This is a genomic window from Candidatus Pseudomonas phytovorans (genome assembly GCA_029202525.1).
GTDB lineage: Bacteria > Pseudomonadota > Gammaproteobacteria > Pseudomonadales > Pseudomonadaceae > Aquipseudomonas > Aquipseudomonas phytovorans.
In genome coordinates this window covers 3173454-3231124 of record CP119325.1, presented here as the reverse complement: position 1 = coordinate 3231124, position 57671 = coordinate 3173454, and the positions used below count along the sequence as shown (strand labels likewise).

50 protein-coding genes and 1 pseudogene (1 of these 51 only partly in view) are annotated in these 57671 nt (G+C 60.8%); 21 read left to right on the top strand and 30 right to left on the bottom strand.

The annotated features are described in order from the left end of the window. Positions 1-4: 4 nt before the first annotated feature. Complete coding sequence (locus P0Y58_14455) at positions 5-925, bottom strand: LysR family transcriptional regulator (GenBank protein WEK28111.1); 921 nt, start codon at positions 923-925, stop codon at positions 5-7. Positions 926-1049: 124 nt separating this feature from the next. Here P0Y58_14455 and P0Y58_14450 point away from each other — a divergent pair, with 124 nt between their 5' ends. Then, on the top strand, positions 1050-1784 hold the full coding sequence (locus P0Y58_14450; GenBank protein WEK28110.1) for an SDR family oxidoreductase: 735 nt from the start codon (positions 1050-1052) through the stop codon (positions 1782-1784). 18 nt (positions 1785-1802) lie between these two features. Then, positions 1803-2009, top strand: a complete 207-nt coding sequence (locus tag P0Y58_14445; protein WEK28109.1) for a 4-oxalocrotonate tautomerase family protein — start codon at positions 1803-1805, stop codon at positions 2007-2009. A gap of 11 nt (positions 2010-2020) precedes the next feature. On the opposite strand, the gene P0Y58_14440 is transcribed toward P0Y58_14445, so the two are convergent. Then, positions 2021-2902 carry a LysR family transcriptional regulator gene (locus tag P0Y58_14440; protein ID WEK33335.1) on the bottom strand — a complete coding sequence of 294 codons (882 nt, stop codon included), beginning with the start codon at positions 2900-2902 and terminating at the stop codon, positions 2021-2023. Positions 2903-3012: 110 nt separating this feature from the next. On the opposite strand from P0Y58_14440, the gene argC reads away from it, so the two are divergent. Continuing rightward, a complete protein-coding gene (argC, locus tag P0Y58_14435; protein ID WEK28108.1) occupies positions 3013-3954 on the top strand; it encodes an N-acetyl-gamma-glutamyl-phosphate reductase in 942 nt (313 codons plus the stop codon). A gap of 80 nt (positions 3955-4034) precedes the next feature. Beyond that, complete coding sequence (locus P0Y58_14430) at positions 4035-4721, top strand: GNAT family N-acetyltransferase (GenBank protein WEK28107.1); 687 nt, start codon at positions 4035-4037, stop codon at positions 4719-4721. Positions 4722-4832: 111 nt separating this feature from the next. Here the strand turns inward: P0Y58_14430 and P0Y58_14425 are convergent, their stop codons facing one another. The 5 genes from P0Y58_14425 to P0Y58_14405 form a co-directional block, all read right to left on the bottom strand. Further along, the gene (locus tag P0Y58_14425; GenBank protein ID WEK28106.1) at positions 4833-5588 is read right to left on the bottom strand and encodes an ABC transporter permease; all 756 of its coding nucleotides are present in this window, start codon (positions 5586-5588) and stop codon (positions 4833-4835) included. Further along, positions 5588-6793: an ABC transporter substrate-binding protein gene (locus P0Y58_14420; GenBank protein WEK28105.1), complete on the bottom strand. Its 1206-nt coding sequence runs from the start codon at positions 6791-6793 to the stop codon at positions 5588-5590. Before P0Y58_14420 ends, P0Y58_14425 begins: the two co-directional genes overlap by 1 nt. Continuing rightward, positions 6780-7601 carry an ABC transporter ATP-binding protein gene (locus P0Y58_14415; GenBank protein ID WEK28104.1) on the bottom strand — a complete coding sequence of 274 codons (822 nt, stop codon included), beginning with the start codon at positions 7599-7601 and terminating at the stop codon, positions 6780-6782. Before P0Y58_14415 ends, P0Y58_14420 begins: the two co-directional genes overlap by 14 nt. Further along, a complete protein-coding gene (locus P0Y58_14410) occupies positions 7598-8662 on the bottom strand; it encodes an acyl-CoA/acyl-ACP dehydrogenase (protein ID WEK28103.1) in 1065 nt (354 codons plus the stop codon). Before P0Y58_14410 ends, P0Y58_14415 begins: the two co-directional genes overlap by 4 nt. Positions 8663-8761: 99 nt before the next feature. Next, positions 8762-9322, bottom strand: coding sequence for a carboxymuconolactone decarboxylase family protein (locus P0Y58_14405; protein ID WEK28102.1), 561 nt, complete (start codon positions 9320-9322; stop codon positions 8762-8764). Positions 9323-9424: 102 nt separating this feature from the next. On the opposite strand from P0Y58_14405, the gene P0Y58_14400 reads away from it, so the two are divergent. Next, a complete protein-coding gene (locus tag P0Y58_14400) occupies positions 9425-10345 on the top strand; it encodes an AraC family transcriptional regulator (protein ID WEK28101.1) in 921 nt (306 codons plus the stop codon). Positions 10346-10397: 52 nt separating this feature from the next. Here the strand turns inward: P0Y58_14400 and P0Y58_14395 are convergent, their stop codons facing one another. Then, positions 10398-12539: a polysaccharide lyase family 8 super-sandwich domain-containing protein gene (locus tag P0Y58_14395; protein WEK28100.1), complete on the bottom strand. Its 2142-nt coding sequence runs from the start codon at positions 12537-12539 to the stop codon at positions 10398-10400. A gap of 189 nt (positions 12540-12728) precedes the next feature. On the opposite strand from P0Y58_14395, the gene P0Y58_14390 reads away from it, so the two are divergent. Both P0Y58_14390 and P0Y58_14385 read left to right on the top strand, forming a co-directional pair. After that, complete coding sequence (locus P0Y58_14390) at positions 12729-18740, top strand: hypothetical protein (protein WEK28099.1); 6012 nt, start codon at positions 12729-12731, stop codon at positions 18738-18740. Further along, positions 18740-23920: an RHS repeat-associated core domain-containing protein gene (locus P0Y58_14385; protein WEK28098.1), complete on the top strand. Its 5181-nt coding sequence runs from the start codon at positions 18740-18742 to the stop codon at positions 23918-23920. Before P0Y58_14390 ends, P0Y58_14385 begins: the two co-directional genes overlap by 1 nt. A gap of 182 nt (positions 23921-24102) precedes the next feature. Here the strand turns inward: P0Y58_14385 and P0Y58_14380 are convergent, their stop codons facing one another. Continuing rightward, complete coding sequence (locus tag P0Y58_14380) at positions 24103-24657, bottom strand: Rrf2 family transcriptional regulator (GenBank protein WEK28097.1); 555 nt, start codon at positions 24655-24657, stop codon at positions 24103-24105. A 268-nt stretch (positions 24658-24925) separates the two neighbouring features. Here P0Y58_14380 and P0Y58_14375 point away from each other — a divergent pair, with 268 nt between their 5' ends. Both P0Y58_14375 and P0Y58_14370 read left to right on the top strand, forming a co-directional pair. Continuing rightward, positions 24926-26128, top strand: a complete 1203-nt coding sequence (locus P0Y58_14375) for an NAD(P)/FAD-dependent oxidoreductase (protein WEK28096.1) — start codon at positions 24926-24928, stop codon at positions 26126-26128. Between the two features lie 232 nt (positions 26129-26360). Beyond that, positions 26361-27986 (top strand): methyl-accepting chemotaxis protein, encoded by a 1626-nt coding sequence (locus P0Y58_14370; GenBank protein ID WEK28095.1) that lies wholly within the window; start codon positions 26361-26363, stop codon positions 27984-27986. Between the two features lie 120 nt (positions 27987-28106). On the opposite strand, the gene P0Y58_14365 is transcribed toward P0Y58_14370, so the two are convergent. Together P0Y58_14365 and pedF are read right to left on the bottom strand one after the other, a co-directional pair. After that, positions 28107-29627, bottom strand: coding sequence for an aldehyde dehydrogenase (locus tag P0Y58_14365; GenBank protein ID WEK28094.1), 1521 nt, complete (start codon positions 29625-29627; stop codon positions 28107-28109). A 133-nt stretch (positions 29628-29760) separates the two neighbouring features. After that, positions 29761-30222, bottom strand: coding sequence for a cytochrome c-550 PedF (gene pedF / locus P0Y58_14360; protein ID WEK28093.1), 462 nt, complete (start codon positions 30220-30222; stop codon positions 29761-29763). 254 nt (positions 30223-30476) lie between these two features. Between pedF and exaA the strand changes: the two genes are divergently transcribed. Further along, complete coding sequence (exaA, locus tag P0Y58_14355; protein ID WEK28092.1) at positions 30477-32372, top strand: quinoprotein ethanol dehydrogenase; 1896 nt, start codon at positions 30477-30479, stop codon at positions 32370-32372. Positions 32373-32437: 65 nt separating this feature from the next. Next, positions 32438-33097: a pentapeptide repeat-containing protein gene (locus P0Y58_14350; protein ID WEK28091.1), complete on the top strand. Its 660-nt coding sequence runs from the start codon at positions 32438-32440 to the stop codon at positions 33095-33097. A 133-nt stretch (positions 33098-33230) separates the two neighbouring features. On the opposite strand, the gene P0Y58_14345 is transcribed toward P0Y58_14350, so the two are convergent. Beyond that, the gene (locus P0Y58_14345; GenBank protein WEK28090.1) at positions 33231-33869 is read right to left on the bottom strand and encodes a response regulator transcription factor; all 639 of its coding nucleotides are present in this window, start codon (positions 33867-33869) and stop codon (positions 33231-33233) included. Further along, positions 33869-34573, bottom strand: a pseudogene (locus P0Y58_14340) (sensor histidine kinase). The gene P0Y58_14345 and the pseudogene P0Y58_14340 overlap by 1 nt, the downstream one beginning before the upstream one ends. A gap of 425 nt (positions 34574-34998) precedes the next feature. Here P0Y58_14340 and P0Y58_14335 point away from each other — a divergent pair. Then, positions 34999-35664, top strand: coding sequence for a response regulator transcription factor (locus P0Y58_14335; GenBank protein ID WEK28089.1), 666 nt, complete (start codon positions 34999-35001; stop codon positions 35662-35664). A gap of 107 nt (positions 35665-35771) precedes the next feature. Here P0Y58_14335 and P0Y58_14330 read toward each other — a convergent pair whose 3' ends face one another. The 9 genes from P0Y58_14330 to pstS all read right to left on the bottom strand — a co-directional run bounded on the left by P0Y58_14330 (position 35772) and on the right by pstS (position 45780). Next, entirely contained in the window at positions 35772-37670 is a 1899-nt protein-coding gene (locus tag P0Y58_14330; protein ID WEK28088.1) for a PAS domain-containing hybrid sensor histidine kinase/response regulator, read from the bottom strand. Continuing rightward, complete coding sequence (locus tag P0Y58_14325) at positions 37639-38802, bottom strand: FIST signal transduction protein (GenBank protein WEK28087.1); 1164 nt, start codon at positions 38800-38802, stop codon at positions 37639-37641. Before P0Y58_14325 ends, P0Y58_14330 begins: the two co-directional genes overlap by 32 nt. Before the next feature lie 255 nt (positions 38803-39057). Then, positions 39058-40245, bottom strand: coding sequence for a porin (locus P0Y58_14320; protein WEK28086.1), 1188 nt, complete (start codon positions 40243-40245; stop codon positions 39058-39060). Between the two features lie 355 nt (positions 40246-40600). Further along, positions 40601-41188: a hypothetical protein gene (locus P0Y58_14315; protein WEK28085.1), complete on the bottom strand. Its 588-nt coding sequence runs from the start codon at positions 41186-41188 to the stop codon at positions 40601-40603. Further along, complete coding sequence (locus P0Y58_14310; protein WEK28084.1) at positions 41188-41886, bottom strand: hypothetical protein; 699 nt, start codon at positions 41884-41886, stop codon at positions 41188-41190. The genes P0Y58_14315 and P0Y58_14310 overlap by 1 nt, the downstream gene beginning before the upstream one ends. 94 nt (positions 41887-41980) lie before the next feature. Further along, positions 41981-42769, bottom strand: coding sequence for a phosphate ABC transporter ATP-binding protein PstB (pstB, locus tag P0Y58_14305; protein ID WEK28083.1), 789 nt, complete (start codon positions 42767-42769; stop codon positions 41981-41983). A 50-nt stretch (positions 42770-42819) separates the two neighbouring features. Then, positions 42820-43713 carry a phosphate ABC transporter permease PstA gene (pstA, locus tag P0Y58_14300; GenBank protein WEK28082.1) on the bottom strand — a complete coding sequence of 298 codons (894 nt, stop codon included), beginning with the start codon at positions 43711-43713 and terminating at the stop codon, positions 42820-42822. Then, positions 43710-44678, bottom strand: coding sequence for a phosphate ABC transporter permease subunit PstC (gene pstC / locus P0Y58_14295; GenBank protein WEK28081.1), 969 nt, complete (start codon positions 44676-44678; stop codon positions 43710-43712). Before pstC ends, pstA begins: the two co-directional genes overlap by 4 nt. A gap of 70 nt (positions 44679-44748) precedes the next feature. Continuing rightward, complete coding sequence (gene pstS / locus P0Y58_14290; GenBank protein WEK28080.1) at positions 44749-45780, bottom strand: phosphate ABC transporter substrate-binding protein PstS; 1032 nt, start codon at positions 45778-45780, stop codon at positions 44749-44751. Between the two features lie 181 nt (positions 45781-45961). On the opposite strand from pstS, the gene ppk2 reads away from it, so the two are divergent. After that, the gene (ppk2, locus tag P0Y58_14285) at positions 45962-46879 is read left to right on the top strand and encodes a polyphosphate kinase 2 (protein WEK28079.1); all 918 of its coding nucleotides are present in this window, start codon (positions 45962-45964) and stop codon (positions 46877-46879) included. A gap of 21 nt (positions 46880-46900) precedes the next feature. Here ppk2 and P0Y58_14280 read toward each other — a convergent pair whose 3' ends face one another. The 4 genes from P0Y58_14280 to P0Y58_14265 form a co-directional block, all read right to left on the bottom strand. Beyond that, a complete protein-coding gene (locus tag P0Y58_14280) occupies positions 46901-47290 on the bottom strand; it encodes an NUDIX domain-containing protein (GenBank protein ID WEK28078.1) in 390 nt (129 codons plus the stop codon). 116 nt (positions 47291-47406) lie between these two features. Continuing rightward, the gene (locus P0Y58_14275) at positions 47407-47640 is read right to left on the bottom strand and encodes a hypothetical protein (GenBank protein ID WEK28077.1); all 234 of its coding nucleotides are present in this window, start codon (positions 47638-47640) and stop codon (positions 47407-47409) included. 72 nt (positions 47641-47712) lie between these two features. Then, positions 47713-48138: an MAPEG family protein gene (locus P0Y58_14270; GenBank protein ID WEK28076.1), complete on the bottom strand. Its 426-nt coding sequence runs from the start codon at positions 48136-48138 to the stop codon at positions 47713-47715. Beyond that, positions 48135-48449: a DUF2834 domain-containing protein gene (locus P0Y58_14265; GenBank protein ID WEK28075.1), complete on the bottom strand. Its 315-nt coding sequence runs from the start codon at positions 48447-48449 to the stop codon at positions 48135-48137. The genes P0Y58_14270 and P0Y58_14265 overlap by 4 nt, the downstream gene beginning before the upstream one ends. 107 nt (positions 48450-48556) lie before the next feature. Between P0Y58_14265 and P0Y58_14260 the strand changes: the two genes are divergently transcribed. Continuing rightward, positions 48557-49375 (top strand): helix-turn-helix domain-containing protein, encoded by an 819-nt coding sequence (locus tag P0Y58_14260; GenBank protein WEK28074.1) that lies wholly within the window; start codon positions 48557-48559, stop codon positions 49373-49375. Here P0Y58_14260 and P0Y58_14255 read toward each other — a convergent pair. After that, on the bottom strand, positions 49365-50150 hold the full coding sequence (locus tag P0Y58_14255; GenBank protein WEK28073.1) for a fumarylacetoacetate hydrolase family protein: 786 nt from the start codon (positions 50148-50150) through the stop codon (positions 49365-49367). The genes P0Y58_14260 and P0Y58_14255 overlap by 11 nt on opposite strands. A gap of 449 nt (positions 50151-50599) precedes the next feature. Here P0Y58_14255 and metI point away from each other — a divergent pair, with 449 nt between their 5' ends. The 3 genes from metI to P0Y58_14240 are packed head-to-tail and all read left to right on the top strand — an operon-like array spanning position 50600 to position 53117. Further along, the gene (gene metI, locus P0Y58_14250; protein WEK28072.1) at positions 50600-51265 is read left to right on the top strand and encodes a methionine ABC transporter permease MetI; all 666 of its coding nucleotides are present in this window, start codon (positions 50600-50602) and stop codon (positions 51263-51265) included. Between the two features lie 26 nt (positions 51266-51291). After that, positions 51292-52062, top strand: coding sequence for a MetQ/NlpA family ABC transporter substrate-binding protein (locus tag P0Y58_14245; protein ID WEK28071.1), 771 nt, complete (start codon positions 51292-51294; stop codon positions 52060-52062). A 41-nt stretch (positions 52063-52103) separates the two neighbouring features. Continuing rightward, entirely contained in the window at positions 52104-53117 is a 1014-nt protein-coding gene (locus tag P0Y58_14240) for a methionine ABC transporter ATP-binding protein (GenBank protein WEK28070.1), read from the top strand. 12 nt (positions 53118-53129) lie between these two features. Here the strand turns inward: P0Y58_14240 and P0Y58_14235 are convergent, their stop codons facing one another. Beyond that, the gene (locus P0Y58_14235; protein ID WEK28069.1) at positions 53130-53594 is read right to left on the bottom strand and encodes an Lrp/AsnC family transcriptional regulator; all 465 of its coding nucleotides are present in this window, start codon (positions 53592-53594) and stop codon (positions 53130-53132) included. A 119-nt stretch (positions 53595-53713) separates the two neighbouring features. Here P0Y58_14235 and P0Y58_14230 point away from each other — a divergent pair, with 119 nt between their 5' ends. Continuing rightward, positions 53714-53917: a hypothetical protein gene (locus tag P0Y58_14230; protein ID WEK28068.1), complete on the top strand. Its 204-nt coding sequence runs from the start codon at positions 53714-53716 to the stop codon at positions 53915-53917. Positions 53918-54111: 194 nt separating this feature from the next. Continuing rightward, positions 54112-54987 carry a universal stress protein gene (locus P0Y58_14225; GenBank protein ID WEK28067.1) on the top strand — a complete coding sequence of 292 codons (876 nt, stop codon included), beginning with the start codon at positions 54112-54114 and terminating at the stop codon, positions 54985-54987. A gap of 27 nt (positions 54988-55014) precedes the next feature. Here P0Y58_14225 and P0Y58_14220 read toward each other — a convergent pair whose 3' ends face one another. Next, positions 55015-55398, bottom strand: coding sequence for a GNAT family N-acetyltransferase (locus P0Y58_14220; protein ID WEK28066.1), 384 nt, complete (start codon positions 55396-55398; stop codon positions 55015-55017). 244 nt (positions 55399-55642) lie between these two features. Here P0Y58_14220 and P0Y58_14215 point away from each other — a divergent pair, with 244 nt between their 5' ends. After that, entirely contained in the window at positions 55643-56353 is a 711-nt protein-coding gene (locus P0Y58_14215) for a TetR/AcrR family transcriptional regulator (protein WEK28065.1), read from the top strand. A gap of 12 nt (positions 56354-56365) precedes the next feature. Here P0Y58_14215 and P0Y58_14210 read toward each other — a convergent pair whose 3' ends face one another. After that, the gene (locus P0Y58_14210; protein ID WEK33334.1) at positions 56366-56929 is read right to left on the bottom strand and encodes an adenylate kinase; all 564 of its coding nucleotides are present in this window, start codon (positions 56927-56929) and stop codon (positions 56366-56368) included. A 246-nt stretch (positions 56930-57175) separates the two neighbouring features. On the opposite strand from P0Y58_14210, the gene P0Y58_14205 reads away from it, so the two are divergent. Further along, positions 57176-57671, top strand: the 5' end (the start) of a protein-coding gene (locus tag P0Y58_14205) for an MFS transporter (protein WEK33333.1). The gene runs 731 nt beyond the window's last position; only the first 496 of its 1227 coding nucleotides appear in the window; the start codon lies at positions 57176-57178; the stop codon falls past the right edge of the window.

Below are 57671 nucleotides of genomic sequence, written 5' to 3'. Positions count from 1 at the left end.
CGCTTCAGCCCAGCGGTAAACCGGTCTCGGCGAACAGGAAGTCGATGAAAACCCGCACCCGTTGCGGCATGTGCCGGGCCTGGGGGTAGATCAGCAAGAATGGCCGCGAGGTCCCGCCAAACTCGGTAAGCACCTCCACCAGCTCACCCGTGGCCAGTGCATCCTGCACGGTAAACCGGTAGGCCTGCATCAGCCCACCGCCATGGCGTACCAGCGTGGCCGTGGCAAGAAAATCGCCCAGGCAGGTGAACGCGCCCTGGGTTTCGAGTTCCACCAGGCGGCCATCCTGGCGAAAGCTCCACGGCGGGCGGCGGCCGCTGCTGGGCATTTCAAACTGGATGCACTCGTGCTGCTGCAAGTCCTCCAGCGTTTGCGGCGTGCTGGCGCGGGCCAGGTAGCCCGGGGTGGCCACCACTATTAGCTCGGCATCCTCCAGGCGGCGTGCGACCAGGCGTGAATCGGCCGGCTCGCGGCCACGAATGGCCAGGTCGAACGGCTCTTCGGCAAAGTCCACGTTGCGGTTGCTGACATGCACATCCACTTGCACCTTTGGATAGCGCTGGCGAAAACGCGGCAGCAATGGCAGCAGCCGATGATGGGCATAGGGCGTTGGCGCACTGATGCGCAGGCGGCCGCTCGGCTCGACCTGGCCACCCGTGACCTGGCGTTCGGCCTCGACCAGTTGCCCCAGTGCCAGCCGACATTGCTGGTAGTAAACCTGGCCAGCGGCGGACAAGCGCATTTGCCGGGTGGTGCGCACGAACAGGCGCACACCAAGGCGCTCTTCCAGCCGCGCCACGCTGCGGCTGACTGCTGCCGGGGTGATGCCGGCCTCTGTGGCGGCAGCAGTGAAGCTGCCGCTGTCGGCGGCCAGGCAAAACAGCTCCAGGCTGCCCAGTTGCAGGTCATCAAAATGGCGGGTCATGGTGGCTCGATTGATTACATGATGTATCGATTGAAATGCTTTGCGCCCCATTTTTCAAGTGCAGATAGCGACCTACAGTGACCCCACACCGAGCCTGTGGCTCACTTCACTGGAGAACCCGCACATGAACAAGCCAAGCACCGTCATTATTACTGGAGCCTCCAGCGGCCTGGGGTTTGCCCTGGCCGAGGCCTTCCTCGAACGCGGCGACAACGTGGTCGGCAATGCCCGCAGCCAGTCACGCCTGGAGCAGGCCGCCGCCCGCCTCGGCAACCCCTCGAGCTTCATCGGCGTGGCGGGCGACATTGCGCAAGCCGAAACGGCGCAGCGGCTGTTCGCTGCCGCCCTGCAAACCTTTGGTAGCGTAGATATCCTGATAAACAACGCCGGCATCTTCATTGCCAAACCGTTTGTCGAGTACAGCGAGGCCGATGTCGACGCCCTGGTCGGCACCAACCTCAAGGGTTTCTTCTACCCGGCCCAGGAAGCGGCGCGGATCATGGCCAGCCAAGGACACGGGCAGATCATCGCCATCACCGCCTCCATCGCCCTGCAACCGGATACCCGCGTGCCGGCCCTGCTGCCGGTGCTGGTCAAAGGTGGCCTGAACCAGGCGGTGAAGGGCCTTGCGCTGGAACTGGCAGCCAGCGGCGTGCAGGTGAATGCCGTGGCGCCAGGGATCATCGCAACACCGCTGCACGGCGACAATGTGCAGGGGATGGGCGCGCTGTCGCCAAGTGGCCGCACCGGTTCGCCCCAGGACGTGGTAGACGCGGTGCTGTATCTGGCCGACTCGCGTTTCGTCAGCGGCGTGATTTTGCCCGTGGATGGCGGTAGCACCGCTGGCACCTGGCACTGATCCGAGGAGCACGCAGCCATGCCCTATGTTCATATCCGTGTAACCGATGAAGGGGTTACTGCCGAGCAGAAGCGCCAGCTCATCGAAGAGACGACGCGCCTATTGCACGAGGTGCTGGGCAAGCCCCCGGCCAGTACGTTTGTGGTAATCGAGGAAGTGCCAACCGACAACTGGGGTGTAGGTGGGGAGACGGTGACCGCAGTCCGGGCGCGAGAGCGGGGTTGAACCCGGGGCCCTCACTGCCGCAGCCGCTCCAACGCCTGCAACACATACCCCGTGGCCCGTTCCACCTGCCCCTCCCGGCAGGCGATGCCCAGTTGCCGCCACAGCCCTGGTCGCAATGGACGGCGCGCGATGCGCCGGTCCAGCTCGGGCACCTCACCTTCCTGCGGCAGCAACGTCGCGCCGTACCCGGCCCCGACCAGGCTCTTGATCGCATCGTTGTAATTCAACTCGATCCGCGGCTCGGGGTACATCCCCGCTGCCGCGAACCACTCGCCGGTCACCCGCGACAGCTGGGTAGTGCTGTCGTTGAGGATCAATGCCCGCTGCGCCAGCCAGGCCGGCGTGACCTTCGCTGGCGGCTGCCAGTCGGCCGGCACGTAGGCCAGGATCGGGTCGCGCCGCCAAGGGGTAACCGTCAGCCCTTTGCCGGCCACCTGCGGCAAAGCCACCAGGCCGATATCCAGCGTCCCTTCACGCAATCGCGCCAGCGACGCCTGGGACGTGAGCACTTGTACCTGCACGTCGATCCCCGGATGGTCCACACGCAAGTGCTCCAGCGCCTGTGGCAACAAGTGGGCGATGGCACCCGTAGACGCCCCCAGGCGTACCCGCCCGGTCAGCCCCTGCACCTGACGGCGCACTTCGTCCAGCGCCAGGTCGGCGTCAGCCAGCAGCCGCCGGGCACGGGCCAGCAGTGTTTCACCAATGGCCGTGGGGCGCACCTGGCCGCGGGTGCGACCAAGCAACGGGGCGCCGATACGCGCCTCTAGTTCGGCCACATGCAGGCTGATGGTGGGCGGTGCCAGGTTGAGCTGGCGGGCGGCCTCGGCAAAGGAGCCCAGGTCGCTGATGACTACCAGGGTACGGAGGCGGTCGAGGCTGATTTCGCGCATGGTCAGTACCGATCCTTCAGGAAAACTGAATACATCGGTCATCATATTCAAATTTTCATTACCAAGGCCACAGGCGAGCATAGCCCAACTTTTTCCAACCGGACCTGACCATGCACACTCCTGTTGTATTCATCGACGGCGACCAAGGCACCACCGGCCTGCAAATCCATGCCCGCCTGCAAGGCCGCAGCGACCTGCAACTGCTCACCCTGCCCGAGGCCGAGCGCAAAGACCCGCAGCGCCGCCGCGAGGCCATCAACAGTGCCGACATCGCCCTGCTGTGCCTGCCTGACGACGCCGCCCGCGAGGCTGTAGCGGCGATCGTCAACCCGCAAGTGCGGGTGATCGACGCCAGCTCCGCGCACCGCACCACCCCGGGCTGGGTCTACGGCCTGCCGGAACTCGACCACCAGCAAGCCGAACGCATTGCCCAAAGCAAGCGCGTCAGCAACCCGGGCTGCTACCCCACTGGCGCCATCGCCCTCCTACGCCCGCTGGTCAAGGCCGGGTTACTGCCCGCCGACTACCCACTGGGCATCCATGCCATCTCCGGCTATTCCGGTGGTGGCCGCGCGGCCGTCGAGCGCCACGAACAACCAGGTGCCGGCAACGCCCCGGTCCTGCAACTGTATGGGCTGGAGCTGGCACACAAGCACGTACCGGAAATCCAGCAACACGCAGGGCTGTCGGCACGGCCGCTGTTCATGCCCGGCTACGGTGCCTACCGCCAGGGAATCGTGCTGAGCATCCCGCTGCAATTGCGCCTGCTGCCCGGCCAGGTCAGCGCCGAACAGCTGCAGGCGTGCCTGGAACAGCACTACCAGGGTGCCCGCCACGTCCAGGTGATGCCGCTGCATCAGCAAGGCGCAGCCGCAAACCTTGACCCCGAGGCACTGAACGACAGCAACAACCTGCGCCTGGCGCTGTATGCCAACCCCGAGCATGGCCAGGTACTGCTGACCGCGGTGTTCGACAACCTGGGCAAAGGTGCATCTGGCGCGGCCGTGCAAAACCTCGACCTGATGCTCGGTGCGATACAGCGACAAGGCTGACAGAATAAAACCGGTTAGAATGTACAGCCCGCGCCAACCTGGCCCGGGCTGTATCCCCACCCGCCGGAGCCTGCCCCCCGATGTTCATCCTGAGCCGCCTCGACAGCGTGCCGCCCGAATCTTTTCAGAACCAGATCCGCGAACTGGTGATCCACAATGTCGGCGAACTGAGCAGTGTCGCCATTACCGCCGACAACCCGCTGTATCCGCTGTATCAGTACGGCGTCGGCATGGAGGTGCACCAGTACCTCCAAGCGCTGGATGGCACCCGCGGCCTCGCCGTGGCACTGACCCTTGCACTGGATGCCGAGGCGCCTGACCAGTTGCTGGGTTTTGCCCTGTCGCTGCCGGCAGGGGACGACAAGCAGGCTTGCTCGTTGGCGTTTCTTGCCGTGCGCGCCAGCCATCGCCGCCAGGGCATCGCCCGCGCCCTGCTGGGCGACCTGCAGGCTCGCCATGCCTGCGTGGAACTGAATGCCTTTGCCAGCCAGGTGCCGTGGTTCGAGACCATGGGTATGCAAGTGGTGGCCGCCAATGGACCACAGGTGCTGATGAGCAGTACCGGCCAGGCCAGTGATGCGCTGATCGGGCGCCTGGACATTGCACCGATTTATCAGACGGCTGAAGTGCTGCAGATTCATACCTACCTGCTTAACCAGCAGGGTGAGGATGCGATGATCGAAGCGGAGCAGATGCGCGATGAGCGGCTGGATGAGCTGGCTGCTCAGGCGCTGGAATGTGTACGGCAGCGCAAGACGGTGCATTGATCCGAGGGCCTCTTCGCGGGCTTGCCCGCTCCCACAGGGATACCATCAGGCCCAAGGGCGGTGAAGTACCTGTGGGAGCGGGCAAGCCCGCGAAGAAGCCCCACTGGCCCGTCAGCCATGCACCCAGCGCCGATGCAGCCCACGCGCCAAGGCATCGAGCATGAACCCCAGCACGCCAATCAGCAGCACCATCGCCATCAGCTCGGAATACGCCAGCCGGTCACGGGTATCAAGAATGAAGTACCCCAGCCCCGCGCTCACCCCCAGCATTTCGCACGGCACCAGCACGATCCACAGAATCCCGATGGCCAGGCGCACACCGGTCAGCACATGGCCAATCACCCCCGGCACGATCACCTTGCACAAGGTTTCCCAGCGGGTGGCGCTCAAGCTGCGGCTCAGTTGCAGCCAGCGTGGGTCCAGCTGCCTTACCCCAGCGGCAGTGTTCAGCAAGATCGGCCACAACGCGGCAAATGCCAGCAGGAAGTAGATCGGCTGATCACCCACGCCCATCAGCATCACCACCACCGGCATCCACGACAGAGGCGAGATCATGCGCAGAAACTGAAACGCCGGCGTGGTCGCCGCTTCCAGGTGCCGGTAGCTGCCCACCAGCAAGCCCAACGGCACGCCAATCAAAAGTGCCAGCAGCAGCCCGACCAGGATGCGCTTGAGGCTGACCCAGATGTGCCCGTAGACCTCGCCCTGCCCCAACAGCTCGATCAGGCTGGCGAGAGTGGCCTGCGGAGAAAAGCGCGCCGACAGGCCGTCGACCTGGCCGAATACGGCAACACCGGCCCACCACAACAGCAACAAACCCAACAACCCAGCCAGGCCAAGCCCGGCATGTACGACATGCATGCGCATCAGACGGCGAACTCCTCGCTACGCTCGAAGTTTTCGGCAATCCCGAACACCGACGGGCCTCCGACCGCAGCAATGGCATTGCGCACAAAGCGGTCATCGACCAGGTCGCGGGCAGTCTGCGCCGGGTCAAGCCCGGCAAGGAACGCGTTATCACCTTCTATCAGGGTGGTTTTCAGCCGTTTGACCAACTCTTCGGTGTAACTGGGGAATGGGTACGGCTGGAAGTCGATGCGTTTCTCATCCCATTGCTGATGGCGAATGGCACCACTGGCAATGTAGCTGGCGCGGTCCTCGGCGGCCGGGGCCAGTACCTTGGCCAGCACTGCAGGGTCGTGCGGCGTATACTTGTTGGGGCCGGCCCTGGACAGCAACGCGGCGGCTTCGGCGCGGTGGTCGCGGGTCCAGTGCTGGGCCTTGACGATGGCATTGACCACTTTCTGTGACCACTCCGGGCGGTTGTTCAAATCATGCTCATGCATGAACACCACGCAGCACGCGTGGTTGCGCCATACATCGCCGGTAAAGCGCTGCACGCGGCCAACCTTGAGGGTCTCGGCCAGGGCGTTGAACGGCTCGGCGACGATGTAGCCGGCGATGCGTTTACTGGCCAGAGCGGGTGGCATGTCAGATGGCGGCAATACCAGCAAATTGACTTCGTTAGCGGCCAGTTGCGCGCTGACTGGTTTCGACACCGGGGTCAAGCCGTTGTCGTTGAGCATCTGCTGCAACACCACATTATGGATCGAGTACCAGAACGGAATGGCCACGGTCTTGCCACCGAGCTGTTTCAACTCGGTAATGTCCGGGGCCACGGTCAGCCCCGAACCGCCCACGTGGTTCCAGGCTACGACCTTGGCCGGCACTTTGCTGGCGTAGCGCGCCCACACGGTCATCGGTGACAGCAGGTGAATGACGTTGACCTGGCCCGAAATGAACGCCTCGATCACCTGCGCCCAGCTGCGTAGCAGTACCGGGCGCTCGGCCTTGATGCCTTCAGCTTCGAACAGGCCGTTGTTGTGCGCCACCAGCAATGGCGTGGCGTCAGTGATGGGCAGGTAGCCGATGCGCACCGGCGCATCCGGCTCGGCGGCGGCGCGGGCCTGCAGGCTTGAGAGCAACGGCAGCGCGCCGGCCGCCGTAAGCATGGCACCCAGCTTGAGAAAATCACGACGCGAAGAAGAGGAACAGCAGTCATCCATGCACATGGACAGCCTCCGAGGGCAAAGGGGTTGAGGTAGGTTCGTCTGTGCGGCTTGCCCGCCGAAGGGTTTTGAGAATTTCGATACGCAGTGCGCCCAGTTCTTCGACCCGTTGCGTGCGCGGTTGCGGCAGGTCGATGTGCCACTGTCCGAGGGTGTGCGCCGGGTGGTTGCCCAGTAGCAGCACCCGGTCGGACAGCAGCAGGGCTTCGTCGATATCGTGAGTGATCAGCACCGCCGCCGTGTTGTGGGTGTCGATCAGTTGCAGCAACAGTTGCTGCATGTCGGCGCGGGTCACTTCATCCAGCGCACCGAACGGCTCGTCGAGCAGCAGCACTTCGGGCTGGCGGGCCAGGCAGCGGGCCAGTGCCGTGCGCTGGGCCATGCCGCCTGATAGCTGCGCCGGGTACTGGCCACGGGCGTGGTCCAGGCGCACCGCGGCAATCGCATGGTCGATGCGTGCGCGCCGCTCAGCAGCGGCCAATTTGGGCTGACGGGCGAAGTCGAGGCCAAAGGCGACGTTCTTCTCCAGGCTCAGCCAAGGCAGCAGGCTCGGGTCCTGGAACGCCACCGCCAGCCGGGGATGCGGCCCCTGCAGCGGCTGGCCGTGCAAGGCCACACTGCCACCGCGGGGCTCCTGCAAGCCGGCCAGCACCCGCAACAGGCTGGATTTGCCGACGCCACTGGGGCCGAGAATGCTCACCACTTCACCGGGGGCCAGCTGCAGGTCGAACTGCGCCAGCACCTGCTGCCAGCCACCCTCACGCGGGTAGCCCAGGCTGATATCGCGGGCTTCGAGCAACACGTGGGTCATGCGGCGCCCGCCTGGCGTTGCAGTTCGGCGCGCAACTGCACCAGGCTGGGCGTGACGATCGGCACGAAGGCCGATTCGCGCCAGCGGCGGGCAAAACCTTCGCCATACTCGCTGAGGTAGGCCTTGCCGCCACTGGCCTGCAGCTCCAGCTGCACGGCATCGGCGGCACTTTCGGCCAGCGTGATGCGCAGCTTGAACAAGGCTGCCGGCTGCTGCTGAAAGCGGCCATCGAGCAATCCCTGCATCAGCTCGCTCACGGTATTTTCCAGGCGTTCGCTGAGCACCTGACGTGCCTCGTCGAGGAACGAGGCACGTCCATGCAGATGCGCTTGCACCTCTTCCAGCGCCCGTCGCGCCAGGCCGATGGCCATGCCGCACTGCAGCGCCAGGAACGCCGGGCGTACCCGTGGCAGGAACTCGCGGGCATTCTCGTGCAGCAGCCAGTCACGCGCCAACGGCACCTGGTGGAACGCCAGTGCAGCCGTGTTACTCGACTGCAGGCCCATCAGTTGCAGGTCGTCGGAGCGCTCCAGGCCTTGCGCGTCGGAAGGAATGGCCAGTATGAACGGCGCACCACCGGCTTCGTCTTCGATGGCCGCCGCCACCACAAATCCGCTTTTGCGCAGGTTGGTCACCCAGTGCAGCCGCCCTTCCAGGTTCCAGCCATCGGTTGCAGGGCGACCGCGCACCTGCAACGCTTCTATACCAGACAGGAATTTCATGGCGTTGGACAGCCCGGTGGCACCGGCCAGTTCGCCGGCCAGCAGGCGCGGCAGCAGGCGTTCACGCAGGGGCTGGTTGGGGCTGTGCAACAGGTATTCGATAAAGGCGCGCTGGCCCCAGCAGACGAAGGCTGCGGCCAACGAGCGGCTGGCAATGGCGGCAATTGCTTCGACCGCGTCGGTCACCTGCCCGCCTGTGCCGCCCAAGGCCGGGTCCACACCCACGCGCAAAAGCTGCGATTCGGCGATCTGCGCCAGCACCTGCTGCGGTTCGCACAGGCCCCGGTCGATGGCCTCGGCATTGGCGTCCAGCCAGTGTCGAAATGCACAATCTTGCATGGTCTTGCTCCTGTTGAAACACCGGGGCCGCTTTGCGGCCCGTTCACGACACAAGGCCGCTCCTGCAACGACCGCGTAAAGGTCGCGGTCACACGTGGGCTATGCAGAAGGCTGCCACCGGTATTTGCCAAGCTCGTCGTTGAGTGGCGTCTGGGCGAAAACATTAGCAAAGTTGCAGAGGGTTGCGAGGCTTACCCCCAGAATCACTTCCAGCGCGTTGCCTTCGCTGAAGCCTGCTTCACGGAAGGCCTGGTAGGTGGCTTCGCTGACATTGCCACGGGTGTCGATCACTTCGCGGGCAAATGCGGCCAGGGTTTCGTAACGGGCATCGGGCAGCTCGCCACGGGCACGCAGGGCATCGACCACCTCTTGCGGCAGCTTGGCCTTGTTCAGCGCCACAGCGGTGTGGCCGGCCACGCAGAAGTCGCAGCCATGCCGGGTGGCAGCAATCAGCTGCACCACTTCGCGCTCGGCCAGGCTCAGCTCGGATTTGCCGTTGAGTGCTGAAACGGTCACGTAGGTTTCCAGCGCTGCAGGGGCGTTGGCAAGCACGCCCAGCAAGTTGGGGATGAAGCCGGAATTTTTCTGCGCGTTCTCAAGAAACGGACGCGCCGCTTCCGGTGCGCTCTGCAGGGTGTGTAGAGTAATGCGCGAGGACATGCAGTGGTCTCCTTTGATGGGTGTCACTACAGTCTGTTGGTTATAAGAATTACCCTCCATATTCATCAGTCGCCTTTCCTTGCTCCTGAGTCTTTGTATTAGATGATTTCGTCCAGCCACCTTGTCGATTGGTTATTAGAAGGCCTGGAGCTTGATGCCAGCCTGTTTCATGTCGGCCGCTACTGCGGCGGCTGGCACGCCAGCACCCAGGGCATGGGGCGTGCCAGCTTCCACTTGGTAGTGCAAGGGCATTGCTGGCTGCACATCGATGGCCAGGCGCAACCGGTGCGCCTGGAAAAGGGCGATGCCGTTTTCCTGTTACGCGACTTGGCCTATCGCCTGTCCAGCGACCAGGATCCGCTCGACGCCTGTGCCCAACCGCGCCAGGCAATGCAGGCACTGGACAGCGAGGCCAGCGACGGCGTCGGGCTGGTCTGCGGCTTCTTCCATTTCCAGTCCGGCTTGTCTTCATTGATTGTCGAAGGCCTTGCTGACTGGATATTGCTGCGCGCCGAAGACCCCGCCGGCAATGCCGCGCGGGCGTTGTTCGAGCTGATTCTGGAAGAATGCCGCCGTACCGCTGGCCCGTCGCAGGCGTTGCTTGAGCGGCTGACGCACCTGTTGTTCCTGTACGTGCTGCGCCAGCAGGTGATTGCCGGCCAGTCGCTGGGCGGGCTGGTCGCCCTCGCCCGCCAGCCCGCGTTTTCCGGGCTGCTGGAGCAGTTGATCGAGCAGCCAGGGCAAGCCTGGACGCTGGAGAGCATGGCCGGTTGCACCGGCTTGTCGCGGTCGGCGTTTTTCAAGCGCTTCAATGAACTGGCCGGGCAATCACCGGGGCAGGTGCTGCTGGCCCTGCGCATGCGCCATGCCAGCCAGTTGCTGCGGGCGGGGAATACCGTAGAACAGGTGGGCGCGCAGGTGGGGTATCAGTCGGTGGCGGCGTTTACCCGGGCGTTTGCCAAGGCAGTTGGGGTGCAGCCGGGGGCGTACCGGCGGCGGCACCAGGGTCACAGTAAGCTGTGAGGAGGATTGCTCCACTCTCAGCTGACACTACCCGCTGATGAGTGCTGCGCAATTACGCGCTCACACCCTTTTCCGTAAACTCGACGGTGACACCTTTACCCCGGTAGTCCAAGTCGGTAGGCAGCATGATTTTATGATTGTAGGTGCGGTTCTTCCACTTCAGCTGAACTTCGATAGCATCAAGCTTTTGTGTCGGGTCGCTAATCGTCAGGGTGAGCTTAGCGTCCTTTAACAGCGCGACAAATGCCAGTGGTGCCTTGGGTGTAATCTTTACCTCATCCAAATCAATGTCGACCGATGGGCTGAAAATCGATCCGGCCGCTAGGTTTTTTTTACTCGAAACAATGTATTGCGACGTGGCAGAGCATACAAAAAAAGGTTGACTTCCAACCGAGCCCGCCTTTCGAATCACATACGCATACCTGTCTTCACTTACTTGACCGTGATTGATCCACAGCGAAAATGTACCGCCGCTTACGGGTTCGGCAGACTGGTCACCATTAATGGATTTCCATGAACCCCGACTGGTGGTCAGCTCTACACTCACGTCGGCTGGCAGTAAAAACTGATAGACGACACCGTCGTGGCTCACTTCAGAGATATCTGACTGCCTGAACGTCCCAGAATTTATGCTATACCCCCCAGTACTGGTTTCTGAGCGCACGTGCCATGTGTCATGCCAGCACTGATTTACTGTGGTGTGCACATTATGAGACACGCCCGACAGGTCCCCTGTGAGGCCAAGACAATAAATCTCGCCGGCCAACGTGATGATTGTTTTACGGGAGGCTTTGATGTTTTGCCGCGACAGGACCATGGTCGCGACACCTACTGTGCCATCGCTGAGAACCCCGGCAAAATCATGACTGCCCCAGCCGTGGCTACCGAACCGCACCTGTGGATACTCGAAATGAGGATCTTCTTCCACCGTGGTCCCAGGCAAATACTGCCAGTGCCACACGGGCTGGATGCCCTCGTATTCTTTACCATGGGTATGAACGAAATAGCTCCCCCCGCCCATGTAATACCCCTTAAGATTTTCACCATTTCCCGTTTCGGTGCCAACGGTTCGCGTGGATATCACTTTGCAGAAAACCGCGAAATCATTGTCAATGTGCGACAGGTAGTCATTGGTCCAAAATGCTCGAGTCCCCCTGAACCCTGGAACCGTCAGCCCTTTTCCGCTCGCCAGCTCTTTCATCTCGCGTAACCGGCCTGGATTATTAGCGGTCGGCAGCAGCGCCTCGCACCACCTCGACCATGCTGATGTCCCGCCGCCGCTGCTACGGCTGATGGCTCTTCCCAGAGCATGAAAATCATAACGCCCGGCATAAGCGCACCATGCCAAGCCCTCGGTCAAATGAAGTTCGATATTTTCCAGGCTGGCTGATGTCAAGCCGAAGACCCCGACCAGTGCGGCTTTGAACTTGAAAACCGTCTCCAGGAACACGAAACCGTAACTACCTGCATATAATTGCGAGCACACGGACTTATCACGTATCACGAAAGGGTTGTGTTGACTGTAACTGTAGTCCGTCCTGATGCCCTCCCCCCAGGTCGGGGCCGACAGGCTGGCGAACTCACAGCACTTTGAGACGGCCCTTGAGGCTGCATAGGCCTGCGCCAGGTAGCTCACATCCGATGTGTTTTTCCAGCCGGCAAGTGACCAGAAAAGCTGAATATATGCAAACTCGACCTGATTGGCGGCGTACTGTTTTTGGTCAACATTAGTAAGCGTCCGGACATATTCAATACTCTCAAGAGGTGCTTTACGTGTAACGGACAGGAGCATCAGGCAACGCGCCACTTGTGACGCAAGACCCACCTTTAAATGATACCAATTGCCGGTAACATATCCCTGCTCCGTATAAAAACGTACTGCCTCCGCCGCACACTTCCCGCTGGCATCGTCATTATGCTTCACGGCGAAACTGGCAAGCATCTTTACACGTTCCAGGTGCTCATACAGAGGGGCCGTATTTCCGCCTACCTCTTTTTTTTCCGGATAGATAATATCTTTGAATTTCCCGTCTTTATAGTCGGCCTTCCATTTACTGACGGTTGCCTCGGTGGCTGCGGTGGTTTCGCGAGCCACCAGATACTCCAGCATTTTCTCGGCATCGGCCAGCCAGGCCGACGGGGCCGCCTTCATACTCCGATTGGCCTCTTCAACCCACGCATCACTGAGGTTCATGTTCCTGCTCCTGAATGTGATTACAGGCAACGGGGCGGCCCTTTGACTGCATCGGGTAGTCATTAGGGAAAACTGCCCATTTCCATTAGCGTGGGCGAACCGATGCCAAGCGGCAACTGACAAAAATGACAGTTGTGGATGGCCGAGCGCCCGCCTAAAAAGTGAGTTCTTATCAAGAGGACTTACGCCATGCCTGCTACAACGCAGCCGTCGTTGGAAGATACCCGTGCAGCCGCATGGCAACCCTGCAACACGGGAATACCGTTGAACGACAAGTGGAGCAAAGCGGTACGTACTTTCCATGTGCATGATGCGATCACTGGCGAACCGCTAGATGGCTCTCCACTTTCGTTCACCTTCGGCAGCGATTCGACCCAGGACAAATGGCCCGCATTGGTGCGAGCGAAACTCGGGGAGCATGGCCTGGATGCTTTTTTGCGTTTGGGGACGGCCACATCCGCTACCGGCGATATCAACGCAGAAAAGACCATCGACTTCTGGCAACTGGGCAAACAGGTGCGGGTCTTCATCGCAGGTTTTGAAGAAACCGATAAAACCGCCATCTGGTCCTGTGCCTCGCGCAGCGCCATCGGCAGTGAAGCCACACTGGCGCAAACGTTGGAGGCCTTCGTCCAGGCCCCGGAAGGGGGTGCCGGCGAGCGCGATGTGCAATGTGCTTTGCACGATAAACAAAGCCGCAGGGTCATCCAGCAGTGGACCTGCACGTTGGACTACAACGCCGGCAAGGACGCCCTGTCGGTGCGGGTAAAGGCCCTGGCAGACAGCATCGACGCCACTCTCCAGATTCAGCATATCATTCACGACAGCGGCAAAGTGCTGACCTCCAGGAATGATAAAACCCAAACCGCCTGGACACTGAAACTGCCGGCTGCGTTGGACCTTGAGCTGACGGTGAGGCCGGTTGAGCCCGCGTTGAGCGGCGCACAGGCCCGATGGGTACGCTGCCACGCCGGTATTCCGCTGAATGACAAATACAGCGCGGCCGAGCGCAAGCTGGTTGTGCATGACGGTTACAGCGGCGAGCCACTACCAGGGTCGCCACTGACGTTCATCTTCGGCGACGAGAGGACCGCAGACAAGTGGCCCGCCCTGGTGCGAAAGCAGCTGAAGAACGCCGGCCTTGATGCGTATCTGCGGCTGGGTACCGAGGCAGAAAGTAATGGCACCATCGAGGCTGATGGCAAAATCGACTTCTGGCATGTGAACCGGCCTCTGCGGATCGACCTCGGTGGCTTTTTGGAAGCGGATAATGCAGCGCCATGGTCGTGCGCCTTGCGAGACGCCAAGGGTGCGCCAGTTACACTGGCGCAAGCCATGGACACTTCCATCCAGGCACCCACGGATGGCGCTGGCGAACAGACTGCGCTGTGCACCCTGCTGGACAAAAGCACCCGGCATGTCGTTCAGCAGTGGTGCTGCGAACTGGAGCACACGGCCAAGCCGAACCTGAGCGCTCGCGTCGAAGCGCTGGCCAAGAGCATCCATGACAACCTGCACATCAGGCATGCTGTTCACGACTTAGGCAAAGCCCCGGCAGCCAAGGGTGAACAAACAGCCTGGACACTGGCGCTGCCCGCTGCACTGGAACTTGAGCTGACGGTGAGTGACGCGCGTACTTCTATCGCTCAGGTACTTGACGAGTGCGTGCAACCTCCCGAAGCCGGGTTCGGCCAGCGGGTGATTGAACTGATCCTGGAAGACACCACCAGCAAAACCGTGGTCAAGAAGTGGCCATGCGTGCTGGATTACACAGATGACGAAGACAGCCTGCTCAGCCGTATCGATGCCGTTGTGGACAGTGTTAACACCCATGCGCCCATCCTGGCTAAAAAAAATGGGTCTGAAGACACCGTAGCAGCACACAAAAAAGACTTGTCGATCTGGTTCATGAACACTGCAGGGCTCAAGCTGACAGTGCGCCAGGCCCCAACGCTCTCTATCAACTTGGGCTTTCCGGGTCTGGCAGCTGATGCCCAGGACGATGACATCCTCCCAACGATGATCGGCTTCGAACCGGCCAGCATTGGTGGCGGCGCGCACGTGTGGCGCAGCCCTGGCTACCTGCTGGCGGACCGCGACCTGGCCATCGGTGAGCGATTGCAGGCCTGGGTTATCAGCGAGCAGGACGGACACGTGGTCAAGTCTGTGGCCTGGACAGCTGAGGCAGATACCTGCAACCAGAATGATTGGCCAAAAGCCTTCCTTGAGGCCATAAATGACGCACCGGATGCAGCGGACGGCAGCAAGGTGCTGTCTGCGGGTTACTTGGAACAAGCCGGTGGGCTTGAGGTTGCCAAGACAGGAAGTCCGGGTTCGGAAGCATTCAACAGACTGGACGCAGCCGCGAAGATGGAGCTCAACCGGCTGTGGTGCTTTGGTGAAGATTGCCGTCTGTTCAGCAATGCACCGTTCAAGGCCAATCAGGTCATCGCTGCGCGGGTGCCAGATGTGAGTTCGCCGACGGGTACGAGTATCGCTATTCAGGTACGGGATAGAACGACTCAGTATTTGTACGAAACCTATCTGTTTTCTCCCACGCACACGGAAAGATCAACAGGCGGGGCAAAGGCGTTGTGTGCGCACATCAACCAGTCCCACTCACAAAACGGCATGCTGCGGGCCGGGGTTTTGGGGGCTGATGGCGTTACTGTAGTACCAGAGGATGTAAAGAATGCGCTCTGGATACCGCAGTACTCGAACCTGTCTGTAGAGGTGGATGCGCTGACGTGGCGCAAACATCGTCGGGTACACGCTTCCAGCCTGAAAGCAGAAGATAAAATACAACTTATCGTGCTGGACAGTCTTTCCGGCGTTCACCTGCCTGGTTCGCCTTTTATTTATGCCCTAAAAGAAAAAGACACCGACCCCGGTCAATGCTTCAAAGCCTTTGCCGAAGCACTTCAAGAATCCCCCCTTGGAAAATACGTCCGTGCAGGCAGTGCGGCTTCAGCAGACGCATTGCCGATCGCAAGCGACTGCATGATTTGGGTCATGATGCTGCCGATAAAGGTATTTATGGTCGGCCCACTCGATTCAGGGGAAAAGAGCGAGTGCGCGCTCACCTCGGCCGACGGTCGTCTACTGACTTTCGGCGACCTTTATAAAGATTATAGAAGCGGATTATCCGTGACACTCACTGAACGCTGGAGCGGGAGAGCGCTCACGTCGTGCGAATGGCAAGCTGACTCCACAACAACGATATCCGAAGCTGACTGGCTCAAGGGGTTGGCCGCAGCATTGACACCTCTTCTGGACTCGGCATCTTTCATGACTTGGAGCGAAACGGCACAAAGTATCCCCTCTGCTGTCTCCAGCGAGTGCACCCTCTGGGTACCCGAAAGTGCGGACACTACATGCATCGTTCGACCTTGGCGAGCACCTGAACCCTGCACTCCACAAGCGCCACCCGCACTGCACCCGACATTAGTCTTCCTGCAAGATAAGCTGGCCTGTGAAGAAGCGATTGTCTATGCGGCACTCTATCTCAATGAGCTAAAGAACTCTGTCGACCGCATAAAATTCTCGCACCTCACGGCCTGGGGCGGAGAAGTCATCAGCGACGCGGATGTCGATAAACTTGATTACTGCATGCGAGGCGCTAAATTCGGCGTTGCGGCGCCGTGGATCACGCGATCGGCAGTGGTCCAGAGAATCGAGAACGATGCTCTCGGTCATCCCTATTATAACGGGTTGACCTACGGTGACCCGCACAAGGCAATGGAGTCTGCGGATCTGCCGGCTTTATTGGCATCGAGCATCGCTCGATCGGGACAGTTACCAGTACCTACCGATGTATGGCAAATGGGGTTGCCTCGCGACCATTGGGTGGACTGCGAAGCTTGTAACGAGGTGCGTGCTGTTTTTACGATGCGCACGCACCGTTATAGCAATATACTGATATCAACAGTAAAGAAAATTTTGAATCGGCGTGAAAGCGGCAACTATAAATTCGTCTTTGACGGTTCAAATATAGCGACTGTCATTCAAGCACTGAAGACCGCTGACTTGCTGTCAGTGGACGTGAACAAAATCATTAAATATTTCGACACGACAGCTACGGAAGAAGCTGAAAAGGCATTCGCCGATATGGACAAAAAAGTCTTCTACGATATGGGTGAAGATCTGCCCTTACCCTTTTACGAGAAAGTGTATGGCTTCGTAAAACGAGAACGTATTGCACGCGGCTGCTCTTGGCAACAGGCAGAGGAGTTCGGCATGCACGCCAAGCATCAGACTGCAGAGAAATTTCCAAACAAGGCCGAAGCGGCTAAAATTGCAATACCCCATATGAAAGCAGCTCTGCTCCACGTGGACAGCAACCTGTTAGAGCATCTCAACAGACTATTGAGTCATCATGAAATTACAAGCGCGATCATACAAGAGAATCTAGCCAAATTAAAAAGCGCCTTAATCCAGCATCCCTTCGTATATGCGTGTTCCTTGCAATTACAGCTCACTGCAGATGCTTATGAAAAAGGCATTCGTGTGGCGTCCAGCACCTCAGATTTTTCACCCATGGCGCTTGTACAATCTGCTCTCCTGCCTCTGCGCAGCACAGGTAGGCGCACCGGCGGGATTAGCGTATACGTACCGCAGAACGTCCATCTTCCAAAGGCTTTCAAGCTCTTCAGCGCAAGCTATGTGAGCGCTTCCAATATTGCTCGAGCGTGCGCTTTGCCACTATCGATCGACCCGCCAATTGTGGGTAAGCCTTTCTCGCCCAAGGACACGCTGTGCGCCGACTACACTGCGACACTTGGCTCTGAGGTTTATGACATTAGCGGCGCTGTCGAGAATGGTGTCGATCCGAAAACCGGCCTGTTCCACGCCCACTGCCCTGTCGGCGTCATCCGCGGCCTTGAAGGTAAAGGCCCGGAAATTGACCTGACGCTGCACTACAGCGCCACCCGCGCCAATGAAGGCGCCCTGGGTGACGGCTGGGCCTTCCGCTTCAGCGCCTACGACAATCGTCAACACCGCCTGACACTGAGCAATGGCCAGACCGTTACATTGACCGCCGAAAACGTGAGCGCGGCGCAGGGCAACAAGCGGCTGGCAATCAATGGCATCACACTCACCGGAGCCAACGGCAGCTTCGATGCGCTGAACAAGATAACGATTGTTTTTCCATCGGGACGATCAGAAACCTTGGCCAAGCCTGATCCTCACGACGGCGAGGAGCCGAGTGAGCATTTTAAAACCCTGTTGGTAAGTAAGCTGGGGCATATCAAGGCGAATCTCAGTCAGTGGCGAAAAGAAAGCGGGATCAGCAGCGAGCACAAAGCCGACTACGAGGGCAAGATCAAAAACATCGAAAAGATGCAAACGGATATGAACCGCAAGGCCTTCATCCTGGTGCCCGTTAACATTGAGTCCCCTCTCGGTGGAAAACTGACACTAGCATGGGCCGGTAGCAAAGGGCATGTAAGGCTGACGTCTATCGCCGATGGCAATACAACCTTGCTCAGCGCATCACATGAAGAACCGGTTGCGATCGGTAAGTACAGCAGTACATTTACAGTGTGGCCCGACAGCGACGAAGCCTATGACGTCAAGCTTACTATCGAGGACTGCCTGCTCACCCATTTGACACATCAAGGTCAACTTGAGGCCACGCCTGTGCAATCAGTCGTCTTCGGCTATCAACGCGAACCCGTGCTTGACCGCGTGCTTTGTTCGGTGGTCGAGCAAGATGGTTCGCTGGAAGTGGTGAGCTACGTACCTGAATGGCGAGATTGGGATATCAACGAAACCGCGATTCCCTTGTCGAGGGTCGGTCGACACACGCTGGTGCCAGGAGCTGGGCAGCAAAGCATCAGCCATGCCTGGCGCTATGAAGGGCACATCGATCATTTGCGTGATGACGGCAACACCTATAGCGCTATCTGCATGCAGGATAACGGCGACAGCAAACGCGCGCCTTTCACCCGACGAACCTGGATGCTAAAGAACGGCTTCCTGGTCCAGACCCAAGTCATCGAAGAGTTGCCCGGTGTCGCCCGCGAGACCACTTCCATGACTTACCCCGACACCGTCACCGCTGCCGACCCAGCCGTGAAGTACCGTCTGGGCACACAGCCGCTCAGTACTACGGTACTGACCGAAGACCTTAGGCCGCATCGCACCTCAACCGGCACAGCACTTGACCAGCAAGATCCGCCTGTAAAGGAGAGCAACTGATGAACGCCACCACCCAAAAAACCAGCGCGGTTACCGATTACGTGAAGTGCACCCTGGAAACAACCGTCTTCGAATATGACCAGCACACCGGAGCAGTGCTGAAAACGGTCACCGATGACGGACAGACCACACACTTCTGCTATTACCCTGCCAAGGTCGGCGACAGCAACGCGCCTGACATCAGCAAGCTGGTGAATGGGCTCAAGCTGGAAAAGAATGAGGCCGCTTTTCCCTCCAAACTACTGGTATGCCCCCAGGTTCCAGACCCAACATCACCCCCACTCATGGGCCAGTGCAGTTATCTGAAGTTTCCCGACGGAAGTCTATCGGACGTGTCCGTAACGCTATTTGGCTATGGCCACGCCCGTAAAGGCAGCAAGGGAGTGTTGATCCCCGATACCGTCATAACAATGGAAGGTGTCTCGGTGGACACCACCCAAACATGTTGGGCAATCACTAAGGCCAGAGGACGCGTGGGGCTTCTGGTTGATCTGCAGCAGGTAACGCATGCCGAAAGCAATGGCAAGACCACCACCACTTCGACTCGCTGGTACAAAGACAATGACGCTCGCCAGACCAGAGCGCTGACCGAGACAGTCAACGTCGACGCCACTGAAGGCACGTTACGAGCGAAAAGCGAGTCACCGCTGAAGGTAGGCGAGCTCAACCTGACCGCGGTCGTTTCCCACAAAATCCGCTCGGGTCGCAGCGACCGCATGCTGCGGGAAGCACAACAGGACGAGTCCGGCATCCCGACGTCGATGGTGTTTCATACCTATGACGCGTGCGATCGCCCGCTGGCCAGCACCACCTATGCCTGGGATCCGGCAGGATTTGAAAAGGGTCGCAGCAATGGTTTTAGCTCAAGTGGCAAAACGCATACCTGGTCAGGGCAAGGCAATGGCACTTGGGTTACAACATCCGGCCCGGATGGCCGCCTAGGGCGCACCCTGCTTGATGGCTTCCAGCGCCCGGTGCGACGCGAATTGCAAAGCAGGCCAGACAACGAAGGTAACAGCCACTTTGTAACCCTCGAAGAAATAACCTACGACAGCCTGGGCAATGTCCGCCAGCAGTGTACTTATGACTATCTTCCCGGCGGGTTGTGTGTACGCAACGAGGGCGTCAGTTTATCGACCAACTTGCGCGATTGGTTCTGGGAAGTGATCGAAGAGCATCCAGGTAACAAGGCGGATGGTACGCAAACTCGGCGGATGAGAAGCCTGACCGGCTCGTCGGTGCATGGCCTCATGCGAGGTATGGAGGAGATACAGACCAATCATCGCAGTGGCAGTGTAACGCTGTCGCGCAGCTTCATGCGGCCGACCCCTGACGGGAAAAAACTGGAAGATTTCGGTCTGCTCACTGAGCAACTCACCAACGCCCGTGGCCAGCACGTCAAAACCACGGAAACGATTGGCAGCATTACCCGAGAGTGGAAAACCGAATATGACGAACTGGGACGCCGCACGCAGATAATCGCTCCAGACGACACCGTGATCAAGTGGACATACCAGGGGTTGAGCCACGTCCCCATCAAAGTGTGTATGCTGCCCACATCAGGTACCGAGCTTCAGTTGGGCGAGCAGACACTGTACGGCGATGGAAACCGGGGCGATGACATGGCCACCAGAACCGTGGGCAAACCGGGCTCCAAACAGATAACGACATTTAATGCTAACGGAGTGCAACGCCCCGATGGCACCCTTGTATTCAGCGAACGGAGTGCTGACGGTGGCGTAACATCTTGGTACGCGCAGGGTAAACAGCCAAGTGCGCAAAAGAAACTTCTGTCCAGCTTCAGCTACAACGCCGTTACCCAGGCCATGCATGCCGAAAAACCTGCCGATGGGCTCATCAATCCAGACATCATCAGTTGTACGAGTTGGTCACCCCTGCTCCTGGGCCAAACATGGAACAGGCGCACCGTGCGCAGGGTGCAACAACTCGAAAGCTGCACGCGTTCGATGCGCAGTCATGTTGAAAGTGCATGCCTCGCCAGTGGTGTGGTCAGCCGCAGTTGGCAAGATGCGCAAAAACGTCGTAGCCGTGCCCGCCGCGGCCAGTTGGATTATCAATACTCTTATACGGCGCACGGCGCTCCGGAAAAAACCATCATCCATGATCGGCGCAGCGGCCGAACGTTGTCGGTCTCATACAGTTATGACTATTTTGAGCGAGAAATCCAGCGTGCCTATTGTCTGGATGGTGAGGAAAAAAGCCGCTACGAACTAAGTTGGTCGGTGATCGGGCAGTTGCAGCGCAAAACCTGGTACCGTAACGGGAGCGCCGAGGCAACACGAACAGAAACGTTCAATTACGACGAGAAACGCAATGAGCTCGAACATTGGACTGTCACGGCCAGCAAAGGCTTTGAGATACAGGATACCCATGCCCGGAGCCTTAAGGACCAAGCTTACACGTATGATGCACTTGGGAACATCACAAGTTGTATCAGCACGTTTGCAGATGGTGACAGCGAAATGCGTGTGTATGCTTACGAAGATGCCCTGCAACCGACGCAACGCACCAGCGTCAGCGTGACACCGACGCCCAAGGGCGGCAAGGCAGGTGAGACGACCACCTTGACGCTTGCCAGCAACAGCAATGGCAGCATCACCACCGATGAACAACGCAGAGTCTTCGCGTACACCGCTGAGGGACAACTACTGTCAGTCAGCGAAAATGCGCAGTCCACGCCGCTAGTCAGCTATGAGTACGACGAATATGGCCGGCTGGCTTCACAGTGGGACGAGCAGAAAAAACAGCGCTACGTTTTCCAGTACACCGGTGATCGCCTCTGCGGCGAAGTATGCCTGGATGGGAATGGAGACCTTCTTCGCCGCAGAATCCTGGATGAAGAAGCCGGGTTGGTGGTACTTCGCTACGACCACCGGGATGACAACGAGGTCGCGTATACCCACTTCAATCTACCCGACCCACTCAACGCCGGCGCGGAAGAGTATTCGGTAGACAAGACAGGCAAATGGTCCAGCGTTTCGGTAGGTTTCACCCCATGGGGTGAAGCCCCGCTTGAGCAACTCGGCAAACTGAGCAGCGGCTTGGGCTATAACGGACAGCGGGTTGACCCGGTTACCGGTAGTTATCACTTGGGCAACGGGTACCGGGTTTATGACCCTCGCCACCAAGCTTTTTTTCAAAGCGATACGCTAAGCCCGTTTGGTGAGGGTGGCCTGAATGACCGAGCGTATTGTGCCGGTCGGGACCCCGTAAACTGGCACGACCCCAGCGGGCATATCATGATCAGCCGTAGAGCTGAATCGACCCAACTGGCTTCCCTGGATGACATGATTCGAGACACCAAACCTCCTTATCACGAGCCGGCAGCCTGGTGGGAGTGGGTGCTTGCGGCGGGCTTTTTAGTTCTCGCGGTAGTCGGCTCTGTACTCACAGGCGGCTTGCTGGGGGTCGTACTTTTCGCTTTCGCGGCGGCCGCTTTCAGCCTGTCAGTCGCAGATATGTCACTACGACAAAGCAACCCGGCACTCTCGAGGAAACTAGGCTGGGCTTCGGCGGTGGTCGGTTTGTTCGACGCTTCGGGCAAAAGCTTGGGGAAATTGGGAAGTCTGTTGCTCAAAGGCGTGCGTCGAGGTATCCAAGGGCTTCATGCTCTGCGCCAATCGGTAAAACTGACCAGGTTAAAAGGCCTGTTCAAGTTCTCCCGAGCGTATAAATACCAGATCGGAAAAGTCGCCAGAAAAACTACCTCAGCTATTTCCCATTTGGATAATGGAGTATCGGCCGGCAGCATGAGGACGGTTACGCTAGGTGGTCACATCGAGTCGCCCCATTCGGTGATGCTCAGTAACAATCCAGAGCATACCGCTAAAATTTGGGTGGCGCATGATGACTACAATGTGAAAGCAGCATTAAAGCAAAATGTACTGCTGATGCAAGAAAGCTCAGATAACGTCTCCAAGACAATCAAGCAATGCGAGGGGTTAATTGCCACCACTGGTAAAACAGCGCCGCAAGCGGCCACCACTGAACTGCAAAACGCGTTAGAAAACCTGAAGGTAACCCAGAAAAAACTAATAGACACGCAGGTTAAAACGCTAGACAGTTCAGCGTCTCTGGTGGACGCAGATTCCTTGTTCAGGCAGGCCGACGAGGCGAAGATCCTGTTCAAACCCACCCAAGAGAGATGGAGCCTGCTCAAACGCGTTGTCCTGACAGGCTCAAACTTCTCTAACGATGACCAGATAATTAATCTGAAAAAATTCTTCAAGGAATACACCGTCCAGCCTGTGAACATCGCACTCTTGGATAGGCCCTTCTTCAAAGGCAAAGCCATCGCCGCCGTAGTGGCTGACGCAGATAAGATTATCAGTTCAAAATCGAAATCTCTAAACACGTCCGTTAGGAGCGCTAACAAGGAGCTCATGAACGCCCAACATCAAGTAAGACCATTGATGAATGACCTGATAGCGCTGAAGCATGAGCTTGACGCTGATATCCGCGTTTTATACAGGCAACTGACATCAATCAACCACACGCTGAAGGGTACACCGGCATATACCGATGCGTTAGCACGCTTCAATCAATTGACGCACAGTATTGCAGCATGCCGATTTGAGGTCAGCGAACCGCTTTACCGCCTCAAACTAATGTTCCATGGTGCAGCACCCCATTCTGCAAATAATCCCGGCCCTGGTGCTCTCGCGATTATTCAAACGGCACCCCCTATGCCAGGCACCTCTGTCCCATTAAAATCTTACTGGAATGCTCAAACGACCGTTGATCATCTGAGGCGGCTCAAGGACCCACTGGGCAACCCGGTTATCGACTTTCATAGTGTGGACGTCGTACAGTTAAATATGTGTCATGGCGGAGCCGGTGGTGACCAATCATTCGCTGCGGAGTTCGCCAGAATCCTAGGCAAGCCTGTCAAGGCCAATACTTATGTCCAAACGGTCAACTACTCAGTCGATGGCATCGAGGAACTTGCCCGAGCGGATTATTACCTCTCGAACAACAGCATGGTGGGGCTGTCTGAGAAGTACACGGCGGCTTTCAACACTGCGTCGTACTACCGCAGTTCGAAACTTCCACCCAATCCAAAGCTTCACGACGTTACCTATGATGCGCATTGGTACTTCCCACCTGGCACTCGTGGGCCTAAAACGCACCGGGAGCTTAAGCAGTTAATGGGCAGTTGAGCTATCAAACAAGGGCCTGTAAAGGTGCAGCCGAGAGCCGCATCTAGCTATCCTTGAACCCCGCCTGACGATCTCAAAACGCCCGGTGCCCCACATCGGGCGTTTTGTCTTGAAGGGTGATACATCTCCAAGCGTATGCTTGGCTGGCCTGTTCCAGACGTCGTTTATGGCTTCAGCTGCCCCTAATCAACCTTGTCCTGCAATTGCTTGACCGGGATATCTCCCCCACCCTTGCCATCACGCCGCCCGCCCATCCAGGCATTGACCTTCTGCCCGAACTCCGCCGGGGCCTTGCGCCCGAAGCGCCGGGACAGATCGAGGATTGTCTGCTGTGCCAGCGCCTCTTCCATGCGCTTCTGCGCCCCCAGCATCACGGCATGGATCGCGCACGTGCCTTCAGTCGCCCAGCCGGGTGCAGAACCCTCGAACAGAGTGCAACGCTCGCGGATCTCGCGGCAATCGAAGATCTTTTTCGGCCCGTCAATGGCATTGACGATATCCAGCACGGTGATCTCATCCGACGGCCGCGCCAGGCGGAAGCCACCGCGCACGCCCTCAGTAGCAGCCACCAGTTTGGCCCGGGCGAGCTTGGTAAAGACCTTGGCCAGGTACTCCTGCGGCACGCCCTGCAACTCCGCCAGGTCACGCACGCTGGACTCACGGGTGTCGCCACGCTCGTCCACGAGATAGAGCAGGCAATGGATGCCGTATTCGACGCCAGCACTGTAAAGCGACATGTAAATCTCCGACCAACTTTGTCGCAAATAGTACGCCTCTCGATGAATGTGCGCAAAGCCGTCACGCGCCGCCCGTCGCCTTCGCTGATTTCGGCACCGGTCACGGGAGCCATTATCCACAGGGACTCTCGCCGGTTTTTCAGCGATCGGCGAAGGGCCCGAACGAAAAAAAAGCTTGCCGACATTAACTACGATCAATAGAGTCGTAGTTATTCGAGCAGCACAACCGATGCCCTCGAAGCCCTCTTCAACCTTGCGGAGCTCTTCCATGAAATCGAACATCCTGATCATCGGTGCCGGCTTTGCCGGTGTGTGGAGCGCCCTGAGCGCCGCCCGCCTGCTCGACCAGGCCCAGCGCGACGACCTGAGCATCAGCGTGCTCGCGCCGCAACCGGAACTGCGCATCCGCCCGCGCTTCTACGAAGCCGACGTGCACAGCCTGAAGGCACCGGTAGGTGAACTGTTTGACGCGGTTGGTGTGCACTTCATCACCGGCAATGCCGAGGCCATCGATGCCGAGGGCCGCAGCGTCAGCTACACCGATGTCGACGGCCAACGTCAGCAGATTGCCTACGACCGCCTGATCCTCGCCGCCGGCAGCCAGGTGGCACGCCCGGCGATTCCGGGCCTGGCCGAACATGCCTTCGATGTCGACCAGATGGAGTCGGCGGTGAAACTCGAACAGCACCTGGTCGGTCTGGCCGCCCTGCCCGCATCAGAGGCACGCAACACGGTGGTGGTCTGTGGCGGTGGCTTCACCGGCATCGAAACCGCCACAGAAATCCCCGTCCGCCTGCGCGCCATCCTCGGCAGCGATGCTGCGGTGCGGGTACTGGTGATCGACCGTGGCACCCACGTCGGTGCCGCACTCGGCGCCGGGATCACCCCATCGATCGTCGCCGCCAGTGAACAGGCGGGCGCCGAGTGGCTGACCGGCACCTCTGTGGTGGCGGTGGATGAAGGCGGCGTGACCCTGGGCAACGGTGAGTACATCGCCAGCAACACCGTGATCTGGACCGCCGGCGTCAAGGCCAGCCCGCTGACCGCCCAGGTTGCCGGCGAGCGCGACAACCTCGGCCGCCTCAAGGTCAACGACCACCTCAAGGTGATCGGCCAGGACCACATCTACGCCACCGGTGACACCGCCTGGGCCGCCGTCGACGAATTGGGCAACCACGCCCTGATGACCTGCCAGCACGCCATCCCCATGGGCCGCCACTCGGGCAACAACGCCATGGCCGACCTGCTCGGCGTGGCGCCGGTGATGTATCGCCAGCCCAAGTACGTCACCTGCCTGGACCTGGGCGAATGGGGCGCAGCGTACAGCGAAGGCTGGGAGCGCGAACTGAAGCTGCATGGCGAAGAAGGCAAGGCCCTCAAGCGCCAGATCAACTCGGTGTGGATCTACCCGCCAGCGGCTGACCGCGCCCTGGCCCTGGCTGCTGCCGACCCCCTTATCGCGATCGTCTGATCGCAAATACCTGACAAAACCGTCAACAATTGACGGTTTTGTCGTTTTCAGTCATTTCATTGAATGACTGTTCAACAATGATGGCCATATGGCATCATCGAAATCAAAAAAGTATTCAAGAGGGTGAGGCACACATTTAAATCCGCAGCGCTTCAAGGGCCTGGCACCATCCCGGTGACCCGGCTATCGGCCAAGCTCCTGACGCCTGCACGCCACCGTCAAGGAGCATTCCATGCAGTTACGGAATATGAAGATCGGCATTCGCGCTGCCAGCGTGTTCGCCCTGTTGGGCATCCTGGTCCTGTTCATGGGCCTTATCGCACTTTACGAAACCCGCCAGATGGACACGGCCACGGACGAGATCCGGATCACCTGGATGCCCGCTGTGGTAGCCCTGGGTGACATCAGCAGCAACCTCGGGCGCGCCCGCGCCGTCACCCTGCGCGCTGCACTGGACGACAACCCTGCCGAGCGCGCACGGAACATTCAGATGCTTGAGGGCATCAACACCGAACTCAAGGACGGCCTCAAGGACTACGCCGACACCATCATCGCGGCCGACGACCGCGCCTTGTTCAACACCTTCAATGATGCGCATCAGCAGTACCTCAACCTGCAGCTGCAAGTGTTGCAGGACATCGCCGCAGGCCGCATGGACGAAGCCAAGCAGCAAATCAGCGGCCCGCTCACCCAACGCGCCGACAGCATGATGAAGGCTATGACCGCGCTGATTGCCTACAACAGCAAAGGTGCCGAAGAGGCCTCGCAGCGCAGCAGCGATGTGGCCGACGAAGCGTTCACTGCCATCATCCTCTCGTTACTGGTGATCATGGTTGCCTTGGCGGCCATTGCCACCGTGCTTACCCGCAGCATCGTGGTGCCGCTGGCCGATGCCGTCGCTGTTGCCGAACGTGTAGCGACCGGCGACCTCACCCGGGAAATCCGCGTTACCGGCCGCGACGAGCCCGCCATGCTGTTGCGGGCCCTGGCCCGTATGCAGGAAAGCCTGCGAGACACCCTGCGCAAAATCGCCGCTTCGTCCGACCAACTGGCTTCGGCCTCGGAAGAGCTGCACACCGTCACCGAAGACACCAGCCGTGGCCTGCACCAGCAAAGCGCGGAGATCGACCAGGCAGCCACGGCCGTCAACCAGATGACCGCCGCCGTCGAGGAAGTGGCCAACAATGCGGTCAGCACCGCCGATGCCTCCAAGGGCGCCGACCAGACTACCCGCGATGGCCGCGACCGGGTCAACCAGGCATTGGCGTCCATCCAGCACCTGGTGGCCGATGTGACCGACACCTCGGCCGAGATCGAACAGCTGGCCAGCAATGCCAACGAGATCAGCCGCGTGCTGGATGTGATTGGCGCGATTGCCGGGCAGACCAACCTGCTGGCACTGAACGCTGCGATCGAAGCGGCCCGTGCGGGTGAAGCAGGCCGTGGTTTCGCCGTGGTGGCCGACGAAGTCCGCGCCCTCGCCCACCGTACCCAACAGTCGACAGCAGAGATCGAGCAGATGATCGCCGGCATCCAGAACGGTACCGAGCGTGCGGTGACGGCGATGCACAGCAGCCAGGGGCGCGCGACGGGTACGCTGGAGGTGGCTCAGGGTGCGGGGCAAGCGCTGGAGGTGATCGCCGAGGCAATTGCTTCGATCAACCAGCGCAACCTGGTGATTGCCAGTGCTTCGGAGCAGCAGGCGCAGGTGGCGCGCGAAGTAGACCGCAACCTGGTGAACATTCGTGACCTGGCGATGCAGACATCGGCGGGGGCTAACCAGACCAGCGCAGCGGCACAGGATCTGTCGCGGCTGGCGGTGGACCTGAATGGCATGGTGGCGCAGTTCAAGGTTTGATCTGCAATTGCAGAATCAGTGATCGGCCCGCCAGGGCTGATCACTGACTGAGATGTCCAGATACCCGGGAAATACCTCACAGCCCGGCATTTCCTGCCCGGTCATGCGGCGCGCAGGCGATCAGAAGAAGCCCAGCGGGTTGATGTCGTAGCTCACCAGTAGGTTCTTGGTCTGCTGGTAATGGTCGAGCATCATCTTGTGGGTCTCACGTCCCACGCCAGACTTCTTGTAGCCGCCAAACGCCGCATGGGCCGGGTAAAGGTGATAGCAGTTGGTCCATACGCGGCCGGCTTTGATTCCGCGCCCCATACGGTAGGCGCGGTTGATGTCGCGGGTCCACAGGCCTGCGCCCAGGCCGAACTCGGTGTCGTTGGCGATCGCCAGCGCTTCGGCTTCGTCTTTGAAGGTGGTCACACCTACCACCGGGCCGAAGATTTCTTCCTGGAACACACGCATTGTATTGTTGCCCTTGAGCAGGGTTGGCTGGATGTAATACCCGCTGGCCAGGTCGCCCTGCAGCCGCTCGGCGCCGCCACCGGTGAGCAACTGCGCACCCTCCTCCTGGGCAATCTGCAAATACGAAAGGATCTTGTCGTATTGCTGCTCCGAGGCCTGGGCACCCACCATGGTCTCGGTGTCCAGCGGGTTGCCCCGAGTGATCCTGGCGATCTTTTTCATCACCTCAGCCATGAATGGCGCGTAGATCGATTCCTGGATGAGTGCCCGCGACGGGCAGGTACACACCTCGCCCTGGTTGAAGAACGCCAGCACCAGGCCTTCGGCGGCCTTCTCGATGAACGCAGGCTCGGCCTGCATGATGTCTTCAAAAAAGATGTTCGGCGACTTGCCGCCCAGCTCGACAGTGGACGGAATGATGTTCTCGGCCGCGCATTTCATGATGTGCGAGCCCACCGGGGTGGAGCCGGTGAAGGCAATCTTGGCAATGCGCTTGCTGGTGGCCAGCGCCTCGCCAGCCTCACGGCCGAAGCCCTGGACGATGTTCAACACGCCTGCCGGCAGCAGGTCAGCGATCAGCTCGGCAAAAAGGGTGATCGACAAGGGTGTCTGCTCGGCCGGTTTGAGCACCACACAGTTGCCGGCGGCCAGTGCCGGGGCGAGCTTCCAGGCCGCCATCAGCAGCGGGAAGTTCCACGGGATGATTTGCCCGACCACGCCCAACGGTTCATGGATGTGATAGGCCACGGTGCCTTCGTTGATCTCGGCTGCGCCACCCTCCTGGGCGCGGATACAGCCCGCGAAGTAGCGGAAGTGGTCCGCTGCCAGCGGTACATCGGCATTCAAGGTTTCGCGTATGGCCTTGCCGTTGTCCCAGCTTTCGGTGACGGCCAGCACCTCCAGGTTCTGCTCGATGCGGTCGGCAATTTTCAGCAGCACCAGGGCGCGGTCCTGCACCGAGGTCTTGCCCCAGGCATCGGCGGCAGCGTGCGCGGCGTCCAGGGCATGGTCGACGTCCTGGGCAGTGGAGCGCGGGAATTCGGCAATCGGCTGGCCATTGACCGGCGAACTGTTGGTGAAGTACTGGCCAGCCACCGGCGGCACGAACGCGCCATTGATGAAGTTGCCGTAGCGAGGTTTGAAAGACACGACGGCGCCTGGGGTTCCGGGTTGTGCGTAGATCATGCTGAGCCTCTGCGGGTGATGCCTGTCCAGCGACAGGCTATGTAGCGATGGTAAAAAGCCCCGGGTGCCGGGCGAATGCCTCGTTGGCAGCGAAGCGCTTGTTCTTTGGTACCAGGGTTACCGCGCATGGCTGTCACTCCTCGACATGCACGCTGTCCAGGTAGGTACGCACCGCCCACAGGGCTTCCTGGCTGAGGTAGTCGGCCATCTTCGGCATGTACACACGGCCATCGCGGACCGCGCCGTGGCGTACCCGTTCGACAAACCATTCATCCCCGGCATCACCGACATCCAGCATGCGCAAGTCCGGTGCGATGCCACCGGACTTGGCCTCCAGGCCATGGCAGGCCGCGCAGTTCTGGTTGTAGGCCGAGGCGCCGATTTCTACCGCTTTGTCGTGTTCCGGCGAACTGCGGTAAGGGTTGACCGCCGCCCAGCCGTCGCCGTCCAGGCTCACACCTGCGTCCTTGATCGGGGTCAGGCCCTTGGTCTCCACCGCCTGCGGGACCACGTTGCCATGAGCCCAGGCGGTGCCGGTCAGCACTGCCCCGGCCAACAGGCCTGCAGCAAGCAACACATTGTGTTTTTTTGTCATTGTTATGCCCTCACCGTTGCACGCTAAGCCTCAACCACAGAGGCTGTTTCGCCATCTTAGAAATACCCCGCAGGCGGCCGAATGCTGCTTTGGTGGCCGGGCCCTGCTCCCTTGGTAGTAGGGCTTGTGGCGAAGGGCCAATTGAGGTGCCGTTCGGGAACTCTTCCCGGCAAGGGCGGGACTTTTTCCGTATCCCGCGGCGGCGCCGCCGCCCCACCCTGTGCAGGCCAAAACCTCCACTGGGAACTGCAACCATGACAATAAGATCGCTACCCGCCCTTTCCCCTCTGGCCCTGAGCGTGCGCGTGCTGCTGATGGCCGGTAGCCTGGCCCTGGGCACAGTGGCAACAGCGGCCACCCCACCTGCTGCACCTGCCGGCAAGAACGTCACCTGGGAAGACATCGCCAACGACCACCTGACCACCAAGGACGTGTTGCAGTACGGCATGGGCACCAACGCCCAACGCTGGAGCCCGCTGGCCCAGGTCAATGACCAGAACGTGTTCAAGCTGACCCCGGCATGGTCCTACTCCTTCGGCGACGAGAAGCAGCGCGGCCAGGAGTCGCAGGCCATCGTCAGCGACGGCGTGGTCTACGTCACCGGTTCCTACTCGCGGGTGTTCGCCCTGGATGCCAAGACCGGCAAACGCCTGTGGACCTACAACCACCGCCTGCCCGACAACATTCGCCCGTGCTGCGACGTGGTCAACCGCGGGGCGGCAATCTACGGCGACAAGATCTACTTCGGCACCCTGGACGCGCGGCTCATCGCCCTCGACAAGAACACCGGCAAAGTGGTCTGGAACAAGAAGTTCGGCGACCACAGCGCCGGCTACACCATGACCGGCGCTCCGGTGCTGATCAAAGACAAGACCAGCGGCAAGGTGCTGCTGATCCATGGCAGCTCCGGCGATGAATTCGGCGTGGTCGGCCAACTGTTCGCCCGCGACCCGGACACCGGCGAAGAAGTGTGGATGCGGCCCTTCGTCGAAGGCCACATGGGCCGCCTGAACGGCAAGGACAGCACCCCGACCGGCGACGTCAAGGCGCCATCCTGGCCAGACGACCCAACCACCGAAACCGGCAAGGTCGAGGCCTGGAGCCACGGCGGCGGCGCACCTTGGCAGAGCGCCAGCTTTGATGCCGAGACCAACACCATCATCGTTGGCGCGGGCAACCCCGGCCCTTGGAACACCTGGGCGCGCACCTCCAAAGACGGCAATCCCCACGACTACGACAGCCTGTACACCTCGGGCCAGGTCGGTGTCGACCCCAGCACCGGCGAGGTGAAGTGGTTCTACCAGCACACGCCAAACGATGCCTGGGACTTCTCCGGCAACAACGAACTGGTGCTGTTCGACTACAAGGACAAGGACGGCAAGGTGGTCAAGGCCACCGGGCACGCCGACCGCAACGGCTTCTTCTACGTGGTCGACCGCAACAACGGCAAGCTGCAGAACGCCTTCCCCTTCGTCGACAACATCACCTGGGCCAGCCATATCGACCTGAAGACCGGGCGCCCGGTGGAAAACCCCGGCCAACGCCCGGCCAAACCGCTGCCGGGTGAAACCAAGGGCAAACCAGTAGAAGTCTCGCCGCCGTTCCTCGGCGGCAAAAACTGGAACCCCATGGCCTACAGCCAGGACACCGGCCTGTTCTACATTCCCGGCAACCAGTGGAAAGAGGAGTACTGGACCGAGGAAGTGAACTACAAGAAGGGCTCGGCCTACCTGGGCATGGGCTTCCGTATCAAACGCATGTATGACGACCATGTCGGCACCTTGCGCGCCATGGACCCGACCACCGGCAAGCTGGTGTGGGAACACAAGGAGCACCTGCCGCTGTGGGCCGGTGTGCTGGCAACCAAGGGCAACCTGGTGTTCACCGGCACCGGCGACGGTTTCTTCAAGGCCTTCGACGCCAAGACGGGCAAGGAGCTGTGGAAGTTCCAGACCGGCAGCGGCATCGTCTCGCCGCCCATCACCTGGGAGCAGGACGGCGAGCAGTACATCGGCGTGACCGTGGGCTACGGCGGCGCCGTGCCGCTGTGGGGCGGCGACATGGCCGAGCTGACCAAGCCGGTGGCTCAGGGTGGCTCGTTCTGGGTGTTCAAGATCCCGAGTTGGGACAACAAGACTGCACAACGTTGACCGCCAGCGGGGAGCGAGCCTGCCTCCTCCCCGCTTCTGCTCACCTTCCGCGAGGAAACTTTGCCATGAACCACCTGCCATTTGCCTTGCTGCTGGTACTGTCCCCTGCCTTGGCCGGGAGTGCGGACGACGATGGCACCGATACCCCCTTGACCATCAACGGCTGCGTGATTGCCGAGGCCAGCCAGTGCCCGGGAGCCAACCTGCGCGGCGCCAACCTGGCCAATCAGGACCTGCGCAAGATGAACCTGGCCGGCGCCGACCTGCGCGATGCCGACCTGCGCCATGCCCAACTGGACCTGGCCAACCTGGAAAAGGCCCGCCTGCAAGGTGCCAACCTGACCCGTGCCAGTCTGCAACAAAGCAACTTGCGTCTGGCGGACCTGAGCAATAGCAAGCTGGTGGCCATTCAAGGTTGGGGGTTGTTCGCCCAGGGAGCACAGTTCGAGAGCGCCGACCTCAGCGCGGCCTACTTGCAGTTCGCCCGGTTGTCCGGGGCCAGGTTGCACAAAGCCAATTTGCAGGCGGCAGACCTGGAAATGGCCTGGCTAAGCAAGGCTGACTTGCAAGAGGCCAAGCTGGGCGATGCCAATCTGCAGGAGGCCAAGTTCGGCCAGAGCAACCTGGCGAACGCCGATTTGCGCGGGGCGCGGCAGCATTACGGGAATTTTCAGGAGGCCAACATGGAGGGGTGCACGGGATGCCCAGAGACCTGGGATAAATGATCTCAGCCACTTTTGCTTACCTGTGGGAGCGGGCGTGCCCGCGAAGCAGCCGACGCGGTGCCTGGCACCGGCTTCGCCGGTGTTCGCGGGCACGCCCGCTCCCACAGGGTCCGGTCGTACATCATCTAAATCCTCACCCCGCCACCCGAACCACCCCCAGATCAATCCCCAGGTGCACCAGCTCGGCATGCGAACTGACCTGCAACTTGCTCTTCAGCAAGGTCAAGTGGTTGGACACGGTCTTGCCACTGATACACAACTGCTCGGCAATCACGCGCATCGGGGTGCCCTTGGCCAGCATCGTGAAAATCTCCAGCTCACGCTGAGTCATGCGCTGCAGACGCGGGTCATTGGTGGGATGTTGCGAAGCGCACGCCAATTGGGTCGCCAAGGGTTGTTCGATGTAAGCGTGCCCGGCCATCATCCGCTGAACCGCCTCGATCAGCACATCGGGCGCCGCGCTTTTGGTCAGGTAGCCGGACGCCCCGGCGTCCAGCGCCTGGCGCACCAACGGCAGCTCGTCATGCATGCTGAAAAACAGCACCCGCAGCTGGGGCAGGCGCTGGCGCAGTCGGCGGGTGGTTTCCAGGCCACTGATGCCCGGCAGGCCGAAGTCCATGATCACCAGGTTCGGCACTTGCTCCTGAACCCGGGTCAGCGCCTCTTCACCACTGGCGGCTTCACGCACCTGCACCGTTGGCAACACTGCCCGCAGCAGACTGCCATAGCCTTGGCGGACAACAGCATGGTCATCGACCAACACGATATTCATTACACCTCCCCGGGAATGTTCAGGGCTAGCGCCCAGCCGCCACCCGGGCGGCTGAAAATGCGCAATTCGCCCCCCAGGCTACGGGCGCGCTCGGCCATCGAGTGCAAACCCACCCCAGGGCGCGGGGGCTGTTGCGCACCGCAGCCGTTGTCACGAATGAACAGGCGCAAGCCCTTCTTGGCACTGCGCTGCAGGCGCACCCGCACCTGGCTTGCGCCAGCATGCCGGGCGATGTTGGTCAGCGCCTCCTGCAGCAAACGGTACAAGTGCGTTCTGCTTGCCCTGGGCAGCTCCGGCAAGTGCTCGCCAACCCGCAGCCGGCATTCGATGCCCTGGCTGGCTTGCCACTGGCTCACCAACAGGCCGAATGCCTCGGCCAGCGGCATGCAGTGCAGGGCCACCGGATACAGGTCGTGCACCAGCGCGCGAAAGCCTTGCTGAAGTCGCTCGCAATTGAGGTCGAGGTCGTGCGCCGTCTGGGTCACCAACGCAGGCTGCTCGGCTACCCTGCGCAACAGGCAGAGCTGGGCACGAATACCTGCCAGGTATTGCCCCAGGTCATCGTGCAGGGCCTGCGCCAACCGGGTGCGCTCTTGCTCTTGCAGCGCCAGCAAGGCCTGCGTCAGTTGGCTATTGTCGGCCTGTGCCTGCTCCAGCGCCGCGGCCATGCGGTTGGAATGCTCCGCCAGGTGACGCGTTTGCGGCGGGGCAAAGCAGCCGGTGACCCAGAGGTTGATGCGACACAGGGCGGACAGATTGATGCGGCGCATGGGCGGTTCTCCTCTGGGGCGCTGGCACCATCGTAAATCCGAGGATCACAGGGTAAATTACTACCTTGGTACCGGCCAGGCGCTACTTTCTGCCCGCACTGGCGGGCACCTGGGCTCGACCGCGCCGTTCAGCCTTGAGGCAATGTTCGAATGCAATCCTAAGGCTGCGGCCATCTACTACTTTCGTACTGCTTTTACTGTCTATCGTCGCATTCACAATGCACCGCCACTGGCATGTAATGGGCTTATGTAAAAAGGACAATTTTCATGCCACGTGCGGCCTGGCTGGTCTTCGCCGCTGAGTCCTTTGCCTGCAAATGCGTGCCCGCTCCATCCAATAAAAACAAGGTGAAAAGGCCATGTACAAAATTCTGATTGCCGACGATCACCCCCTGTTTCGCGAAGCCATCCACAACGTCATCAGCGATGGCTTTCAAGGCAGCGAGGTCATGGAAACTGCCGACCTGGACAGCGCCCTGGCATTGACCCAGGCGCACGATGACCTCGACCTCATCCTGCTCGACCTGAACATGCCAGGCATGCACGGCCTCAATGGTTTGATCACGCTGCGCAACGAAGCCCCGACCACGCCGGTGGTCATCGTGTCGGCCGAGCAGGAAAAGCAAATCGTGCTGCAGGCCATCACCTACGGTGCCGTAGGCTTCATCACCAAGTCTTCGCCACGCGCCCAGATGATCGAAGCGATCGAGCAGATCCTCAATGGCAATGTCTACCTGCCCCCCGACATCATCCGTGCCCAGAAAAGCAGCACCAGCCGGCGCCACAACGACACCCCGAACTTCCCGCCGGAAATGCTCCAGGCTCTGACCCGCAAGCAACTGCTGGTGCTTGAGCGCATGACCAAGGGCGAATCGAACAAGCAGATCGCCTACACGCTGGAGATCGCCGAAACTACGGTCAAGGCCCACGTTTCGGCGATCTTGCGCAAACTCAATGTGCACAACCGGGTACAAGCGATCCTGAGTGCCGGCGATATCGATTTTGCTGATTACCTGCGGCGTTGACCTGTTCTGGCCTCTTCGCGGGTTCGCCCGCTCCCACAGGTATTGCGCAAGCCTTGGAACCTGTAAAAATCCTGTGGGAGCGGGCAAGCCCGCGAAGAGGCCGGCAGCTATCTCCCGCTGCTTGCCAGCAAGTGGCTCATCGCAGTCTTCAGCTTCATCGGCCGCACCGGTTTGTGCATCAGGGTGTGGCCCAGCTCGCGGATCTGCTGCTTGAGGTCGTTGCTGTAGTTGGCGGTGATCATCAGCGCCGGTAGCGGCTGAGCACGGCGGGCATTGATTCGCGCCACGGCGTCGACACCGTTGCAGTCGTTGTCCAGGTGGTAGTCGGCGATCAACAGGTCGGCCTCGGCGTGGTAATTGTCCACCTGTCGCGCCAGGTCTTCCTCGGATAGCGCAGTGACCACCTGGCAACCCCAGCCCTCCAGCAAAGTGCGCATGCCGGCGCAGATCGCCGCGTCGTTATCCAGCACCCACACCCGCGCACCACGCAGCCGTTCGAGCATCGGTTCGCAAATTACCTGGCTCGGCTGAGCCTTGGGCGCGGTAGCACTCAGCGGCACTTCGATGGCGAACACCGAGCCTTTGCCCAGCCATGAACGCACCCGGATCCGGTGACCGAGGATGCCGGCGATCTTTTCCACGATCGCCAGGCCCAGGCCCAACCCACGGTCCTGGTCCGGGCGCTGCACATCACCGCGCTTGAACTCTTGGAACATTTCTTCCAGGTGCTCTTCGGCAATGCCGATACCGCTGTCCCACACTTCGATCCGCAAACCGCCACGCTGGCGCCGACAGCCCAGCACCACGCGGCCGCTGCGGGTGTAGCGGATGGCATTGCTGAGCAGGTTGCGCAGGATTCGCGCCAACAACTGGATGTCACTGCGCACCACCGCAGAACAGCCCACAAAATGCAGCTCAAGCCCTTCGCAGCGCGCCACTTCGGCGTATTCAGCAGCAAGGTTGTCCATCAATTCGCCAAGGGCGAACGGCGCGACATCAGCCTTGATCACCCCGGCATCCAGCTTGGAAATATCCACCAGAGTGCCCAACAGGTTCTCTACATCCTCCAGCGAGTTGCTGACATTGCGAACCAGATGTGCACTGCCGTGCGGCTCGCGGCGCTCAAGCAGCGCACTGGTGAACAGCCGCGCCGCGTTCAGCGGCTGCAGCAGGTCGTGGCTGACCGCAGCAAGGAATTTGGTTTTCGACAGGTTGGCCTGTTCGGCCTCGCGCTTGGCCTCTCGCAGCCGTGACTCGGCCCGTCTACGCTCCTCGATCTCACGCAACAACTGGCCGTTGAGGCTGGTCAGCTCAGCGGTGCGTTCGCGCACCCGTTGCTCCAGGTGTTGATAGGCCTGGTGCAGCGCCTGAGCGGTGTTACGGCGCTCGGTAATGTCGCGGATAAGCACGAAGATGCCCACTACCTCGCCACTGGCCAGGCGGTTGGGCACGTAGGAGCGCAGCATGTAGCGCTCCTGGCCGCTGATGTTGGTCTCGGCAAACTCGAAGGTTACGCTCTCCCCCGCCAACGCCCGCTTCACGTAAGCTTCCAGGCGCTGGTAATGCTGCTCGCTGTGGGCCTCTCGCAGGCTCTGCCCGAGCATCACGCCGTGCGGCCAGCAGTACCACTCTTCATAAACCTTGTTGGTGAATTCGTAGACCAGATCGGCATTCAGGTAAGCGATCAGCGCCGGGACATTGTCGGTGATCAGGCGAATCTGGTGCTGGTGCGCCGTCTCGGCGCGCTGTCGGGCCTCGCTGAGCAGGCGGTTGACCGCCTTGAGCTCAGCCATGGCCTGGTTCAGGGCATCGGTGCGTTCACGTACCTGCTCGGCCAGCACTACCGAATGCTGGAACGCCGCATAGGGATCGTTGCCCCGCGTTACCCCTGACTCGATGCGCTCGATCAACGCGCCGTTGATCCGCTGCAGCTTGTGGTTTTCGTGCTGCAGCCGGCTGACCTCGGCCTGCAGTTCAGCGCCCGACAGGAGGCCGGTTGCGGGCAATGGCGACCCCGGTGAAGGTCTGGTTGATATGCATGCCATTGAACTGTTCTCCGTAGGTGTTGAAGCCGATCACCCGCTGCTGGCGCAAGAACGCACCGACGGGCTCCAGGCCGGCACGGTCCTCCAGCTCCAGGCGCCGCAAAAAACAATCGCAACCGACGGTCAGCAGCGGCGGGCCAAGGCGCTGGTGCAAACCGGCGAACAGTTGGTGCAGGTTAGGCAGCAGCGGACCCGGAGTCATGGCTGTGAGCACGATGCCGTTTTCCACCGCGCAGTAAAAACTCAGGCTCAGGTCCGGATGCACTTGCTGAATCGCCCGCACGTAATACTGATCATGAATGCGCACGGCCAACGGATGGGCGGCGAATACCCGGTAATCGAGCGCGGCCACCGGCACGCCGATGTGCCGTGCGTACTCTTCGGCAGCAGGCTCGGCATTCAGCTCAAAGACCCGACGCTGGGCGCTGTCGGCACCGGTTACCACCAGTTTCTCCTGCCGTGGCAGGATGTGGTGGGTGGTAAATACTTCGAAATCGAGCCAGGTGTTGACCAGCACCACCACTGCGGCACCGTTGTGAAACGCGCCACCGAAGTACACATGGGTACGGTTCAGGTAGTTGTCGTCGCCGGCCGAACCGCCAAAATGCGGGATGTCCCCCAGCGCCGCGCTGAGGGCGGCAAGTACCATTTCCTCACGGCTGGACAGGCCGTCGAGCAGGGTCAGGGCAAAGCTGTGGCCCTTGATGGGTGCCAGGGTGTTGCTGCGACAGGTGCCGACCAGGCGCTCGACCATCTGTTGCGCGTCGATCAGGCTGAAGCGCTCCATTTCATCGATGAGCTCGGTGGCGATGGAAAAGTGCCGGTGATCAAAGCCCACCGCCGTCACGCAATTGCGCCCGTAGCCCAGTGGGGTGATTTCACCGGCGCTGGTGCAGCCGACCAGGCGGATGCCGCCGAAATCCTGTTCCAACGCCTCGCCCAAGGCCTGCAAGTCGTATTCGGCGGAACAGAAAAACAGCACGAAACCCAGGTGCGGGTGCAGCAGCTGCCGCGCCAGATCCTGGGCGGCCAGGCGGGCGTCGGTGGATTGGGACATGGCGCTGACCACACCGTCGTTTTGAGCCTGCTGCATCGTGGTCTCCGGCGCGGGGTGGCTGAGGGACAAGTGTACGAAGGTGGGTACGAGGGACGAATGCTACTTGGGTAGCGGGTGGGCGGTTCCATGGGAGTAATGTTGTTGCCTGTAATTGCCGGGGCCGCTGCGCAGCCCTTTCGCGACACGAGGCCGCTCCCACAATGTCCACGTACACCGTATACATTGGGTTGAACGCGGTCCATGTGGGAGCGGCCTTGTGTCGCGAAAGGGCTGCGCAGCGGCCCCAGCAATTCACCAGGTCAACACCGCCCCCACCGCAAAGGTATCGGTGTCTTCGTTCTGCGCACTGGTGTCATGCCCGTCGATGGAAAACTGGTTGTACTCGGCCACCAGCTTGAGGTTGTCGTTGACGTCATGGAACAGCGCCACGCCGCGGGTCTCGTAATCCGCCCCGCTGCCCACCGCCCCATTGCCATCGTCCTTGGTCTTGCCATAAGACAGCGCCACACGGTTCTTGCCGAACTTGTACGAGCCCTGCAGCAGATAGCCGTCACTGTCGACATTGCGCAAAACCGGTTCGCCCGCGTTGTTGGTGAAGAACGGGTTGATGCCCTTGGCCTGGAACCCCGAGCCGGTCAGAGACCAGCCACCCATCTTGGCCTGCACACCATAGCCGACACCTTTGGAGGTAACCGACGCCACCGTCGGATCGGTATTGTCGGAGGTCTGGTAACTGCCGTTGACCCAGCTGTAGATCTGCGCCCCGCCGAGGTCGAACTGGTAGGTGATTTCACTCTCGGTGCGCGGGTTCTCCTGGTAGGCCTTGCCGGTCGGGCTGCTGTCGTTGGTGTCTACCGGGTCCATGATGCCCACCGCCACCCGCAGGCCTTCCATCACCGGCGTGCGGTAGGTGATCTGCGAGGTGGGGAACGGGTATGGGTAGCCACTGCCGATGTTGCCGAACGACACGCCACCTCCGTCCACCAGCCCCAGGGTGTCACTGACCTGGCCATAACCGGCCAGCAGCTCGTCAAGCAGGATGTTGGAGCGGGCGAACAGCCCGAAGTCCTTGCCGATCAGCACCTCACCCCACTCGGGGTTGGCCACGGTGCCGTAGAACTGGCGGACGTCGATGGCTGTGTCAGTGCCATTGGTTTCGCTGTCGTTGATCGTGACCCAGAACGAAGCACGCGCGCCGAGCTTCAGGTCATCCACCTGCTTGCCCATGTTGAAGCCCAGGTAGTTGGGCAAGAAGCCCATTTTCACCCGCGACTGGCGGCGGTCGAACTGCTCACCCTCACGGTCGACCTTGCTGTTGACGTAGAAGGCGTTGATGTAGCCGTCGGTGGAAAACGTTGTCTGGTCCTTGTCGTACAGCATGATCTCGGCTTCAGCGGCGCCGCTCAGGCCCAAGGCAGAAAAACTGGCGATGGCGGCTGCGAGAAAACGAGGCGGCAGGTGCTTATTGTTGTTGTGCATGGCGCGCTCCAAACGGGGACTGGATGTCGGAGGCGATTATCAGAAGTGGGCAGATAGCCAGATACGCTGCTTTGGCGTGGACTGGTGAATGCTTTGGGGCAGAGGGTGTGGCGCTGTAATTTGGTCCCGGTACCTGCTTGGGCCAAGGTTCAAGACTTAGGGTGTAGCCATGAGTAGCCGGCGCGTATCAATACCCTGAACAAATTGGGGCCGCCTTGCGGCCCTTCGCGGGCTCGCCCGCTCCCACAGGAATCGTGCATGTCTTGAAACTGGCGTCATACCTGTGGGAGCGGGCAAGCCCGCGAAGGGCTGCAAAGCAGCCCCAATTACGCTATCTGAGCAGGATCGCTTTTCTTCAGGAAGCAAGTGCCTGGGAAGGCATCTCATACCGGTGCGGTTGTTGCCAGGCCAGACGGGCCTGCACGTCGACCGCCGCGTCCTTCACCTTCTGTGCCCAGTTTTGGTCTTTCGGGCATACCACCACCACGCTAAAACCATGGTCGACGCCTTCCAGCCGCACACCTTCGGAATCATCCACATGCAGGTCGATATCAAAGGCCGACGGCAGCTTGGATGGCGAGTTCTCCAGCCCGTTCTGGGCCAGGATATGTTGGTGCCGGTCACTGTTGACCACGCCATCGACATGGATGCCGTAAAGCATCAGCCAGCGGCGGATGTACGCCGGGGTGCGCCCCGACGAGGTATAGATCCAGATGCTGCAGCCCTGGCGGCGCAGATCGCGGATCAGCTCGCGTGTGCCGCTGCGCAGCGGCTCGCCCAACCAGCGATGGACGAAGCCCGGCAGCTTGCTGTCCTCGGCGGCGGCATGCTCGGGCTGGCAGGCCAGCGTGTCGTCGATATCGAACGAAATGCGTACCTGCCCACGGTTGAGCTTGCGCTCGATGGCCTGCCGCCCGCGTACAAACATGGATGACCGTTGCATCAGCGGCGCCCCTCACAGACAGGTACGGGCGTGCCGCTCAGGAAGAACTTTCCGGGCTCAGGCGCCTTCTCTTCAAGGAAAGCGGCGTACTTCTTCTTGATCTTGGGTAATTCGTACAATGCCTTCACACCGTGTTTAGCGGAGTTGCGAATGACCGAGGACGGGTTGAAGTAACCCTCGGCGTTGTCCAGCGACAGCACGAATGGCGGTAACCCGGCACGCATCAGCAAGTAACTGACGATGAGCGAACCTGTGCGGTTGTTGCCTTCGATGAACAACTGCGGCTTGCTGAGGATACGTACATAAACACCGGCTGCCCGCTTCCAGACCGAATCGCTGCGGTACGAGCAGTACCAGTTGTACAAGTCCTTGATGCCACCTTCGACGTTGTTGAAAAAGTGCGCCTCGGTTGCAGCGAGGTGCGGGGCATATTCCAGGCGGCGGGCCGGGTCGCTGCCGCACAGCACGGTGGCATTGATTTCCAGCATCAGGTTCAGCTGCTGCAGGTCGAACAGGTCGATACCGCGAGCGACATAGTCGTCAATCAGCGCATAGCCTTCAAGCACGTTCAGCAGCACCTCGTCGGTAAACGGGTCCCGCGGTTCGGTGAAATGCCGGCTGAGCTCGGCAAAGCGGCCCTGCACCTCGCGCAATGCGCGCTCTACCGCTGAAAGATCAAGACGACGCATTGCTCGCATTGGAAATCCCGGGTAACACTTTAACGGAAGGTAACGCGGCCGGGTGCTGCAACCTCCCTGGCTGCAACACCCGGCCACCTTGGGCAAGCCTGGCTCAGCTGAACTTGCCGCTGATGTAGTCGCTGGTCAGCTGTTCGCGCGGGTTCTGGAAGATCTGCGCCGTAGGGCCCATCTCGACCAGGTAACCGGTGCGGCTGCCCTGGGAAATATCGACCGAGAAGAACGCCGTGGTGTCGGCCACACGAATCGCCTGCTGCATGTTGTGGGTTACCAGGGCGATGGTGTAGTCCTTCTTCAGCTCGACCATCAGCTCTTCCACACGGCGGGTGGCGATCGGGTCAAGTGCCGAGCATGGCTCGTCCAGCAGCAGTACTTCAGGCTCGGTGGCAATGGCACGGGCAATGCACAGGCGCTGCTGCTGGCCACCGGACAGCGACAGGCCGCTGACCTTGAGCTTGTCCTTGACTTCGTCCCACAGCGCGGCACCTTGCAAGGCGTGCTTCACGCGGTCACCGAGGTCGCCCTTGTAGCGGTTCAGGCGCAGGCCGAAGGCGACGTTGTCGAAGATGCTCATGGAGAACGGGTTGGGCTGCTGGAACACCATGCCGATGTAGCGGCGCACCACTACCGGGTCAACGCCCTTGCCGTAGACATCCTGGCCGAGGAAATGCACATGGCCTTCGAAACGGAAGCCCTTCACCAGGTCGTTCATGCGGTTGAGGCTACGCAGCACGGTACTCTTGCCGCAGCCCGATGGCCCGATGAAGCCGGTGATCTCGTTCTTGCGGATCGGCACATGGCTGTCACGCACGGCCATGAAGTTGCCGTAGAAAATCTTGTCCAGCTTGCAGTCCATGACGATCGGGGTAGCTTCACTGACCATGGGAGCGGCTCTTTGCGCAGTGGATACGTTCAAGTTGGATGCTCCCTTTCTCAATACTTGGGCTTGCCGAAGACTCGGCTCAGAATGTTGATTACCAGCACGATCATTACCAGCACCAGCGATGCCGCCCAGGCGAGCTCAAGCTGGTTGTCGAATGGCATACCGGAGAAGTTGTAAATCAGTACGGCGAGCGAAGCCGTAGGGTTCATGACCGCCAGGCTGCCGTCATGGTAGATCCAGTAGTTGCTGAACAGCGCGGTGAACAGCAGTGGCGCGGTTTCGCCAGCGGCGCGGGCCACGGCCAGCATCACGCCGGTGAGGATGGCCGGCAGGCCGGTGGGCAGCACGATCTTCCAGATCACCTGGGCACGGGTGCAGCCCATGCCGTAGGCGGCGTCCTTCATGATCTTGGGCACCATCTTCATCGACTCTTCAGCGGTGAGCACCACGATCGGCAGCATCAGTACTGCCAGGGCCACACCGCCAGCCGGCGCCGAGTAGGTGCCGGTGGTCATCACCACCAGGGCGTAGGCAAACACCCCGGCCAGGATCGACGGCAGGCCGGTGAGCATCTTGGCGGCAAAACGTGCGGCGTTGGCCAGTTTGCTGTCTGGGCCAAGTTCAGCCAGGAACACCGCAGCCATAATGCCGACCGGTACCGCGATGGCGGCGGCAATGCCGACCATGACGAAGGTACCGGCCATGGCGTTACCAAAACCGCCACCCATCTCGAAGCCGGTCGGCGGCAGCTCGGTGAACACTTCCAGGCTAAGGCGTGCACCGCCACGGGTGATCAGCATGTACAGCACGGAAATCAGCGGCACGCTGGCCACCAGTGCCGCAAACCATGCCAGGGAGGTCAACACCACGCTGCGCAGGGCGCGGCCTTCCAGCTTGCGTTGCAGGCTGGGCAACGCGGCTACAGGGGTCGTCAGGTCAGTCATTGTTTGTTACCCCGCTGGGCGTAGAGCATGATCATCGAGCCGAGCACGTTCACCAGCAGGGTGATGAACATCAGTACCAGTGCCGCGTACATCAGCACTTCGATCTCGTTCGGGCCGGCCTCCGGGAAGTTCAGCGCCAGCAGCGCCGCCAGGGTGTTGGCCGGGGCGAACAGGGAAAGCGAAATGGTGTTGGCGTTGCCGACCAGCATGGCCAGCGCCATGGTTTCACCGAGCGCACGGCCCAGGCCCAGCACCAGCGAACCAAAGATGCCGGTAGCAGCGGATGGCACCATCACCTTGAGGATGGCCTCCCAGTGGGTAGTACCCATGCCGTAGGCAGCCTGCTTGGTTTTCATCGGTACGCTGGTCAGCGCATCCTGGGAAACGGCGGCAATGGTCGGCAGGATCATGATCGCCAGTACCAATGCAGCAGGCAGCAGGCCAGGCCCGCTCAGGGAAGTGCCGAAAAACGGGATCCAGCCCAGCTCGCTGTTCAGCCAGGCGGTCAGCGGGCGAATCGCCGGGATGACCACATAGATGCCCCACAGGCCGTAGACCACGCTGGGGATGGCGGCGAGCAGTTCGACGATGGTGCGAAACACCGCAGCGAGCTTGGCCGGAAGGAAATCCTGGGTGAGGAAAATGGCCATGCTGACGCCGAAGAAACCGGCAATCAACAGGGCGATGAATGCACTGTAAAGCGTGCCCCAGATCGCTGGCAGAATACCGTACTTGCCTTGGTTGACGTCCCAGACGCTACCGAATATCACGTCAAAGCCGTGCTTCTCGATGCCGGGCAGTGCCTTGCGGCCCACTTCGTAGACCAGCGCAAAAACCAGCGCCAGCACCAGCACCACACCGATGCGTGCGAGCGCACGGAAGGTGCGATCGACCAGGAAGTCTTTCGTAGACGGTGGCTGGCACGCGGAATCGGGGTTATCCGGTATGGCAAAGGGTGTGTTCATGGGCGAGTTCCGGGACTAGGGACAAACACCCCCGGTATGGCTTCATGCCAATACCGGGAGCGCCTGAGTATTACTGGATGTTGGCAGACGCTTTGCGCACCTGGTCGACAACCGACGGTGGCAGCGGGATGTAACCCATCGAGTCGGCGATCTTCTGGCCTTGGGTCAGGCCGTACTCGACCATCTCACGCATGGCCTTGGCTTTTTCCGGGTTGCCGTTGTCCTTGCGGAAGATCATCCAGGTGTAGGAAGTGATCGGGTAGGACTTGGCACCTTCCGGGTCCGGCAGGGTGGCAACCAGATTTTCCGGCATCTTCACCGCCGCCAGTGCTTCGGCACCGCTTTCGGCGGTAGGCACGACGTATTGGCCAGCCTTGTTCTCCAGCTCGGCGAAGTCGACCTTGGCCAGCTTGGCGAAGCCGTACTCGATGTAGCCGATGGCGCCTGGGGTCTGGCGAACGGTGGCGGTCACGCCGTCGTTTTTCGGCGACTTGATGAACTTGTCGGTGGCCGGCCAGTTGACGGTGTTGCCTTCACCCAGCTCTTTCTTGAAGTCGGCGTTGATGGCCGACAGGTGCTTGGTGAATACGGCGTTGGTGCCGCTGGAGTCAGCACGAACGACCACGGTGATCGGCAGTTCAGGCAGTTTCATGCCTGGGTTGGCCTTGGCGATCTGTGGGTCGTTCCACTTGGTGATCTTGCCGAGGAAGATGTTGGAGTACACGTCGCGCGGCAGCTTCAGGCCCTTTGGGTTGCCTGGCAGGTTGTAGGCCAGGACGATTTCACCGGCGGTCATTGGCAGCAGCTGTACGCCTTCGGCGACCTTGGCGATGTCTGCTTCGCTCATGGCCGAGTCGCTGGCGGCGAAGTCGACGGTCTTGTTCAGGAAGTCCTGAACGCCAGCGCCGCTACCCTTGGACTGGTAGTCAACGGTAACGCCAGCAGTGTTCTTGCTGAAGTCCTTGAACCAGGTCAGGTAGATGGGTGCCGGGAAGCTCGCGCCGGAACCGGTCAGGCGAACGTTTTCCGCGGCGAAGGCCCCGGAAGTGGCGCAAAGCGAAACGGCAACGGCGAGTGCAGCAGACTTCATCAGGCGAATCATCGAAAAGCGCTCCTTGTGATGGCCGGCACACTTTGCATCAGCTGTGTTACAGCTTTGTGACTATTGAATGGCACCCCCCGTGGTAGAGCTTTTTGCGGGTGCCCTGAGGCAGGTTGATGTCATGCGCTGGTAACCGAAGGCGGCTATCACTTGGCCACCCCCGCCGACGTGAGCCTTTGCCATGACCGCTACAGAACACGCCCTGATGAGGCGCATCCACCGTGAACTGCTCGACCACAGCGACGAAGAAGTGGAGCTGGAACTGGCCGAAGACGGCCATGACCTGAATGCACTGTTCGACGAACATGTCGAGGACGGCAGCGAAAAGGCCGCACGCAGGACCTATTTCCGTGAACTGTTCCGCCTGCAAGGCGAACTGGTAAAGCTGCAAAGCTGGGTGGTCAAGACGGGCCACAAAGTGGTGATCCTGTTCGAGGGCCGTGACGCTGCCGGCAAAGGCGGCGTGATCAAGCGCATCACGCAGCGCCTGAACCCCAGGGTGTGCCGGGTTGCCGCCCTGCCCGCCCCGAATGACCGCGAACGCACCCAGTGGTACTTCCAGCGTTACGTTTCACATTTGCCGGCAGCCGGCGAGATCGTGCTGTTCGACCGCAGCTGGTACAACCGCGCCGGCGTGGAAAAGGTCATGGGCTTTTGCAACGACGACCAGTACGAGGAGTTTTTCCGTACTGTGCCGGAGTTCGAGCGCATGCTGGCGCGCTCGGGCATTCAGCTGATCAAGTACTGGTTCTCGATTTCCGACCAGGAGCAGCACCTGCGCTTTCTCAGCCGCGTGCACGACCCGCTCAAGCAATGGAAGCTCAGCCCCATGGACCTGGAGTCGCGTCGGCGTTGGGAGGCCTATACCAAGGCCAAGGAAATCATGCTGGAGCGCACCCATATTGCCGAGGCGCCCTGGTGGGTGGTGCAGGCCGACGACAAGAAGAAGGCCAGGCTCAACTGTATCCACCATCTGCTTGGGCAAATGCCTTATGAAGAGGTGGAAGTGCCGATGATCGAGCTGCCGCAACGGGTCAGGAAGGAAGACTACATCCGCAACCCGACGCCGATGCAAATCATAGTGCCGCAGGTTTATTGATACCTGCTCTGGGCGCTGTGGTCATGCACAGCGCCGGAGCAAGGTCTTGATCGGGCGCCTCACCCGGCGCTTGGCCACCTGCCGTGGCTTGATCCAGCGGCAAGCGTCGATTTCGTTCAAGGGGCGCGGTTTGTCTGCTGCTTTACGGGCTTCAAAAAGGTAATGAATGACCCGTTCCTCGCGGTACTCACTCACAAAGCGCAGCTCATCGAAGGCCAGGCCTGTTTCTTCTGCCATCTCTCGCCGCGCCGCCTGCAGCGGCGTTTCATCCGGCTCTACCCTGCCGCCCGGCAGGTTCCACTTGGCGTTGCGCTTGCGCACGAACAGAACCTGGCCGTCCTTGCGGTAAATCACCGTGGCACGCAGCTTGATGCCTTTGCGCCTGGCTGTAGCGCTGTCCATTGCCTTCATGCGTCATCCCGGTTCGACTAGCTGGACTGGAGCCTGCAATGGCGCCTGCCTCAACCCTAAAGGCTCAATGTGTCGATTGGATGACCGCTGACAGCGCGCTGCGTATTTCGCAGCTCTCAACCATTGCCTGCAATACCCGCTTCGCCAGCATCCCGGCAACTGTTGCGCGATGCACATTGGTATTCAGCTTCTGCACGGGTCGGGTAATTGAGGCTCAGGCGCAACTTTTCCTGGGTGTCGTAAATGTCATAGCCCGCCACCAGCTCGGCGGGAAAGCCAAGACGGCGAGGATAGATTTCTTTCTTCAGCGGCACAGCAGGGATCACAACGAAGCGCGTCTGCATGACCATCCCTCTTCGGCAGTGCTTAAGTATTAGTACCGTTAAGAGAAAGCATCAAGATGACTCATGCAATATTTTGGTTCAGCCGGCAATTCGCGCCGTGACAAGTGCGCAAAAGCCCAACAGGCAAATAACCCCGATGCCATAGAACACCGTTCTCCATGGCTGCATGCACCGCAGATAGGCCAGCGTATGCAGGACCCTGGCGAGGGTGAACGCAACGCTCAGCAATTGGGTTGGCTGCACAGCTGCTTCCAGGGCAATCGCCAGCCCGCCGAGGGCAAAGAACGCTGGAATATTTTCCAGGTCGTTGGTCCATGCCTTGGCAGCACGCAACACCTGCGGTCGCTCCACGGCCTGGGCAGCGCGGTTGAACACCGCTGCATCCTCTGGGTTGGTGAAGGCCAGTAAGCGCAAGCGGTAACAGCCCTGATAACAGGAGATCAGTAACATCTTCAGGAACAGCACAACCACGCACAGCGCGTACACCTGCAAAGCACTGCTCATGGCCGATTCCCTCCGGCAGGACCTCGGTTCACCAGGTACAGTAACGGCCCCAGCGAGATGAACACGGCTGTCAGCAGCAGGTATGGCAGCACCGAGATCCCTGCACGTCCTCGCATCCGGTTGTCCGCTACCATCCAGACGCAGGCCAGCCCTGCCATCAGGTACAGATCGATGACCACCTGTGCGGTGTCAGGCCGGGACATCAGTTGTAGCCCGAACGCTAGCAGCGACTGCTCGGCAATCAGCATCGTCCAGCCGGTATACAACGAAAACAGCACCAGCAACGCCAGCGCGCAGATACGCAAGCCCATCATTATGTCCTCGGTAGGGTTTGCCGGCACAGTAGTGATAGGGTTGCCTGCGCTCAATGACCTGTAAGGTCATGGACACTGCAATCAAGGACGATCAGGATCAACGCATGAGTCATCAGCTGTTCCATCGCAAAAGCCCTGCGCCGGACACATCGGCAGGCCAGCATCTACGCCACTTGCGCCAGCAGGCCGGCCTCAGCCAGCTAGCGCTTTCGCTATTGGCTGGCGTATCGCAGCGCCACCTGAGCTGCCTGGAAACCGGGCGCGCCAAAGCCAGCCCTGGCACCTTGCATGCCCTGCTTTCGGCCCTTGGCGTACCGCTGGAGCACTGCAACGAAGTGTTCATCGCCGCCGGGTACGCGCCCCGCTATGCGGCCTCGCCGCTGGACGCGCCTGAAATGGCGTTGGTGCATGCCGCCATCGAGCACATCCTGCAGGCGAACAACCCTGCACCTGCAATCGTCATCGACAGCAACTGGGAGGTCATCGCGGCCAATACCAGTACCGGGCTGCTGCTGGGGATGGTGGGCATTGCCACCCAGGCGGCGCCTGGCCTCAACCTTCTGGATACGCTGCTCCGCCCTGGCGGCCTGGGCGATCACCTGGCCAATGCGCAGGAGATTCGTGCCGTTGCCTGGCAACGTGCATCCAGGGAGGCCGTGGGCAACCCGACGCTGGCAGAGCGCTTGCGCAACCTTCCAGCCCCGGCCAACCCACAACAGGCAGCAGGTATCGCGCCCGTGTTGCTGACCCGCGTGAGCACCCCCTGTGGCGAGATGAAGTTCCTGTCGACCTTCACCACCTTCGGAATGCCGCTGGATATCACGGTGGAATCACTGCGGATCGAGCACCTGATCCCCGCCGACCCACAAACCCGGCAGAGGATGGAGGCGGCGCATGATCAATGGTCGGCGGTTACAACGTGAACGACAGCACTTGGCCAAGGAACCTGGCGCTAACCTGATGGCCTGTTTCATACAGGTCGAACGGCTGGCACATGGCCCCCGTGGTCACCACATCGCCTGCCTTCAAGGTCTGGCCCCGGTCGGCCGCATGGGCATAAAGGTGGGCCAGCGACACCAGCGGGTCGGTCGCTGCATCGCCAGACAACCCACGCGCCCGTAATTCACCGTCTACGTACACTTCGGTGGTCTCGGCCAAGTCGGCCAGCAATGGCACATCGATGCCTGCCCCGAGGCTGTTGCCCACGACCAGGGCTTCGAAGCCCACGTTGTCCGCCACGAAGCTTGGCCAGCCGACGCTCTTGCGGTCGACGAAGCGTGAGCGCACCACTTCGAACGTGACGCAGGTAGCGCGGATATCTTCGCTGACCGGCACCCGCCCCACTTGCGGGGGGATATCCCGGTCAAGCACGAAAGCAATCTCGCATTCGATGGTCACAGGTGTCACGGCCGGCAGCTCGATGTGCACGCCATCAGCGTGGCAGCGCTTTGCCTCCAGTTGGCCAACCAGCGGCCGGTCCAGATTGGCCGCACGCATCCCTGCGGGGCTGCCGACACCCAGCTTCCACCCTGCGCGCTGGCCAGCGGCGGCGGCGAACAACTGGTCCTGGTTGTCATAGCCTTGTTTCAACGTCTCGGGCCTGAGGCTGGCAGGCAGTTCGGTCAGCAGGTCACCGCTGCGCCAATGCTGCAGCAACAAGGCAGCGGTGCGTTGGGGTACGAAGAGCGAGCTGTTCATCAAGACCTCATGGAAATGGGCGATGCCGGGCAACAGATGCTAGGGCCTGATAATGATAAGGATAAATATATTGTCATGATGCCTGGCATAACAAAACGTGATGAAAAGCCTTCGCGAAGCAGACGCGCTCAGACAGGGGCTGCTGTTGCGGCGCCGACAGCACAGCAACAGTTGGCGGTGTTTTCAGGCAGAAGTAGCCCGACCCAGGCATCTAAAAGCCTGATTCCATTGAACTAAAACGTTGGCACAGCAGCTGCATTGCAAGGTCATTCGCCTGCATTCGAGCTGCTCATGCCTGACCTGAACCAATCTGCCTCTTACGAAATCCGCTTACCTGCGGCCCACATCATTCGCGACGCCGCCGAAGGTGCGCTGGAACCACCTGTTCGGCAACTGGGCACTGAACGGCATCAAGCCACGGCGCCACGACTGGAACTGAGGCCACGCCAATGAACGATCTGCTGGCCAACGTCGACTGGGCGGAGATTGCCCAGGCCTGCCTGGAAACGCTGAGCATGCTCGGCGCCGCACTGGGCTTTACCGTGCTGCTCGGCCTGCCCCTGGGCGTGCTGCTTTACCTCACCGGGCAGCGCCAGTTGCTGGCGCACGGCCCGCTGTACCGAACCCTGTCGGTGGTAGTCAACGTGCTGCGTTCGCTGCCGTTCATCATCCTGCTGATCGTGCTGATTCCGCTCACTACCCTGCTGACCGGCACCTCGCTGGGGGTCAAGGGCACCATTCCGCCGCTGGTGGTCGGCTGCACGCCGTTCTTCGCGCGGTTGGTGGAAACCGCCCTGCGCGAGGTGGACCGCGGCCTGGTCGAGGCCAGCCAGGCCATGGGCGGCAGCATCGCGCAGATCATCCGCTACACCCTGCTGCCTGAAGCACGCACCGGGCTGATCGCGGCGGTCACCGTCACCGCCATCGTGCTGGTCGACTACACCGCCATGGCCGGGGTGATCGGCGGCGGCGGCCTGGGCGACCTGGCGATCCGCTTCGGCTACCAACGTTTCCAGACCGATGTGATGGTGGTCACCGTGCTGCTGCTGATCCTGCTGGTGCAGGCCCTGCAGATGAGCGGTGACCGCCTGGTAAGACATTTCACCCGCCGCTGAGCCCCTATACATCTCAGGTACCGATCATGAAAAAGACCCTCACCGCCCTCGCCGCTTTCCTCGCCTTCAGTGCCCAGGCCGCCGAACATCTGGTGGTCGGCGCCACGCCGGTGCCGCACGCGGAAATCCTCGAATTCGTCAAACCGGCCCTGGCCAAGCAGGGGGTCGACCTGGACATCAAGGTGTTCAACGACTTCATCCAGCCCAACCTGCAGCTGGCGCAAAAGAACCTGGACGCCAACTATTACCAATACCGGCCGTTCCTCAACGACTTCAACAAGACCCGCCACACCGACCTGGTGCCGGTGGTGGGCGTACACATCGAACCGTTCGGCGCCTACTCGGCAAAGTACAAGAACCTGGCAGAACTGCCCGACGGCGCCAGCGTCGCCATCCCCAACGACCCGGTCAACACGGGCCGTGCGTTGGTACTGCTGGCCGAGGCCGGGCTACTAAAGCTGAAGGACCCGGCCAACCCGCAATCCACCCAACGCGACATCACCGACAACCCTCGCCACCTGAAAATCCGCGAGCTGGAGGGCGCCATGCTGGCGCGATCGGTGAAACAGGTCGACCTCGCCTTTGTCTTCGCCAACTACGCCCTGGAGGCTGGCATCGATACCAACAGCGCGCTGATCGTGGAAAAAGGCAAGGACCTGTACGTGGAGTACCTGGTCGCCCGCCCGGACAACCTGCAGGACCCGGGTATCCAGAAGCTGGCCCAGGCACTCAACTCGCCTGAAGTGCGCAACTTCATCCTGACCCGCTACAAAGGCCAGATAGCCCCTGGTTTCTGACCCCTGCAGCCCTCTGGTGACAGAGGGCATGGAACCCGAACATGAGCCGTTACCAGCAGCAAATCCAGCCAGCCGATGCGCAACTGTGCCTGCGCGGCATCCACAAACACTACGGCGCGGTCAGTGCGCTCGACAACATCGACCTGCAGGTACGCCGTGGCGAGGTGTTCGGCATCATCGGCCGAAGCGGTGCGGGCAAGTCCTCGCTGCTGCGCCTGCTCAACCGCCTGGAAGCACCCAGCGCCGGCCAGGTACTGATCGACGGCCAGGACATTGCAGGGCTGCAGGGCAAGCCCCTGCACGCGCTACGGCGCAAGGTGGCGATGATCTTTCAGCACTTCAACCTGCTGGCCAACAGCACGGTGGCCGAAAACATCGAGCTGCCGATGCGCATGGCCGGGGTGCCGCCACAACAGCGCAGCGCCCGTGTGAACGAACTGTTGCACCTGGTGGGCCTGACCGGCCGAGGCGGTGCTTATCCCGCACAACTGTCCGGTGGCCAGAAGCAGCGGGTCGGCATTGCCCGCGCGCTGGTGCTGGAGCCACAGATTCTGCTGTGCGACGAAGCCACGTCTGCGCTGGACCCGGAAAGCACCCAAGCGATCCTCGACCTGCTGCGCAGTATCAACCAGCGCCTGGGCCTGACCATCGTCTTGATCACCCACGAAATGCAGGTAATCCGCGACCTGTGCGACCGTGTAGCGGTACTGGAACAAGGCCGTATCGTCGAAACCGGCGCGGTGTGGGAAGTGTTCGGTGACCCCCGGCACGCCGTCAGCCGCATTCTGCTCAGCGAGGCCACGCCGGCAACACAAGCCCGAACTGTCGGCAAGCGCTACCTCGACCTGCACTACACCGGCGGCAAAGGGCTCAAGCCCGACCTGGCCGCCATCGGTGCCGCGCTGGGCGATGGGGTGAGCCTGTTCTCGGGCTCGATCGCGCCGATCCAAGGGCGGTTTCTTGGGCAATTGCGCCTGGCCATTGCCAGCGCGGCGCCGGATGACGAACTGCTGCGACAGGCCAGGCTGCTGGCAGACCGCGCCGAGTGGGCCTGAATCAAGGCGCGATTACACCGGCAGCTCGGTGGTCAGCTTGATCTTTTCCATCGGCACTTCGGTCTTCACGTTCTGCACCACGCTCAGGCTGGTCAGGTGCTTGATCTGGAAGCGCCGATAGGCTTCCAGGTCTGCCGCCACCACCCGCAACAGCAAGTCGCAATCGCCCGCCATCACATGGCACTCCACTACCTCGGGCAGCTGGCGCACGGCCTCGACAAACTCGTCGGTGGTTTCCTGGTCCTGGCGCTTCAGCCACACCCGCACGAACAGGGTCAGGCCCAGCGCGACCTTGGCCGGGTCCAGCAACGCCACATAGCGTTCAATCACCCCGGCTTCCTCCAGCAGACGCACCCGTCGCAGGCACGGCGATGCAGACAACCCCACCTGCTTGGCCAGCTCCTGGTTCTGCAACCTGCCGTCGCGCTGTAGCGCCCGCAGGATCCGCCGGTCGATGGCATCGAGCTTGATTGGCATTTACATACCTCTTCCTATGCATACTTGGTAGCAGATGCCAAATACTCGATACATTAGCGCAACTACGCAAGCCAATTTCATTAGGTAATTGGAATAATTTGCCTCCCCTGGAGGTGACCATGAATAGCGTTGAACCTGTACAGAACGATCCCCCCGCTGTTCCACCGCAAAGCCAACTGCGCCGAGGCGCCGTTGCGGCCCTGCCCTGGCTGTTCAGCCTGCTCACCGCAGCGCTGTTCTACCTGCTGATCCCCGGTAGCTCGTACGTGCTTGCGGGCGCCGTGGCTGGCCTGGTGATGGCCTACCTGTGGGCCAAACCATGATTGACGTTGCTACGCTGGATGCTGCGGGTGCTGCTGGCGGCATGATCTGCCGCTGCGCTTGCACTCCATTGACCCAAATCAAGCCCTCGCGCCGGGTTCGCGCGACGATGGCTAGCAGCAAGGAATGACTCAAGCACCGCCAGGCGCACCGTGCTCCTCGATCACCGTGCGCGGCCTTGGATAAGGAGCCCCACATGAGCCCGCTGAAACACATACTGGTAGCCACCGACCTGTCCCCCCATGCCCGCAACGCGGCGGAGCGCGCTGCCTACCTGAGCAAGGCGCAGCAGGCCTCGCTGGACCTGCTCTACGTTGCCAACCCGGCCCCCTTCGAGCGCCTCAAACAGTTGGTGGCGCCTGATGAAGACCTGTTGAAGCGCGTGCTGGATAGCGCCGGCGAAAAAATCCGCGCATTGGCAGCCCTGCTGTTCCAGCGCTACGACATATCCGCTGGAGTGCAGGTTGCCAGCGGTTCGGTGATCACCGAAATCACCCGGGTAGTGCAGGACAAGCGCAGCAACCTGCTGGTATGTGGCGCCAAGGGCCAGAGCGTGGCGCGGCGCTTGCTGCTGGGCTCAACCGTGCAGAAAATGCTCAACCACATGCCCTGCCCGTTGCTGGTGGTCAAGCCGGCCCCGCGTGACGCCTACCGCACCGTGCTGGTGCCAGTCGACTTCTCACCGGTTTCGCTGCGCGCCATCCAACTGGCCAAGGCCATTGCCCCGCAGGCCGAAATCATTCTGCTGCATGTGTACGAAGCCCCGTTCGAAGGCAGCGTGCGCTTCGCCCGTATCGACCACGACACCCTCACCCACTACCGCAACGTCATCCGCAAGGATGCAGCGGCGCAACTCGCTGCGTTGAGTGAGGCTGCCGGCATACCCGACGCCCGGCAGATTCTGGTGCACGGAGACCCTGGTTGGCGCATTGCAGAACAGGAACAGGAGCTGGAGTGCGACCTGATAGTGGTCGGCAAGCAGGGTGCAAGCGCGCTGGAAGAGTTGTTGGTTGGCAGCGTCACCAAGCATGCACTGAACGAGTCGCAGTGTGATGTGCTGGTCACTCCCTAGCACGCAAGACCAGGCGGGCCGCCTTCGTCAGGGGGCGGCCCAGCCGGCGTGCAGCATCACCAGGTCCCGATGCACATCCGCCCCGCATTGGAACGTGGTCTCACCCACCACTGCAAAGCCGTTGCGCAAGTAGAAGGCAATAGCCCGGCTGTTACTGTCATTGACCGTCAACCGCAGAGCCCCCGCTACGCCCTGCAGCACATCAGCCATCAGCTGCTGGGCCACACCCGCCCCATGGTATTCAGGCAGCACGTAGCATTTGCTGAGCTCGGCGATGCCATCTGCAGCCAAAATGCCCAAGGGCTCTGGGGCAAGGTTGAGCAGGCTGTAGCCGACGACCGTACCGCGCATCAAGCCTACCGACAGGCGCATATCCGGTTCTCGGCTCAAGCGGTCAAAGTCGGCTGGCATCAATGCCCCTTGGATGTAGGCGCTAATTTCCGCCGTTGGCGTATTCGCCGGGCAAGCCAGCGCAAAAGTGCGTGCCGCGACCTGGCTGATCGCATCGCTATCCGCGGCCGTCGCCTGCCTGATCAAAAAATGCATGAGTTTGGCCCTGGTGTGTAAATGGCAGCCTTGCAACAGCTCAAGAAAAGCATAACACTCGCTATATACATTTCTATACACCGCCTCTCAAAGCCCAGATGAAACCGTGATGTACGCCCAAGCCCACATGCCACACACGACCAGCGATGGCGCTGACGCCCCTTTCGGCTCGGTCGACATCGCGCTGGGCAACCCGGGGATCCGGCGTAAGAATCGCAAGCTTATTCTGCAGGCTGCCAGCGAAGCGTTTGCCGTCACCGGTTTCACCGCCACCCATTCGCACGATATTGCCGAGCGCGCCGGGTTGCCCAAGGCCAATATCTATTACTACTTCCAGACAAAAGAGAATTTGTACGTCCAGGTGCTGATGAGTTTTATCGAGCCGCTGGTGAGGGCTTCGGCCGCATTGCGAAAAAGCGACGACCCGATAGTGGGCCTGCGGGCTTATATCAAAGCCCGCATCCGCATCATTCGGGAGCACCCGTTCAGCGCCGCCGTGTTCAGCCAGGAGTTGCTCTCAGGGGGCAAGCGCCTGCCCGAGGTGTGCAAGTTCATGTTGCACGAGGAAGCCGCGCGCAACGTCGCCAGCCTGCGCAGCTGGATCGATCAAGGCCGGTTGGCACCCTGTGACCCCGAACACCTGATGATTTTCATCTGGTCGGCAACGCGCACCTACACCAATCTGGCCTGGCAAATGTCGCAGCTCAGAGGCATGGCCGTACCTGACAAGTCGGACTTTGATCGTGCCACCCGCACGGTCACCCAGATGGTGCTGGGCGGTGTCGTCCCGGACCGGAAAGCAGCCATGACACCGTCATGAAGCTTGCCTCACCTAGACAGGATCACCAGACTGGCGAAGCGGTACCTTTGTCAGCGCCGAGGTGACTTGCGCAAGCAACGCTGCAGAACAGCTTGCCCCTTCCACCTTCAATACCGGGGCTGTCTGCCCTGCCAGCCAGCGCTCATGCCAGGCCCGATTGCGGCCTGAAAAGTTCGGGTCGTCATACTGAGCAGCCCATTCCCTGAACCCCACATGTATCTCGTACATGTCACCACCCGGAGCGATGCGCTCGCCAAAGCGCGCCTTCTCACGCGCAGCCAGCCGCTCAAGACGCACGGGCGTTGGTGTAACCACGAACACCGTCAAATCGACATGGGCCAGCAAGGCATCACCCCAGACCATGCAAGAGCCAGTCAACACCCAGTCATCCTCGCCGAGCGCTTGCTGGATCAACGGCACACGGTCATCTGCCGGCCGCTTGGTGGAAAACGGCGGGTTGGTGGGCATCCAGTAGAAGTCATCGACGTCGGCATGGCGCAGATCGAATTGCTTGGCGAGCTGCTGACCCAGCGTGGTCACGCCTGCGCAGGATGCGCCGGTAATGTAGATGCGCAATTGTTCCTCCATGAATACAAGGGGCTTTCGGGGGGCGGCACGATACACCAGAAGTGCCTCGCCGGCGTGAACCGTTCCAACGAAATTCAGCACCTGCCGCTCTATGCCCGGCGTTTCATCGATTGCGCTGATGATTACTATCAAGCGGCCTGCCTGTCGGCCTGGCAAGGCCGTCCCTATAATCGCCTGCAAATCCCTCCGCTCCTGCGCCTGCTACAGGCGACATCCCTCATGGAACCGACCCCCATGCCAAGCAACCGCCAGGCCCCTCGTGGCCTTCCCGAACATAGTCAACAGAGCGTCACACAGCAATGGCTGGCAATCCTCTCGGTAGCCGTGGGTGCCTTTGCCCTGGTCACCAGCGAGTTCCTCCCGGTGGGGGTGCTCAACGATGTGGCCAGTGACCTTGGCATCAGTGCAGGCCTTGCCGGCCTGATGGTGACGCTGCCCGGCATCATGGCCGCGCTGGCTGCCCCGTTGATTTCCGTGGGTGTCGGCGCGATGGACCGGCGCTACCTGCTGATCGGCCTGACGCTGATCATGATCATCGCCAACACCATCGTGGCCTACGCCGTCGACTTCAACCTGCTGTTGGTCGGCCGCGTGCTGCTGGGCGTCAGTATTGGCGGTTTCTGGGCGACCGCCATCGCCCTCAGCGGCCGCCTGGCGCCGGATGGTATGGGCGTGGCCAAGGCCAACTCCATCATCATGGCCGGGGTAACCCTGGCGACCGTAGTGGGCG

Bases quoted from the DNA above. Each gene is read 5' to 3' on its own strand.
- P0Y58_14455 (WEK28111.1), bottom strand. From the start codon at position 925: ATGACCCGCCATTTTGATGACCTGCAACTGGGCAGCCTGGAGCTGTTT.
- P0Y58_14450 (WEK28110.1), top strand. From the start codon at position 1,050: ATGAACAAGCCAAGCACCGTCATTATTACTGGAGCCTCCAGCGGCCTG.
- P0Y58_14445 (WEK28109.1), top strand. From the start codon at position 1,803: ATGCCCTATGTTCATATCCGTGTAACCGATGAAGGGGTTACTGCCGAG.
- P0Y58_14440 (WEK33335.1), bottom strand. From the start codon at position 2,902: ATGCGCGAAATCAGCCTCGACCGCCTCCGTACCCTGGTAGTCATCAGC.
- argC (WEK28108.1), top strand. From the start codon at position 3,013: ATGCACACTCCTGTTGTATTCATCGACGGCGACCAAGGCACCACCGGC.
- P0Y58_14430 (WEK28107.1), top strand. From the start codon at position 4,035: ATGTTCATCCTGAGCCGCCTCGACAGCGTGCCGCCCGAATCTTTTCAG.
- P0Y58_14425 (WEK28106.1), bottom strand. From the start codon at position 5,588: ATGCGCATGCATGTCGTACATGCCGGGCTTGGCCTGGCTGGGTTGTTG.
- P0Y58_14420 (WEK28105.1), bottom strand. From the start codon at position 6,793: ATGTGCATGGATGACTGCTGTTCCTCTTCTTCGCGTCGTGATTTTCTC.
- P0Y58_14415 (WEK28104.1), bottom strand. From the start codon at position 7,601: ATGACCCACGTGTTGCTCGAAGCCCGCGATATCAGCCTGGGCTACCCG.
- P0Y58_14410 (WEK28103.1), bottom strand. From the start codon at position 8,662: ATGCAAGATTGTGCATTTCGACACTGGCTGGACGCCAATGCCGAGGCC.
- P0Y58_14405 (WEK28102.1), bottom strand. From the start codon at position 9,322: ATGTCCTCGCGCATTACTCTACACACCCTGCAGAGCGCACCGGAAGCG.
- P0Y58_14400 (WEK28101.1), top strand. From the start codon at position 9,425: ATGATTTCGTCCAGCCACCTTGTCGATTGGTTATTAGAAGGCCTGGAG.
- P0Y58_14395 (WEK28100.1), bottom strand. From the start codon at position 12,539: ATGAACCTCAGTGATGCGTGGGTTGAAGAGGCCAATCGGAGTATGAAG.
- P0Y58_14390 (WEK28099.1), top strand. From the start codon at position 12,729: ATGCCTGCTACAACGCAGCCGTCGTTGGAAGATACCCGTGCAGCCGCA.
- P0Y58_14385 (WEK28098.1), top strand. From the start codon at position 18,740: ATGAACGCCACCACCCAAAAAACCAGCGCGGTTACCGATTACGTGAAG.
- P0Y58_14380 (WEK28097.1), bottom strand. From the start codon at position 24,657: ATGTCGCTTTACAGTGCTGGCGTCGAATACGGCATCCATTGCCTGCTC.
- P0Y58_14375 (WEK28096.1), top strand. From the start codon at position 24,926: ATGAAATCGAACATCCTGATCATCGGTGCCGGCTTTGCCGGTGTGTGG.
- P0Y58_14370 (WEK28095.1), top strand. From the start codon at position 26,361: ATGCAGTTACGGAATATGAAGATCGGCATTCGCGCTGCCAGCGTGTTC.
- P0Y58_14365 (WEK28094.1), bottom strand. From the start codon at position 29,627: ATGATCTACGCACAACCCGGAACCCCAGGCGCCGTCGTGTCTTTCAAA.
- pedF (WEK28093.1), bottom strand. From the start codon at position 30,222: ATGACAAAAAAACACAATGTGTTGCTTGCTGCAGGCCTGTTGGCCGGG.
- exaA (WEK28092.1), top strand. From the start codon at position 30,477: ATGACAATAAGATCGCTACCCGCCCTTTCCCCTCTGGCCCTGAGCGTG.
- P0Y58_14350 (WEK28091.1), top strand. From the start codon at position 32,438: ATGAACCACCTGCCATTTGCCTTGCTGCTGGTACTGTCCCCTGCCTTG.
- P0Y58_14345 (WEK28090.1), bottom strand. From the start codon at position 33,869: ATGAATATCGTGTTGGTCGATGACCATGCTGTTGTCCGCCAAGGCTAT.
- P0Y58_14335 (WEK28089.1), top strand. From the start codon at position 34,999: ATGTACAAAATTCTGATTGCCGACGATCACCCCCTGTTTCGCGAAGCC.
- P0Y58_14325 (WEK28087.1), bottom strand. From the start codon at position 38,802: ATGCAGCAGGCTCAAAACGACGGTGTGGTCAGCGCCATGTCCCAATCC.
- P0Y58_14320 (WEK28086.1), bottom strand. From the start codon at position 40,245: ATGCACAACAACAATAAGCACCTGCCGCCTCGTTTTCTCGCAGCCGCC.
- P0Y58_14315 (WEK28085.1), bottom strand. From the start codon at position 41,188: ATGCAACGGTCATCCATGTTTGTACGCGGGCGGCAGGCCATCGAGCGC.
- P0Y58_14310 (WEK28084.1), bottom strand. From the start codon at position 41,886: ATGCGAGCAATGCGTCGTCTTGATCTTTCAGCGGTAGAGCGCGCATTG.
- pstB (WEK28083.1), bottom strand. From the start codon at position 42,769: ATGGTCAGTGAAGCTACCCCGATCGTCATGGACTGCAAGCTGGACAAG.
- pstA (WEK28082.1), bottom strand. From the start codon at position 43,713: ATGACTGACCTGACGACCCCTGTAGCCGCGTTGCCCAGCCTGCAACGC.
- pstC (WEK28081.1), bottom strand. From the start codon at position 44,678: ATGAACACACCCTTTGCCATACCGGATAACCCCGATTCCGCGTGCCAG.
- pstS (WEK28080.1), bottom strand. From the start codon at position 45,780: ATGATTCGCCTGATGAAGTCTGCTGCACTCGCCGTTGCCGTTTCGCTT.
- ppk2 (WEK28079.1), top strand. From the start codon at position 45,962: ATGACCGCTACAGAACACGCCCTGATGAGGCGCATCCACCGTGAACTG.
- P0Y58_14280 (WEK28078.1), bottom strand. From the start codon at position 47,290: ATGAAGGCAATGGACAGCGCTACAGCCAGGCGCAAAGGCATCAAGCTG.
- P0Y58_14275 (WEK28077.1), bottom strand. From the start codon at position 47,640: ATGGTCATGCAGACGCGCTTCGTTGTGATCCCTGCTGTGCCGCTGAAG.
- P0Y58_14270 (WEK28076.1), bottom strand. From the start codon at position 48,138: ATGAGCAGTGCTTTGCAGGTGTACGCGCTGTGCGTGGTTGTGCTGTTC.
- P0Y58_14265 (WEK28075.1), bottom strand. From the start codon at position 48,449: ATGGGCTTGCGTATCTGCGCGCTGGCGTTGCTGGTGCTGTTTTCGTTG.
- P0Y58_14260 (WEK28074.1), top strand. From the start codon at position 48,557: ATGAGTCATCAGCTGTTCCATCGCAAAAGCCCTGCGCCGGACACATCG.
- P0Y58_14255 (WEK28073.1), bottom strand. From the start codon at position 50,150: ATGAACAGCTCGCTCTTCGTACCCCAACGCACCGCTGCCTTGTTGCTG.
- metI (WEK28072.1), top strand. From the start codon at position 50,600: ATGAACGATCTGCTGGCCAACGTCGACTGGGCGGAGATTGCCCAGGCC.
- P0Y58_14245 (WEK28071.1), top strand. From the start codon at position 51,292: ATGAAAAAGACCCTCACCGCCCTCGCCGCTTTCCTCGCCTTCAGTGCC.
- P0Y58_14240 (WEK28070.1), top strand. From the start codon at position 52,104: ATGAGCCGTTACCAGCAGCAAATCCAGCCAGCCGATGCGCAACTGTGC.
- P0Y58_14235 (WEK28069.1), bottom strand. From the start codon at position 53,594: ATGCCAATCAAGCTCGATGCCATCGACCGGCGGATCCTGCGGGCGCTA.
- P0Y58_14230 (WEK28068.1), top strand. From the start codon at position 53,714: ATGAATAGCGTTGAACCTGTACAGAACGATCCCCCCGCTGTTCCACCG.
- P0Y58_14225 (WEK28067.1), top strand. From the start codon at position 54,112: ATGAGCCCGCTGAAACACATACTGGTAGCCACCGACCTGTCCCCCCAT.
- P0Y58_14220 (WEK28066.1), bottom strand. From the start codon at position 55,398: ATGCCAGCCGACTTTGACCGCTTGAGCCGAGAACCGGATATGCGCCTG.
- P0Y58_14215 (WEK28065.1), top strand. From the start codon at position 55,643: ATGTACGCCCAAGCCCACATGCCACACACGACCAGCGATGGCGCTGAC.